This window comes from Microbacterium lacticum, from assembly GCF_006716815.1.
Taxonomy (GTDB): Bacteria; Actinomycetota; Actinomycetes; order Actinomycetales; family Microbacteriaceae; genus Microbacterium; species Microbacterium lacticum.
In genome coordinates this window covers 505,803-563,221 of the sequence record NZ_VFPS01000002.1, presented here as the reverse complement: position 1 = coordinate 563,221, position 57,419 = coordinate 505,803, and the positions used below count along the sequence as shown (strand labels likewise).

Here is a 57,419-nt window from a genome sequence, read left to right as displayed (position 1 = left end):
CGGGTGCGATCGTCGTCGACGGCGTCTCGTTCGACGTGCGACCGGGCGAGATCCTCGCCGTCGCGGGCGTCCAGGGCAACGGCCAGACCGAGCTCGTCGAGGCCATCGTCGGCCTCGCCCCCCGCGTCGAGGGATCGATCAGCCTCGACGGCACCGAGCTCGTCGGCAAGAGCGTGCACGCGATCCTCGGCGAGGGCGTCGGGTTCGTGCCCGAGGACCGCAAGATCGACGGTCTCGTCGGCGGGTTCTCGGTGGCCGAGAACCTCATCCTCGACCGCTCGTCCGACCCCGCCTTCGCCCGCGCGGGCACGCTCCGTCGCAGCGCGCTGGACTCGTTCGCGCGTGATCGCATCACCGAGTACGACATCCGCACGCAGGGCCCGCAGACCGCCGCGGGAACCCTCTCCGGCGGCAATCAGCAGAAGGTCGTCATCGCCCGCGAGATGAGCCGAGACCTGCGCCTCCTCGTCGTCGCCCAGCCGACCCGTGGCGTCGACGTCGGCTCGATCGAGTTCATCCACAAGCGCATCATCGAGACGCGCGACGCCGGCATCCCCATCATCGTCGTCTCCACCGAGCTCGACGAGGTGACCGCGCTGGCCGACCGGATCGCCGTGATGTATCGCGGCACCGTCGTCGGCATCGTGCCCGGCGACACGCCCCGCGACACCCTCGGCCTCATGATGGCAGGCGAGACCGAACCGGAGGTGGCCGCGTGAGCGAGTCGACACCCACGCACGAGGTCGAGCACAGCGCCCGCCCCGAAGACACCCCGCGGGCGGTCGGGCCGCTGTTCGGCGACGAGCCGCCCACCGGCGGCACGGTGTTCCTGCGCGAGCTGATGCGCGGCAGCGCCGTCACCACGATCCTCGCGATCGTGCTCGCCCTGCTCGTCGGCGGCGTGCTGATCGCCCTGACCAATGAGGACGTGCAGACGGCCGCACGATACTTCTTCTGGCGCCCCGGCGACACGTTCGCCGCGATCTGGAACTCGGTCGCCGGCGGCTACGAGGCGCTCTTCCGCGGCGCCGTGTTCAACCCGAAGGGCAACGACTTCGCCGCGCAGATCCGCCCGCTCACCAACTCGCTCGGGTTCGCGGCGCCGCTGATCGCCGCGGGGCTCGGCGTGGCGCTCGCGTTCCGCGCCGGCCTGTTCAACATCGGCGCGCGCGGCCAGATGCTCATCGGCGCGATGTTCGCGGGGCTGTTCGCGTTCAACCTGGACCTGCCGATGTGGATCCACCTGCCCCTCACCCTCCTCGCCGGCATCGTCGGCGGGGCGCTCTGGGGCGGCCTGGTGGGCCTCCTGAAGGCCAAGACCGGGGCGCACGAGGTGATCCTCACGATCATGCTCAACTACGTCGCGTTCTACCTGCTGCTGTGGATGCTGCGGACGCCGGGCCTCCTGCAGGCCGAGGGCAGCAACCAGCCGCAGACCCGCCCGACCCCCGAGTCGGCGCAGTTCCCGAACCTGCTCGGCGCACAGTTCCCGAATCTCGACTGGGGCTTCGTCGTCGTGATCGCCGCGACCGTCTTCGTGTGGTGGCTGATCGAGCGCTCGAGCCTCGGCCTGCGACTGCGCGCGCTCGGCGAGAACCCGCACGCCGCGCGTGCCGCGGGCATGAGCGTCGACCGGCTCTACATCTACGCGATGCTCTTCGCCGGCGGCCTCGCGGGGCTCGCGGCGATGAACCAGATCCAGGGCACCGTGACGAGCGGCTTCGGCGCCACGATCGACGCCGGCATCGGCTTCGACGCGATCACGGTCGCGCTCCTCGGACGCAGCCGCGCGTGGGGCACCTTCGCCGCTGGCATCCTGTTCGGCGCCCTCAAGGCGGGGTCGTTCTCGATGCAGGCGCAGGGCATCCCCGTCGACATCGTGCTCGTCGTGCAGTCGCTGATCGTGCTGTTCATCGCGGCGCCGCCCCTGCTGCGCGCCGTGTTCTTCCTGCCCAAGACCGATGCCGAGAAGGCCGCCGCCGCGCGCGCCAAGGCGGCCAAGAAGGCGGTGGCCGCATGAGCGCCACGGTTCCCGAGACCTCCGCGGCCGGCGGCCGCCCGGCCGACCCGGCGACGGGTCAGCCCGCCGCGCAGATCGAGAAGCTCGACGGCACGATCCAGCTCGCCGTCGTGAAGGAGCGCCACTTCAAGGCGCCCATCGTGCTCGCCGTCGTCACGGTGCTGCTCGCTCTGCTGTTCGCCTTCGCGCCGCGCGACGGGGTGTCGACCTTCCGCCTCGGCGACCCGTCGCAGTCGTTCGCACTGCCCGACATCGACGTGCCGACCGCCGCCACCGCCTGGGCGGTCTGGGCGGTGCTCGTCGTCCTGACCCTCCTCTCCCTGTGGATGGCGTGGTCGTACCGGCGGCAGCCGCTGTGGCTGACGATCGTCTTCAGCGTGCTGGGCGTCTTCGCCTTCCTCGTGTGGGCAGGTGCCGGCGGCCTCGTCCCCGTGCCGAGTCTGCTGTTCGGCGCCGTCTCCCTGTCGGTGCCGCTCGTCTTCGGCGCCCTCGGCGGCGTCATCGGTGAGCGGGTCGGCGTCGTCAATGTCGCGATCGAGGGGCAGCTGCTGCTCGGCGCGTTCTCGGCGGCGCTCCTGTCGAGCATGACCGGCAACCCGTTCGTGGGCCTGCTCGGTGCGATGCTCGGCGGCGTGCTCGTCGCGTTCGTGCTCGCGGCCTTCGCGATCAAGTACCTCGTCGACCAGGTCATCGTCGGCGTCGTGCTGAACGTGCTCGTGACGGGCCTCACCGGCTTCCTCTACGGCGCGCTGCTCGTACCGAACGAGCAGCAGCTCAACCGTCCCGAGCGCTTCGGTCGCATCCAGATCCCCGTGCTCAGCGAGATCCCCGTGATCGGGCCGGTGCTGTTCAACCAGACCTTCATCGTCTACCTGATGTTCGTGACCGTCGCCGTCGTCGCGTGGGGCCTCTACCGCACCCGCTGGGGCCTGCGCCTGCGCGCCGTCGGCGAGCACCCGCAGGCCGCCGACACCGTTGGCATCAAGGTGAACACGTCGCGGTTCTGGAACGTCTCGCTTGCCGGCGCCATCGCCGGCATCGGCGGCGCCTACTTCACGCTCGTCTCGGTGCCGCAGTTCAGCAAGGACATGACCGCCGGCCTCGGCTTCATCGCCCTCGCCGCCGTGATCTTCGGCCGATGGGACCCGATCCGCGCCGCCCTCGCCGCGCTGCTGTTCGGCTTCGCGACCAACCTGCAGAACCTGCTGACGATCCTGAAGACCCCGATCCCGAGCGAGTTCATGCTCATGCTGCCCTATGTCGTCACGATCCTCGCGGTCGCCGGTTTCGCCGGCCAGATACGCGGGCCCGCGGCATCCGGCAAGCCCTACATCAAGGAGTGACCGACGCGATGACCGACATCGACTGGGACGAACTGCGCCGCGTGGCGACGGATGCCATGGGGCGCGCATACGCGCCGTACTCGCGCTACCGCGTGGGAGCGGCGGCGCTCGTCGCCGACGGCCGCATCGTCGCCGGCTGCAACGTCGAGAACGCGTCGTACGGCGTCGGGCTGTGCGCCGAGTGCGCCCTCGTCGGCGACCTGCACATGTCGGGCGGCGGCCAGCTCGTCGCCTTCGTCTGCGTCAACGGACAGGGCGAGACGATCATGCCGTGCGGCCGGTGCCGGCAGCTGCTGAACGAGTTCGCCCTGCCGGGGATGCTGCTCGAGACCGTGTCGGGCATCCGCACGATCGACGAGGTGCTGCCGGATGCCTTCGGTCCCCGCGACCTCGAGGCGGCCCGATGAGCGCGGCTATCGAGCCCTTCGACGCGGTCGACGTCATCCGCATCAAGCGCGACAAGGGCGCCGTGCCCGAGGACGCGCTGCGCTGGATGGTCGACGCGTACACGCGCGAGTACGTCGCCGACTCGCAGATGGCGGCGTTCGCGATGGCGGTGCTGCTCAACGGCATGACGCGCGAGGAGATCCGCGTGATGACCGACGCGATGATCGCCTCGGGCGAGCGGATGAGCTTCGCCGGCCTCGGCAAGCCCACCGTTGACAAGCACTCCACCGGAGGCGTCGGCGACAAGATCACCCTGCCGCTCGCGCCGCTCGTCGCCTCGTTCGGCGTTGCCGTGCCGCAGCTCTCCGGCCGCGGCCTCGGCCACACCGGTGGCACGCTCGACAAGCTCGAGTCGATCCCCGGCTGGCGCGCCGCCCTCTCGAACGACGAGATCTTCGAGCAGCTGCGCGGCGTCGGGGCGGTCATCTGCGCCGCCGGCACCGGGCTCGCCCCCGCCGACAAGCGGCTCTACGCCCTCCGCGATGTCACCGGCACGGTCGAGGCGATCCCCCTGATCGCCTCGAGCATCATGTCGAAGAAGATCGCCGAAGGCACCGACGCGCTCGTGCTCGACGTGAAGTTCGGCGGCGGCGCGTTCATGCGCGACGTCGACATGGCGCGCGAGCTCGCCCGCACGATGGTCGCCCTCGGCACCGACTCGGGCGTCGCGACGACGGCGCTCCTCACCGACATGAACACCCCGCTCGGGCTCACGATCGGCAACGCCAACGAGGTGCGCGAATCGGTCGAGGTGCTCGCCGGCGGCGGCCCCGCCGACGTCGTCGAGCTGACCGTCGCCCTCGCCCGCGAGATGCTCGCCCTGGCGGGGCATCCGGACGCCGACGTCGAGAAGGCGCTGCGCGACGGGCAGGCGATGGATGCCTGGCGCGAGATGATCCGCGCGCAGGACGGCGACCCCGACGCGCCCCTGCCGACCCCGCGCGAGACCCACACCGTGCTCGCGCCCGCCTCGGGTGTGCTCACGCGCCTCGACGCGCTGCCCTTCGGCGTGGCCGCCTGGCGCCTCGGCGCCGGCCGCGCGCGGGCGCAGGACCCGGTCATCCACTCGGCGGGCATCGACCTGCACGCCAAGCCCGGCGACGAGGTGCGCGCCGGTCAGCCGTTGTTCACCTTGCTCGCCGGTGATGACAACCGGTTCGGCCGCGCCCTCGACGCGCTCGAGGGCGCGTGGGAGATCGGGGCGGATGCCCCGGCATCCACGCCGCTCGTTCTCGAACGCATCACCGCCTGACCTGACTTCACCTCTCTGCCGCACACCCCTCAAGGAGCTCCCATGGCCATCGATCAGCACGGCGACGCGAAGCTGGACGGCGTCTCGATCCGATCGCTTCCGAAGGTGTCGCTGCACGACCACCTCGACGGGGCGCTGCGGCCGCAGACGATCATCGAACTCGCCGACGAGATCGACCTCGACGTGCCCGAGGGCGACGCCGACGACCTGGCCGACTGGTTCGAGGACCAAAGCGACTCGGGCTCGCTCGTGGAGTACCTGAAGACGTTCGACCTCACCACCGCGGTCTTGCAGAGCGCCGAGGGTCTGCGCCGCGTCGCGCGGGAGTTCGTCGAGGATCTCGCCGCCGACGGCGTGATCTACGGCGAGGTGCGCTGGGCTCCCGAGCAGCACCTCGGCGGAGGGCTGTCGCTCGAAGAGGCCGTCGAAGCCGTGCAGGAGGGCATCGAAGAGGGCGAGGACGCGGTTTCGGGCACGGGCCGCGACATCCGGGTCGGCCAGCTGATCACGGCGATGCGTCACACCGACCGGTCGCTCGAGATCGCCGAGCTGGCCGTCGACTTCCGCGGTCGCGGCGCGGTGGGCTTCGACATCGCCGGCCCCGAAGACGGCTTTCCCGCCTCGAACCACCGGGCCGCGTTCGACTATCTCGCGGAGCACTTCTTCCCCGTGACGGTGCACGCCGGCGAGGCGGCCGGGCTCGACTCGATCCGATCGGCGCTCATCGACGGGCGCGCGCTGCGTCTCGGCCACGGCGTGCGCATCGCCGAAGACCTCGAGGTGGTGCAGCAGAAGGGCGACGAGGTGCTCGTCACCTTCGGCGACCTCGCCCGCTGGGTGCGCGACCGCGAGATCCCGCTCGAGCTGTCGCCGTCGTCGAACCTGCAGACCGGCGCGATCTCGCGCTGGGGCACCGGGCTCGAAGACCACCCGTTCGACCTGCTCTACCAGCTGGGGTTCGCGGTCACCGTGAACGTCGACAGCCGCACGATGAGCCGCACGTCGCTCACCCGGGAGCTGGCGCTGCTCGCCGAGACGTTCGACTACCGTCTCGAAGACCTCGAGGCGTTCCAGCTGAACGCCGCCGCGGGGGCCTTCCTCTCGGTCGAAGAGCGCGAGGAGCTCATCGAGCTGATCGGCGAGGGCTTCTCCGCCTGACCCGCGCGCCGCGCGCGCCCGACTCACGCGCATCCGTCCCTCACTCTCGCCGGCCCGCCGTTCGCAACGTCGGAGATCCGGTCCGCGGACCCCGAAATCCGCCTGTTCGACGCCCTCTGACGCGAAAACTCCGACGTTATGAACGGCCGGCATCCGGCGTCCGGCGTCCGGCGTCCGGCGTCCGGCATCCGGACCCCGGCATCCGGACCCCGGCGTCCGGCACTCGCTGTCGCCCACCCGCTGTTCACAACGTCGGAGATCTGGTCCTCGCGGGCTGTGTCAAGCTGCGTGGAGTCGCTCGGGCTCGGCTTTGGCATCGTCGGTCGGCTTGGGGAGGTTGATGCCGACGATGTCGGCGGGTGCGGGCGTGTGGGGCGGTCGACGGAATCGCTCGGGATGCTTGTCGTAGTACGCCTGCTGGGTCGCGTCGCGTCGGTTCCAGGCGTGGTGCCAGGTGCCGTCGTGGACCTCGTTCGGGCTGAACAGGGCGATGCCGGAGTGCTTGTGGTTCTGGTTGTACCAGGGGACGTACCACTCGACGTAGGCGCGCGCCTGTTCGATGGTCGCGAAGGTGCCGGGATAGTTCGGCCGGTACTTCATTGTCCGGAACTCCGATTCGGAGAACGGGTTGTCGTTGCTCACCCGGGGCCGGTTGTGTGTCTGCGTGACGCCGAGCTCACTGAGGAAGTCCTTGAGCGCTCCGGAGCGCATCGCAGGGCCGGAGTCAGCGTGGACGGCGTCGGGTATCCCATGCCGACCGAACGCGTCCTCGAACATCTCGACGGCGAGGTCGTCGACTTCGCGTTCCTCGACGCGGCAGCCGACGAGCTTGCGGGAGAAGATATCGATGATCGAGTACGCCTTGAACGCGACGCCGCGCCACGGGGTGCGCAGGTCGGTGATGTCCCAGCTCCAGACCTGTCCCGGACCGGTCGCTTCCAGCACAGGCGCTTCTCGTGGTGGCCGGTCGCTGTTGCTGCGCCGGGTTGGGGCGACGGGGCGGGCGGACTGATCCTCGATCTCGGCCGCGATGCGCCACCACGAGCGGCGTGAGGCGAGCATCACCCCGTCATCCCACGCGGACGCGAACGAGTGATCGACCGCGTGCCCTTCGGCCCAGCCCGCCGTGATCCTGCCGGCGATGACGGCGCGGTCGGTCTCGCTGATGCGTGACGGGTATGCCCGCTCCTTCTGCGGGACGGGATCCGCGACGCGCTCCCGAGGACGCGTCCGGTAGTGCCATGTCGACCTCGCGACGCCGGCGATCTCGAGTGCGCGACGCTGCGACCCAACGGCCGCTGTCAACTGTCCGACGAGGTCGTTCTCGGCGTCGAGGAATCGGATGGATCGTTCGTCGGCTGGTTCACGGCGGGCTCTTGCTCGCTCATCTGATGCAAGAGCCCGATAGCTTTTCCCAGGGTCTCGATAGTCTGCTCGAGTTCACGCACGCGGGCTGTCAGCCGGGCGACCTCCGCCTCCTGCGCGGCGCGTTCACGGGCGCGTTGCCGCTCGATGCCGGTGCGCTTCTCTGGTGGGGTCACCACTCCACCTTCTCGCGGGATCAGTCCACGGTCGAGATCACCGTCGAACACCGCCGACCGCCACCGCCGGAGCCGGTCATACGAGACTCCCTGCTCCTCAAGCCAGAACGCCTTTTGTCCATACGGCTGGATCTCGTACCGATGCACGAACTCACGGATCTGCTCCGTCGAGAACCCCGGACTGATCGACATACCCGCCAACTCCCTCACTGATCATGAATGACTCACGACCAGCTTGGCGAAGAGGGTCGGACCCCGAATCGGGGCTGTCTGACGCCCTCTGACACGAAATCTCCGACGTTGTGAACGCGCGTCGGCTGGCATCCCGGCTCAGATGCCGTGTGGTGCGGCGCTACGAGCGGCCGCGCAGCGGCGCGCCGCGGTTGGCGAGTGCCGCGCGGAGGACGGCCATGACCCAGTCCGGGCGGTAGAGGATGTCCTCGGCGGCGAGGCGCAGTGTCGTGTAGCCGAGAGCCAGGGCATCCGCGTCGCGCCGGAGATCGCGCAGCCGCGCGCGCCAGTCGCTGTGATGCGCGGCGCTGTCGCACTCGACGATAAGCCATCCGTCGACGAGCAGGTCGACGAACCCGACGCCGGCGATCTCCGCCTGCAGCTCCGGCCTCGTGCCGAGCGCACGCAGCATCAGTCTGACCAGCGTCTCGGTGCCCGCCTCGGCGCGACGATCGAGCAGCGGATGCAGGCGTCGGAAGCGCCGCGGCAGGCGGCGGAAGACCTCGGCGATGCCGACCTCATCGACGAGACGCAGCTGCCACGCGCTGTCGAGGGTCGCGATGGACATCCGCGGAGGCTGCGTCATCACGGCATGAGCCAGTGCCTCGACGATCGTCGTTCCGAGGGCGTTCTCCTCCGCCTCGCTCATCGCCCAGTGCACGAGGGCGCCGCCCCGATCGGAGCCGATCGCCCGCGCGTGCGGATCCACCCGCACGTGCACGTTCGACCCGTCGAAGACGAACACGCCGTACCGGGCGAGCAGGGTCGTGCCGTCGAGCCGGCCGCCGAGGCGGGCCGCGGCGACCGCGTGCGGGTGGCATCCACTCGGCAGGTACGCTCCGCGGCGCGGCCGGAGGAGGGTGCCCTCGCGCACCGCGCGGCTGATCGCGCGCCCGGTCGCGCCCGCGGCGAGCAGGTCGTCGCGGCGGAGGACCCGCGCGGGCGTGTCGGGCGGGAGGACCGGAACGGGCTTGTGGGGCCGATACATGACGAACAGGGTCGCGCGCGGCCGCGTCGTGCGGGCGCGCGAGGTCGCGATCTGCGGACAACTTCGGGGGATGGGCGGTTGGGGAGGAGGCGGCGGCCGTTCACAACGTCGGAGATTCGGTGCCCTCCCGAGCGGAGGAGCTCGATTCGGGCCGTCGGCGGCCGAATCTCCGACGTTGTGAACGCGAGGGTGCGGGCAGGGCACGGGGTGGGCCCGTCGGCCACGGCAGGAGGAGGGCAGGGTAGGGCGTGGGGGAGTGGGCCGGCGGGTCAGGGGAGGTGGGCGGCGAGGTCGCGGACCTCGGCGACCACGACGGCTTCGACCTCCGCGTCGGTCGCGGTCGGGGTGCCGTCGCCGGATTGCGGGCCGTAGTCGCCGAACGAGGCGTGCGAGGCGCCCGGGATCTCCACCATGACGGCGTCGGCGGGCAGCCGGTGCCGGGCGTCGGCGATCTTCTGCGGCGTCGACAGGCCGTCCTCCGACCCCGAGAGGCTCAGCACGGGCGTCTCCGAGGCGGAGAGGTCGTTCGCGCAGTATGAGGCGAACAGCACGAGCGCGCGGGCATCGGATGCCAGTTGGCACGCTTTCACGCCGCCGAGGGAATGCCCGCCCACCATCCACGCGCCGACCTCCAGCGCCAGATCGGTGAAGCTCGACAGCGGTCGAAGGTCGAAGAAGGCCAGGTTCAGCCACGGTTTCGTGATGACGACGGTCATCCCGTCATCGGTGACGAGTCCGGAGAGGATCGCCGCGTACGCCCACGGGTCGACCTTCGCGCCCGGGATGAAGACGAGCCCGGTGTCCGTGCCGGCGCGATCGGCCGCGCGCGATCAGCCGAGCTCGCCCTGCCGCGCCCGCACGACCGCTTCGACGGCCGGGAACAGCGGATGGTCCGCCTCGAGCCCGGTCACCGACGTGGTGAACGCGGCGGCGTCCTCCTCGCGGAGCCGCCGCTGCATCTCCACCGACTGCTCGTCGCTCGGCACGTCGAACGCGAGCGCCGCGCCCATCGCCGCGACCAGCGCGGTGGTGGGCAGGCCCCGCTCCGCCGCGGAGGCGGCGGGGGAGACGAAGCGCTCGTTGCGGGAGAGCTTTCGCAGTGGCTGCCGCCCGACCCGCTCCACGGTGTCGGGGAGGGCGGGGTTCGCGAACCGCCGCAGGATCGTCGCGCGGTAGTCGGCGAGCTCCGTGGCATCCAACCCGTGCACCGCCTCGAGCAGCGCGGAGGTCTCCTCGAGCGTGGCCGACACCTTCGCGGCGATGTCGGGATCGGCGAGGGCGTCGGAGATCTTCTCGATCCCGGCCTGCGCGCCGTAGTACGCCGTCGTCGCGTGCCCGGTGTTGACCGTGAACAGCTTCCGCTCGATGTACGGCGCGAGGTCGTCGACGAAGTGCGCGCCGGGGATGTGCGGCGGATCGTCGCCGAACGGGTGCCGCTCGATGGCCCACTCGTAGAACGGCTCGACCGTGACATCCACGCCTTCGCCCGGCGGCTGGGCGGGCACGATGCGGTCGACGGCCGTGTTCGCGAAGACGGCGCGCGCCGACACGGCATCCCACCCGTTACCGGCCTGGGACTGCATCTCCTCGCGAAGCAGGTCGGTGGCGTTGATCGCGTTCTCGCACGCCATGATCTGCAGCGGCGGCAGCGACGGGTCGCGCAGGGCCAACCCCGCGACGATGTGCGGGGCCACGAACCGCAGCGCCGTCGGGCCGACCGCGGTGGTCACGACGTCGGCGGTGGCCACCTCGTCGATGACGGCCTGCGCGTCGGCCGAGCTGTCGATCGCGCGGAAATCGGTGACGACCTTGTCGGTTCCGCCCTCGCCGACCTCGTGCACGGTGTACTCGGAGACGTCGTTGATGGATGCCACGAGCGACGCCGCCACGTCGGAGAAGACGAGCTCGTACCCGCCCTCGTGGAGGAGGAGACCGACGAATCCGCGGCCGATGTTGCCGGCGCCGAACTGGACCGCTTTCATGGCGCGTCTCAGCCGTTCACCGAAGAGAGCAGGGCGAACAGCTCCTCGGGGGTCGCGGCGGCCTTGAGACGGGCGACCTCGTCCTCTTCGGAGAAGATCAGCGCGATCTGCGAGAGGATCTCGAGGTGCTCGTCCCCCTTCCCGGCGATGCCGACGACGAACGAGACGTCGTTGCCGTCCCAGTCGACGCCGCCGTCGTAGCGCACGATCGAGAGCGCGGAGTCGAGGATCGCGTCCTTCGTCTCGTTGGTGCCGTGCGGGATGGCGAGCTCGTTGCCCATGTAGGTGGACACCGTCTCTTCGCGCTGCAGCATGGCGTCGTAGTAGGCGTCGGTGACGGCCCCGGCATCCTGCAGGATGCCGGCGGCTTCGCGCATCGCGTCATCCTTCGACGCCGAGCCGGGATGGATGCGGATCTGACCGGGGGTGAGAACGCTGTCTGCCATGGGAGGTTCCTTGTCTTCGGGGCCGGGAATCGGCGGGGAGGGTGGCGGGAAGCCGCGTGGCCGGGGGCACCACGTCCGCCCGGCCACGCGGTATCGGTCACCCCTGGGCGGGGTGCTGACTGCGGACGATGGCCACGACCTCGTCGTACTTCGGCGAGTTCATGAAGTTGTCCACCGAGACGTGCATCGCCTCGGGTGTGCGCGCGCGGGCGCGGTCGGTGAGCTGCTGCTGTGTGATCACGAGGTCTTCGCTGCCGTCGAGGTTCGCGATGGCCTTGTTGGTCACCGAGACATCGTCGAAGCCGGCCTTCTTGATCTTGTTGCGCAGCACGCTCGCACCCATCGCCGACGACCCCATGCCCGCGTCGCACGCGAACACGATGCTGCGCACCTGCTTGGCTGTCGCCGAGCTGCCCGTGGCGATCGTGTCGGCCGCGAGATCGGCCTGGACGGGCGCCTGGTCGGCGCCGACCGCGGCGGCGCCCGCCCGCAGCCCCGACAGTGCGTCGGAGGACTTCCCCTTGTTGGCCTCGGTGGCCGCCACGGCCGCGACGAACTCGTTGTCACCGAGCGCCTCGGCAGCGATGTCGCGCTTGCGCGTCGCGCGGAGGATGATCGCCGCGATGACGAATGTCACGGCTGCCGACAGGATCACCGACAGAATCACCGCGACGTAGCTGCCGTCGGCCGTCTGCAACAGGACCGCGATGATGCTGCCCGGCGCCGCGGGGGCGCGGAGGGCACCGCCGAGGAGCATGTTCGTCGTCACCCCCGTCATGCCACCGCCGATGAGGGCGAGGATCAGTGCCGGCTTCATCAGCGCGTACGGGAAGTACACCTCGTGGATGCCGCCGAAGAACTGGATGACCGCGGCACCCGGGGCCGACGCGCGCGCTGCGCCGATTCCGAAGAACGTGAACGCCAAGAGGAGACCGACACCCGGACCGGGGTTCGCCTCGAGCAGGAACAGGATGGACTTGCCGCTCTCGGCCGCCTCCTGGGTGCCCAGCGGGGTCAGCACACCGTGGTTGATCGCGTTATTGAGGAAGAACACCTTCGCCGGCTCGATGATGATGCTCGTCAGCGGGAGCAGGCCCGTGTCGACCAGCCAGTTCACCGCCGTCGAGAGGATGTTCATGATCCCGTTGACGATCCAGGCGATCGGGTAGAACCCGATGATCGCCATGATGAAGCCCCAGATGCCGGCCGAGAACATGTTGACGAGCATCTCGAAGCCCGCCTTGATCTTCCCCTCCCATAGCCGGTCGAGCCACTTCATCGTGTAGGCGGCCAGAGGCGCCATGATCATCGCGCCGATGAACATGTGGATCTGGCCGAGCGCCTGGAACTTGTCGGCAGGGTTGCCTGCGTCGACCCACTCCTGCAGTGCCTGCGCGTTGAACTGGGCGATGAGCAGGTCGGAGCCCGCGATCGCACCCATCGTCGCGATCGCCGCGACGACGCCACCGCGCTTGTCGTACACCATGTAGCCGCCGGTGTACGCGATCAGCAGGGGCAGCAGATAGTGGATGAACGGCCCGACGATCGTGGCGAGGTCGGCGTTCGGCGTCCACCCCACCGTGATGAAGAAGGCCGTGAAGATGCCCCACGCGATCAGCGCGGGGATGTTCGGCATGATCATTCCGGACAGGAACGTGCCGAACTTCTGCACCCCGACTCGGGCCGTGCCTCCGGCCGCGGTGGGTGTTGACGCCGTCGTCATGTGCTGTTCTCCTTCGGGCGGACCGCGCGACTACGCGGCGTTCTCGGCCGCGGCCTGCGCTGCGGCTCGGGCGGATGCCGCGCCATCGGCGGCAAGGGCGGCCTGGGCGATGCGCTGGGCGTCGGCGAGGTCGTACTGCAGAAGCGATGCGCGGACGTCGGCAAGAGCCGTCGGCGCCATCGAGAGAGACGTCGCGCCCATGCCGACCAGCGCGACCGCCAGCAGCGGGTCGGCCGCGGCCTCGCCGCAGACGCCGACCGGTTTGCCGTTGGCCTTGCCGCCGTCGGCGGTGGCCTTGATGAGGCGCAGCACGGCGGGATGCCACGGGTCCTGGAACGAGGCGACCGAGCCCAGCAGGCGGTCGGCGGCCATCGTGTACTGCGTGAGGTCGTTCGTCCCGATCGAGGCGAAGTCGGCCTCGGCGAGCACGCGGTCGGCCATCAGTGCCGCCGAGGGCACCTCGACCATGACACCGGCAGTCTTGATGCCGTACTCCTTCGCGAGGGTGACGAAGTACCGTGTCTCCTCGACGGTCGAGACCATGGGAGCCATGACCCACAGGTCGGCCTCGGTTGCGGCATCCGCGTTCGCGAGGGCGGTCAGCTGCTCGCGCAGGATGTCCTCGCTGGCGCGCAGCGCGCGCAGGCCGCGCAGGCCCAGGGCGGGGTTGTCCTCGTGCGCGTCGTTGAGGAACGCGAGGGGCTTGTCGGCGCCGGCATCCAGCGTCCGCACGACGACCCTCTTGCCGGGGAACGCCGCCAGCAGCTCGGTGTACGTCTTCGTCTGGTCTTCGACGGTCGGCGCCTGCGTCGCCGACAGGAACAGGAACTCGGTGCGGAACAGCCCCACACCTTCGGCGCCGAGCTCGATGGCCTCGGCGGCTCCGTCGGGCTTGCTGAGGTTGGCCAGCAGTGGCACGGGGGTGCCATCCTTGAGGGCACCCGGAGTGAGGGGAGCGGATGCCGCGGCAGCGCGCGCGTCGGCGCGGTGCCGCGCCTGCTCGAGCTCATCGGCGGTCGGCGAAGTCGTGACGACGCCCTTCGCGGCGTCCACGATGACCGTCTCGCCGTCGACGAGATCCTTCGCGCCCGCCGCACCGACAACCGCGTCGATCGACTTCTCGCGGGCAAGGATCGCGGTGTGCGAGGTGGGTCCGCCGTCGGTCGTGACGAGAGCCAGCACCTTGTCGAGGTCGAGCAGGGCGGTGTCGGCGGGGGCCAGGTCTTTGGCGACGAGCACGAACGGATGCCCCGGGTCGGGCACGCCCGGAGCCGGCAGGCCGCGGAGGCGCGCGATGACCCGCTGGGCGACGTCGTCGAGGTCGGCGGCGCGCTCGCCGAGGTAGCCGCCCATCGCGGCCAGCTGGTCGCGGAAGCTCGCGAAGGCGTCGTAGACGGCGAACTCGCCGGTCTTCCCGGCGTTCACGCGTGCGGCCACCTCGGCGTCGAGCGTCGGATCCTCGGCCATCATGGCCTGCGCCTCGAGCACCTCCCGGGCCATGCCGCCCGCCTTCGAGCCGCGCTCCTCGAGCTCCCGTGCTACGGCGGCGACGGCCTCACGTACGCGCGCGAGCTCCTCGTCGGGGGTGAGGGTGCTGGGGGCGTCTTCCGGGGCCGGCAGCGGCTCTGCCATGCGGGCCACCGGGCCCTGAGCGACGCCGAGTCCGATGCCCACTCCGCGCAGTTCGGTCATGTCCGTGGTCTCCTTCGATGCAGGTGAGAAAGTCAGTTCTCGTCGTGGTCGGTCGTGAGCAGCTCGGCGAGGGTGTCGAGCACGGCGTCCGCGTGGTCGCCGTCGGCGACGAGCGTCACGTAGTCGCCCTTCTCCGCCCCGAGCGCGATGACGCCGAGGATGCTCGCCGCGTTGACGGGGGCGCCCGCACCCTTCGCGATCGTGATCGGAAGGCCCGAGTCCTTCACCGCCTGCGCGAACAGCTTCGCGGGCCGCGCGTGCAGGCCGTTGGAGGAACCGATGCGGATCGTGCGGGTGACTTCGGTCATGACAGGAACCTCTCCGGAGCGGTGTCGGGGGTGTGGTGGGCGTCGACGAGGGCAAGGGTACGCGTCCCGTCGAGGTCCGTGAAGATGTCGGGTGGGAGGAGCACGACCGTCGTGCCGCGGGGGGCCGCGGCGTCGCGGATGCGGTCCAGCTCATGGTGCAGATGCGGTCCGACGAGGACGACGTCCGCAGCATCCAGGTCGATCGGCAACGATTGCTCGGTGCCGGCGACCGCGCTGATCTGCCGGCCCGCCGCCTGCGCGGCATGCCGCACTCGCTGCGCGACGAACGTGCTCGACGCTCCCGCGCCACACACCACGAGGATCCTCATCGACTGCCTCCTTCCGCCATTCTTGTGGAACCGCCGAGCAGGGACAACCACTCCTGTTTCCGCGGGGGCGGAAAAGCACCCGGAATGGCGTGATTGACTGGGTCTGTGAGCAGAGCGCGCCAGGATCGGGTCATCGGCCTGCTGGTGCGCGATACCGACTGGGTGACCGCCGCCGAGCTCGCCGACATCGTCGGGGTCACCCCCCGCAGCATCCGCAGCTACGTGACCGCGCTCAACGCGCGCGTGCCCGGCGGCACCGTCGTCGAATCGGGCCCGCTCGGCTATCGCGCGGGGGTGGATGCCACGGGTGCGCTCCGCTCCGCGGCCGACGCCGACACCCCGCGGGAGCGGGCGCATCATCTCGTGCGGGCGCTGCTCGCGGCATCCGACGGCATCGACGTCTACGAGGCGGCGGACGGCTTCCACGTGAGCGCGGCGACCCTCGAGAGCGACCTCGGGCGCGTGCGGTCCTTCCTCGGCGGCAGCGGGATCGTGCTCGAGCGCACCGCGTCGCGCGCGCGGCTGCGCGGCACCGAGATGGCCCAGCGGCGCCTCCTGTCCACGCTCGTGCACGAGGAGACCGACGAGGGCGCGTTCGACCTGGCCGCGGTGCGACGCGCGCTCGGCGAGGACTCCATCGGTCCCGCCGCGTTCGGACCGTTCAAGGCCGACCTCGTCGCGGGGCTCGGCGGGCTCGGCTACTTCGTCAACGAGTTCGGCATCGGCGACGTGATGCTGCACGTCGCCATCACCGCCGACCGCGTCGCGCACGGTCGCGGGCTCGATGTCACCGTCGCGGGGGAGCCGTCGGAGGCGCAGGAGCGGGTCGGCGCACTCCTCGACCGGCTCTGCACTGAGCATCTCGGGGTGCAGCTCGGTGCGGGTGACCTCCGCCACCTCGCGGCGCTCGTGCTGAGCCGGGTCGTCGCGCCCGGGGCGAGCGAACCGGCATCCGTCATCCGCTCCCGCCTCGAACCCGACATCGAAGAGGACGTGCGGGAGGTGGTGCACCGGGCCGCGGTCGCCTTCCTCGTCGACATCGACCACGAGGACTTCATCCTGCGCCTCGCCCTGCACGTGCAGAACCTGCGCCTGCGCGCGCGGGAGCAGGCGTGGTCGAGAAACCCGCTGACCCGCTCGCTCAAGGCGACCTATCCGATGATCTTCGAGGTCGCCGTCTTCATCGCGGACGGACTGCAGGGACTGCTCGGCATCCCGCTCCTCGACGACGAGATCGCCTACATCGCGATGCACGTGGGCGGGCGGCTCGAGCGGGGGCGCAGCGCCGGTGCCATCCCCACCGCGACGATCGTGTGCCCGGGGTACTACGAGCTCCACGAGCTGCTGCGCTCGAGCGTCGACCGCTCGCTCGGTCAGGCCGTCGACGTCGTCGGGGTCGAGACCCGGGCCGACCCCGACTGGGCGGCGATCGACACCGACCTCGTGCTGACCACGGTCGACGCGCCCCTCGTGTCCGATCGCGTGGTACGCATCCAGCCGTTCCTCACCGAAGCCGACATCGAGCGCGTGCAGGCCGCGGCCGGTCGGGTGCGTAGGGCCCGCCGCCTCGCCCGGCTGCAGGGGGAGCTCGGCCGCTACTTCTCGCCCGACGCGTTCATCGGCCGGGTCGGGGCCGACGCGACGCCCGAGTCCGTCATCCGCGAGCTCGGGGCGCGGCTCGTCGCGCAGGGCGTCATCGACGACGGATACGTCGAGCGGACGCTCGAGCGGGAGCGGCTGTCGTCGACGGCGTTCACCGACGCGCTCGCCGTGCCGCACGCGCTCGGCATGACGGCGACCCGCACGGCGATCGCCGTGGCGATCGCCGACCCGTCGATCTCCTGGGGCGAGGGGCGGGTGCAGGTGATCGCGATGGTGGCCTTCTCGGAGAGCGAGCGTGAGGCGTTCCAGACCGTGTTCGAGCAGCTGGTCGAGGTGTTCAGCGAGCGCGACAGCGTGCAGCGGATCGTGCGCCGCGGCACCGACTTCGGGGCGTTCCTCGACGAGCTCGTCGCCGTCATCGACGGCTGACCCGCCCCGCGGTTGGGTCCCGCGGCGCCGCGCCGTGGCGTGCGGGCGGCGGGCTGTGCGGTTTGCAGGAGAATCATGCCCCTGCCGCGGGGCCAGCCGCGGAGTTCCGGGGCTCGGCGCCGGCGGCGGGTGCGGTTCTCCTGCAAACCGCACATCGGACGGGCGTCGCCCCCGGTGACGGGGCGAGAGCGGGAGGCAGCCGAAGGGCAGCCGGGGTGCGGCGGGGGTCAGGCGCGGGCGTGGGCGTGGCGGTCGAGGCGTGCCTCGAGACCGCGACGCACGGCCGGCCACTCGTGCGGCAGGATCGAGTACACGACCGTGTCGCGGAGCGTGCCGTCGGGGCCGAACCGGTGATTGCGGAGCACGCCGTCCTGTTTGGCGCCGAGGCGCTCGATCGCGGCGCGCGACTGACGGTTGTGCCAGTGGGTGCGCAACTCGACGGCGATCGCGGCGCACGCCTCGAACGCGTGCCCGAGCAGCAGCAGCTTGGCGGCGGGATTGACCCCTGTGCCCTGCACCGCGGGGGACAGCCAGGTGTAGCCGACCTCGACGTGGCGGTTCTCCTGGTCGATGCTGCAGAAGGTCGTCATGCCGACCGCCCGGCCGTCCACGACGACCGCGAACGGGTTCATGCGCCCCGCGGCATGTTCCGCGAGCCGGTGGTCGATCTCGGCCGCAGAGGATGCGGGCACCGACGTGTACCACGCGCCCTCGAGCCCGGCGCTCGCCGCGTCGAGATCGCTCGCGTGGCGTGGATCGAGCGGCTCCAACCGGACGAAGGCGTTCTCGAGGATGACGGGTTCGGTCAGCAGCACGGCTCAAGCCTACGCCGGTTCACAATTCAGTCTGCGCGGCGGGGGCTGGACGTGCGGGGCCCGGTATTCCGCAGCGGGGCGTCTAGGTGTACTGACCCAGATCGTTGTTGACGTAGGAGAGACCTCCGGGGTCGAGTTGGAGCTGTCTAAGTTCTTCAGCTCAAACGCACGGAGGTCTCTCTTGTCTCACGCTAATGCCCGGCTGACTCCGGCCGGCCGGTTGATCATGGTTCAGCGCATCCAGTCGGGGCGTGCGGTCGCGCATGTTGCCGCGGAAATGGGGATCTCCCGCACGACCGCGTGGCGGTGGTGGCGCAGGTTCCGGGAGTGCGGCCCGGCGGGCCTGATCGATCGTTCCAGCGTCGCCCGCTCCCACCCTCGCCAGACCAAAGCGTGCGTGGAGGCGAGGGTGCGGATCATGCGGCACCTCACTCGGCGTGGGCCGGTGTTCATCGCTGACAAGCTCGGCTTGCAGGCCTCAACGGTCGGTAGGGTGTTGCGCCGCCACCACGTGCCGTTGCTGCGGGAGCTGGACCCGGTCACGGGGTCCGTGATCCGCGCGACCCGCCGATCCGCGCAGCGTTACGAGCATGATCATCCCGGGTCCCTGATCCACGTTGATGTGAAGAAACTCGGCCGTATCCCCGACGGCGGCGGATGGCGTCTGCATGGCCGCGGGCAACGTCCTGCGCGCAAGCGGGGCCTGGGTTACGACTACGTGCACACCGTCATCGACGACCATTCCCGAGTTGCTTACGCGGAGATCCACGACGACGAGAAAGGCACCACCGCGGCGGGTGTGCTCGACCGCGCGATCGCGTTCTACGCGCGCCTCGGCGTCACAGTCGAACGCGTCATCAGCGACAACGCGTTCGCTTACCGCCACTCGGCCGCGTTCAAGGCCGTGGTCGACGCGCACGGCATCCGACAGCGGTTCATCAAACCGCACTGCCCCTGGACCAACGGGAAAGTCGAACGCCTCAACCGCACCCTCGCCACCGAGTGGGCCTACGCCCGCCCCTGGAGCTCGAACGACGACCGAAAAGCAGGGTTGACGACCTGGCTCGACTACTACAACCTAGACAGGCACCACCTCGGCATCGGAGGCCGCACCCCCATCGACCGAATCAACAACGGTCGAGGTCAGTACAGCTAGTTCGCCGGCGGGAGACTGAGTTGTGAACGGCGAGACCCTCGAGCGCCCGGCAGGCGCCTGGCTGCGCGGTCAGGCCTGTGCGGCGGCGATCAGGGTGCGGGCGCCCGCGTCGAGGGACGCGAGGCGCGCGGCCGCGTCGGATGCCGAGTCGCCGCGCACGTCGAGGTACGCCTTCAGCTTCGGCTCGGTGCCGCTCGGCCGCACGATCACCCGCGACCCGTCGGCGAGCCACAGCCGCAGCACGTCGGCCGGCGGCACCTCGCCCTCGGCGCCGTCGCCGGGCTCGAGCAGGTCTTCGAACCGCTCGACCGCGACACCACCGATCTCGGCGGGCGGCGCGGCGCGCAGCGCCGCCATGATCCGTGCGATCACCGACACGTCATCGACCCGCAGCGACACCTGACCCGACTGGAACCAGCCGAACGTCTCGGCGAACTGGTCGAGCAGGTCGGCGAGGGTGCGGCCCTGCTCCCGCGCCTCGGAGATCATGCCGAGCAGCGCGACCGCTGCGGAGATCCCGTCCTTGTCGCGCACCGTCTCGGGGTTGACGAGGTACCCGAGCGCCTCCTCGAAGCCGTAGACCAGGCCGGGCGCGCGCGAGATCCACTTGAACCCGGTGAGGGTCGCGTGGAAGTCGAGCCCGTAGTGCGCGGCCACGACCTCGAGCCCCGGCGAGGACACCAGCGAGCACGCCAGCGATCCGCCCGAGCCGCCGGCACCGGCCGCGCCGCCGGCACCCCCCACGCCATCCGATCCATCCACACCGGCCGCGGCACGCTGCGCCGCGCGCCAACCGAGAAGCAGACCCGTCTCGTTGCCGGTGAGGCGCCGCCAGCCGCCCTCGGCGGCGGGGTCGGGGATCGCGACGGCGAGCCGGTCGGCGTCGGGGTCGTTGGCGATCACGAATTCCGCGCCGGCCTCGCGGGCGGCGGCGAACGAGAGGTCCATCGCGCCCGGCTCTTCGGGGTTCGGGAAGGCGACGGTCGGGAACGCGCCGTCGGGAGCGATCTGCTGCTCCACGACGACGGGGAGCGGGTATCCGGCCAGGCGCAGGATCGCGCTCAGGGTCTCGTACCCGACGCCGTGCATCGCCGTGTAGACCCAGTTCATGCCCGCGGCGCCGGCCGGGGCGGGGGCGACGGTCGCCGTCGCGGCGACGTACGCCTCGATCACCGCCTCGTCGGCGAGTTCGAACGCTCCGCGGGGCAGGTCGGTGACGGATGCCTCGGACGCCACCCGTTCGATGTGCGCGGCGATCTCGGCGTCGGCGGGCGACACGATCTGCGAGCCCTCGTCGGCGCCGCCGAGATAGACCTTGTAGCCGTTGTCGTCGGGCGGGTTGTGCGACGCGGTCACCATGACACCCGCGTCGGCGCCGAGGTGGCGCACCGCGAAGGCGAGCACGGGCGTCGGCAGCAGACGCGGCAGCATGATCGCGCGCAGCCCCGCGCCGGCGAACAGCTCCGCCGAGTCCTCGGCGAACACGTCGGAGTTGCGCCGTCCGTCGTAACCGATGACGACGGTCGGGGTCGCCCCCGGGTCGGCCTTCTCGGTGAGGTAGGCCGCGAATCCGGCGGCCGCCTGCGCGACGAGCACCCGGTTCATCCGGTTGCTGCCGGCGCCGAGCCGGCCGCGCAGCCCCGCGGTGCCGAAGGCGAGGCGCGCGCCGAACCGATCGCGGAGGTCGGCCGCGGCGGCCGCGTCGCCCGCCTCGGCGCCCGAGATCAGCGTCGCGAGCTCGGCGCGCGTCACCTCGTCGGGATCTTGCGCGAGCCAGGCCCGCGCCGCGTCGAGGGTCGCATCGGCATCCACCGCACCGGCATCCACCGCACCCGCGCGCGCCCCGGCATCCACCGCACCCGCGTCGTCAGCGCCAGCACCCGCGCCGGCCCCGCCGTCCACCCCGCCGCTCACAGCTGCCCGATCACGCGGGCGAGGAGGTCCGAGATCACCGGCTCGGCCGCCTGGCCGGCCTCGATCACCTCGGCGTGGCTGAGCGGGGTCTTCTGGATGCCCGCGGCGAGGTTCGTGATGAGCGAGAAGCCGAGCACCTCCATGCCCGCCTGGCGGGCGGCGATCGCCTCGAGCGCGGTCGACATGCCGACGATGTGGCCGCCGATCGTCTTCGCCATCTGCACCTCGGCGGGCGTCTCGTAGTGCGGCCCGCGGAACTGGCAGTACACGCCCTCGTCGAGCGACGGGTCGACGGTCCGCGCGAGATCGCGCAGCCGCGACGAGTACAGGTCGGTCAGGTCGATGAAGGTGGCACCCTCGAGCGGCGAGTCGGCGGTGAGGTTGATGTGGTCGCTGATCAGCACCGGCGTGCCGGGCGTCCACGTCTCCTTGATGCCGCCGGCGCCGTTCGTGAGCACCATCGTCGTGGCGCCGGTCGCCGCCGCGGTCCGCACGCTGTGCACGACGCGGCGCACGCCGTGGCCCTCGTAGTAATGCGTGCGCGCGCCGATGACGAGCACGCGCCGCCCGGTCGGGGTGAGGACCGACCGGAGCGAGCCGACGTGGCCGGCGAGCGCGGGCTTGCTGAAGCCGGTGACCTCGGTCGCCGGAATCGTCGCGGTGGTCTCGCCGATGAGCTCCGCGGCCTTGCCCCAGCCGCTGCCGAGGGTGAGGGCGATGTCGTGGTGGTCGACGCCGGTGAGGCGGGCGATGTCGGATGCCGCCTGCGCGGCGACCTCGAAGGGGTCGGCCGTGGCGTCGTCGAGGGGGTTCGTGTACTCGGACATGGCTCCACTCTAGGATCCCGATCCCGCGTCGTGAGGATCCCGACCCCGCCTCGCGAGGATCGTGGCCCCGCGCCCGGAGGTCGCCCCCCGCGGTCGGATCCGCCCGTGGGCGCCTGAGAGAATGGACCAATGTCCGCGAGCTTCACGCATTCCCCGTCGGTCGCCGTCCTCGGCGGAGGCCCCGGCGGGTACGAGGCCGCGCTCGCGGCGGCGCAGCTAGGTGCCGAGGTGACCCTCGTCGAGCGTGCCGGGGTCGGCGGCGCCGCCGTCATCACCGACGTCGTGCCGTCGAAGAGCCTGATCGCGACGGCGGATGCCGCGGTCGCGATCTCCGAGGCATCCGACCTCGGCGTCGAGTTCTACGCGAAGGGCGAGAGCGGCCGGCCGCTCAAGCCCGAGGTCGCCATCAACCTCGCCGCCGTCAACAAGCGGCTGCTCTCCCTCGCCCGGCAGCAGTCCGACGACATGCGCCGGCAGCTCGTCGACGCGGGCGTGCGCATCATCTCGGGTCACGGCCGGCTCGATGACGCGCACTCCGTGATCGTCGCGACCGGCCCCGGCGGCACCGACTTCGACCGGGTCGAGGCCGACACCCTGGTCGTCGCGGTCGGAGCGTCGCCGCGCGAGCTGCCCGCGGCGATGCCCGACGGCGAACGCATCCTCACCTGGACGCAGCTGTACGACGTGAAGGCGCTCCCCGAGCACCTCATCGTGGTCGGGTCGGGGGTCACCGGCGCCGAGTTCGCCTCCGCGTACATGAACCTGGGGGCGAAGGTCACGCTCATCTCGTCACGCGACCAGGTGCTGCCCGGCGAGGACCACGATGCCGCGCTCGTGCTCGAGAAGGTGTTCACCCGCGGCGGCATGACGGTGCTCTCGCGCTCGCGCGCGCAGAGCGTCGAGCGCGTCGGCGACGGGGTCGTGGTGACCCTGTCCGACGGCCGCACGGTCGAGGGCAGCCACTGCCTCATGGCGGTCGGGTCGATCCCGAACACCGCCGGAATCGGCCTCGCCGAGGCGGGCGTGCAGCTGACCGACTCGGGGCACATCCGCGTCAACCGGGTCGCCCGCACATCGGTGTCGAACATCTACGCCGCCGGAGACTGCACGACGTTGGTGCCCCTGGCATCCGTCGCGTCGATGCAGGGCCGCACCGCGATCTTCCACGCGCTCGGCGATACCGTCATCCCGCTCGAGCGTCGCCGCATCACGGCCAACATCTTCACCGCGCCCGAGATCGCGACGGTCGGCCGGCAGGAGCAGGACCTCGCCACCGGCGCGATCAACGGCTACGTCCACAAGCTGCCGCTCGCCGCCAACGCGCGCGCGAAAATGATGGGCATCTCCGACGGCTTCGTGAAGATCATCGCTCGAGAGGGGTCGGGCACCGTCATCGGCGGCGTGATCGTCGCGCCGCGCGCGTCGGAGCTCATCTACCCGATCGCGATCGCCGTCGAGCGTCGCCTCACGGTCGACCAGGTCTCGCGCGTGTTCGCGGTGTTCCCCTCGCTCACCGGGTCGATCACGGATGCCACGCGCGCGATGCACCTCGTGAACCGCGACGACGACTTCTTCGGCTGAGCGCCGCCGCGGCTGTTCGGCTGAGCGCGAGCGCCGCCGCGCCGCCGCGCACGCGGCGCGTCGTCAGCGCTGCAGCTGCGCCGTCCAGACGCCTTCGCCGTCGGCGGAGGTCGCCGTCACCGTGAGCGAGACGAGGTCGCGCACCGCGATCGGCACGGCGATCGCCGTGCGCGTGGCGCCGCCCTGGCAGACGATGTCCTGACGGCTGTCGATCGTCGCGTCCTCCGCGACGAAGGCGAGCGAGAACTCGGCGCGGTCGGTGCCGATGCAGCGCAGTTCGAGCGCCTGGAACGCGGTCGGAGTGTTGAAGTCGACCGTCGCGGACGCCGGGTCGGCGTTCGCGTCGAATCCGCCGGACACCGTGGCATCCGGGTCGCTGTCGACGATTGCGGCGGCCCAGCTCTGCCACGACGCCCGGTCGGCGTCGGAGGGTCCGGTCGTGCCGCACCCGGTGAGGCCCGCGAGCGAGCCGAGGAGCAGCACGGATGCCACGGCGGCGCCCGTCCGCAGGCGCCCGCCCCGCTTCACCCGTGCCCGCACGACGCGTCCGTCCATCGGGTCAGGAGATGGTGAGCAGCTGGTGGCCGGAGGACACCGTGGTGCCCGGCGTCGCGTCGATCGCGCCGACCACGCCGTCCTTGTGCGCCTGCAGGGGCTGCTCCATCTTCATGGCCTCGAGCACGACGACGAGGTCGCCCGTGACGACCTGCTGGCCCTCGGCGACGGCGACCTTGACGACGGTCGCCTGCATCGGCGACTTCACCGCGTCGCCCGACGCGGCCGCGGAGGCCGACGGGGCGTGCAGCCGACGCGACGGGGGAGCGGCGGCGGGGCGGCCGATCTTCACCGGCGCGACCGCGATGCGGTCGGGCAGGCTCACCTCGAGGCGCTTGCCCGACACCTCCACGACGACGGTGTGCCGGGGCTCGGGCTCTTCGGGAGCCTCGGCCTCGCCATCCCACGGCGGGATGTCGTTCACGAACTCGGTCTCGATCCAGCGCGTGAACACGCCGAACCGGCCGTCCTCGGCGGTGAAGGCGGGCTCGCGCACGACGACACGGTGGAACGGCAGCACCGTCGGCAGGCCGGCGACCTCGAACTCGTCGAGGGCGCGGCGCGAGCGCTCGAGCGCCTCGGCGCGGTCGCGGCCGGTGACGATGAGCTTGCCGAGCAGCGAGTCGAACGCGCCCGACACGCTGTCGCCGGCGGTGACGCCGGAGTCGAGACGGATGCCGGGGCCGCCGAACGTCTTGAACTGGTGGATGCGTCCGGGCTGCGGCAGGAAGTTCCGGCCCGGGTCCTCCCCGTTGATGCGGAACTCGATCGAGTGGCCGACGGGCTCGGGGTCGTCGTAGTCGAGCGTGCCGCCCTCGGCGAGGCGGAACTGCTCGCGCACGAGATCGATGCCGGTCACCTCTTCGGAGACGGGGTGCTCGACCTGCAGGCGCGTGTTGACCTCGAGGAACGAGATCGTGCCGTCGGCGCCGATCAGGAACTCGCACGTGCCGGCGCCGACGTAGCCGACCTCTTTCAGGATCGCCTTGGACGACTCGTACAGCGTGCGGGTCTGTTCGTCGGTGAGGAAGGGCGCGGGCGCCTCCTCGACGAGCTTCTGGTGGCGCCGCTGCAGGGAGCAGTCGCGCGTCGAGATCACGACGACGTTGCCCTCGGCGTCGGCGAGGCACTGCGTCTCGACGTGGCGCGGACGGTCGAGGTACTTCTCGACGAAGCACTCGCCGCGTCCGAACGCGGCGACCGCCTCGCGGGTGGCGGACTCGAACTGCTCGGCGACCTCGTCGAGCTCGCGGGCGACCTTGAGCCCGCGTCCCCCGCCGCCGTAGGCGGCCTTGATCGCGATCGGCAGCCCGTACTGCTCGGCGAACGCGATCACCTCGTCGGCCCCCGCGACGGGGCCGGGGGTGCCCGGGGCGAGCGGCGCGCCGACCTTCTCGGCGACGTGGCGTGCGGTGACCTTGTCGCCGAGGGCCTCGATGGCCTCGGGCGACGGACCGATCCAGATGAGACCCGCCGTGATTACGGCGCGCGCGAAGTCGGCGTTCTCGGCGAGGAAGCCGTAACCGGGGTGCACCGCGTCGGCGCCGGAGCGCCGCGCGACGGAGAGGATCTTCTCGATCAACAGGTAGGTGTCGGCGCTCGTCGCACCGCCGAGCGCATAGGCCTCGTCGGCGAGGCGGGTGTGCAGGGCGTCGCGGTCCTGATCGGCGTAGACGGCGACCGAGCCCTTGCCGGCGTCGCGTGCCGCGCGGATCACGCGCACGGCGATCTCGCCTCGGTTGGCGACGAGCACCTTCGTGATCGTGCGGGGGGTCGCCGGGCGCGCGGGCGCCGTGTCGAGGGAAGGCATGGATGCCAGCCTATCCAGCAGAAGCGGGTCGGCTTTGGATCACTCGCACAAGATCAGCGAGAAATCGTGTGTGAGAAGCTACGAGGCATCCGTGCGGTTCCACAGATCCGTCCAGGAGACGCCCAGCTCGGCGCAGAGGTGCCGCAGGGTCGACAGGGACATGCCGACGACCGTCGAGGGGTCGCCGTCGACCCGTTCGATGAACGCGCCGCCGAGGCCGTCGACGGTGAACGCGCCGGCGACGTGCAGGGGTTCGCCGGTGGCGACGTAGGCCGCGATCTCGGCGTCGGTCACATCGGCCGCGAAGGTGACCGCGGCGGCGGCGACCGCGTGCGCCTCGCGGGCGGGCGCGTCGGGCGTGACGCGGTAGACGCTGTGTCCGGAGTGCAGCACCCCGGTGCGCCCGCGCATTTCGCGCCACCGTTCGGCGGCGACGTCGGCGGTGTACGGCTTGCCGAGCACGGCGCCGCCGAGCTCGAACATCGAGTCGCCGCCGATGACGATGCCGTCGAACGCCGGGTCGGTGGCCGCGATCGTCGCGGCGACGTCGGCGGCCTTCCGCCGCGCGAGGAGGAGCACGTGCTCGTCGGGGGCGAGGGTGCGGCCTTCGCGCGACTCGATCTCCTCGATGACCGCCTCCTCGTCGACCGCCGGCGCGCGGGTCTCGGGTTCGATGCCCGACTGCCGCAGCAGCATCAGGCGGGCGGGGGAGGTGGAGGCCAGGCATACGCGCATGCGCCCAGGCTACGTTCTTGGGCCGCACGTCCGAGGCCGACGGCTCCTCGCGGGCGGGAGATCCCCAGGCCGGGCGCGAGATGATGGAGGGATGCAGCCCGGAGACCTTCTCGACCTCGACGTCACCGACGTCGCTCACGGCGGCGTCTTCGTCGCCCGGCACGAGGGGCGGGTCGTCTTCGTCGAGGGGGCCATTCCCGGCGAGCGCGTGCGCGCCGAGCTCACCGACACCGCGAAGGCCGCCTTCTGGCGCGCCGACGTCGTGGACGTCCTGGATGCCTCCGCCCACCGTCGCCCGCACGTGTGGGCCGCGGCCGACGTGTCGGTCCCGCCGGCGGAGCGCCCCGGCGGCGCCGACTTCGGCCACCTCGACCTCGACGAACAGCGGGTGCTGAAGAAGCGCGTGCTCGACGACGCGCTCACCCGGTTCGGGGGCGTCTCCGAGCCCGAGACGACGATCTCGCCGGCCGGCGACGCGGGCGGGCGCGGCGACGCGGGCGACGCGGACAGCTCCGGCGCGGAGGCATCCGACGGCCTGCGCTGGCGTACCCGGGTGAGCCTGCACGTCGACGAGGAGGGGCGCATCGGCCCGTTCGCGGCGCGCAGCCACCGCGTCATCGAGACGCCCGACCTGCCGCTCGCGACCGCCGAGATCGAGGAGGTCGCCCGGAGTCTCGAGGGCTTCGCCCCCGGTCGGGTCGACCTCGTGCAGCCGGACGAGGGCGGCGTGCGGGTGATCGTGCGCCCCGAGCAGCCGCGCCCGGAGGGCTCGGAACGCGCCGAGCGCGCCGACGCGCCGCGCGGCCGCGGTGCACGGGCCGGTCGTGGGGCGCGTTCGCGCCGCCCCGCGCCGCGGGTGCCCCGCGCGCCGGAAGACCCGACCGCCCGGGAGACCGTCATCGAGCGCGTCGGCGACCGCCGCTTCCTCGTCGATGCCGGCGGGTTCTGGCAGGTGCACCGCCTCGCGGCGGCGACGCTCACCGGCGCGGTCCGCCGGGCGCTCGAGACCGTGGGCGGCGTCGATCCCGCCGCGCAGCACCTCGACCTCTACGGCGGGGTGGGCCTGTTCGCCGCGGCGATCGCCGAGGCCGGAGGCGCGGGAACGCGCGTCACCAGCGTCGAGTCGGATGCCCGGGCCACCGAGCACGCGGGGGAGAACCTCGCCGAGTGGGTCGGTGCACGGGCCGAGACCGCGCGCGCCGACCGCTACCTCGCGAGCCTCTCGGCGCAGGCGGGCGCCGCCGAGCGGGCGCGGCTCGCCCGCGGGGTCGTGCTGCTCGACCCGCCGCGGGCGGGGGCGGGGCGCGAGGTGGTCGACCGGATCGCGGGCCTCGCCCCGGCATCCATCGTCTACGTCGCGTGCGACCCTGTCGCCCTCGCGCGCGACCTCGGCACGTTCCGCGGGCACGGCTACGAGCCGCTCCGCATCGACGCGTTCGACCTGTTCCCGCACTCGCACCACGTCGAGGCGGTGGCGATGCTCGCCCGCACGTCTGGCTAGGCTGACCGCATGATCCGCGTCGCCCTGATCGACGACCACGAGTCGGTGCGACTCGGGCTCGAAGCGGCGTGCGCGCGGTCGGGCACGAAAGAGGTCGTCTTCTCGGGCAGCACGGTGCGCTGCTACCTCGACTGGCGCGCGGAGTCGGGCGCCGCACCCGCCGACGTCGTCGTGCTCGATCTGACCCTCGGCGACGGCACCACGGTCACCGAGAACGTCACGCGGCTGGTCGCCGACGGATCGCCGGTGCTCATCCACAGCGTCGCCGACCGGGCCGCCGCGGTGCGCGAGGCGCTCGCCGCCGGAGCCACCGGCATCCTGAGCAAGGCGTCGCGCACCGGGGACGTGATGGCCGCGATCCGCACGATCGCGCACGGCGAGCCGCTCGAGAACATCGAGTGGGCGACCGCGGTCGAGGGCGACCGCGCCTTCGCCGATGCGCAACTGTCGGCGCGGGAGCGCGACGTGCTACGGCTGTACGCCGCCGGGCTGCCGCTGAAGGCGGTGGCCGATCGTCTCGGAATCGCCTACTCGACGGCGAAGGAGAACATCACGCGCGTGCGCGTCAAATACGTCGAGGTTGGCCGACCCGCGCCGACGAAGGTCGACCTGCTCCGCCGTGCGATGGAGGACGGGCTCGTCGTGAGCGACCGCGGTGACGGTGCCGGTGGCCGCTGAGCGCCTGCCCATCGCGACCGATCCGGCCGTGCGGGCACCCCTCGGCGACATCGCCGGCGGTGCCGAGCGGTTCACCGAGGCGCGCGTGGAGCGCATCGTCTCGCTCGTCGTGGCGCTCGGCTGCGCGGTGCTCGGCACGCAGGCGTTCCTCAACGCGATCGCGACGCCGCGCGCCGCGTGGGGGTGGGAGACCGCGCTCATCGCTCTCGCGTTCGCGCCGCTCGCCGCGATGATCCTCGCGCTCACGACCGGGGCGTTCGCCCGCGGCGCCAGTCGGGTGTGCGCCCTCGCCCTCGTCGCCGTGCTGGCGTTGTGGCCGGTCGCGTCGGCCGGGGCCGCGGTCGACCCGTCGGTGCAGCCGTGGATCTGGTACCTCCTCAACGTCGCGACGGCGGCGGCGGTGATGGCGTTCGACCTGGTGCTGCAGATCGTCTGGGCGGTGCTCGTGTCGGCGCTGTACGGTGCGGTGCGGCTGATCCAGCTCGAGGGGGCGCCTGGCGGCACGGCGCAGGGCCTCGTCACAGGGCAGGGCGTGGATGCCGCGCAGAGCGTGGGGGTGGTGCTGGATGCCGTGTTCGCGCTCATCCTCGCCGGCGTCATCATCGCCCTCGGCTGGATGCTCCGTTCCGCCGCGGTCGGCATCGATCGCGCGCGCGGCGATGCGGTGGCCTCCTATGCCGCCGCGGCGGAGGCCGATGCCGTCGAGACCGAGCGGGTCGCGGTGGCGGCGCTCATGCACGACAGCGTGCTGGCGGCGCTGATCGCCGCCGAGCGCGCCTCGACGCCGCGCGAGGAGGCGCTCGCCGTCACGATGGCGCGGGAGGCGCTCACGCGTCTCGCGAACGCCGAGCAGGACGTGGGCGAGGGCTCGGACGAGGCGGTGCCGGTGGCATCCGTCGTCTCGGGCATCGAGCGCGCCGCCGCCGAACTCGAGCTGAGCCTCACGGTCGACGCCGACGTGGCTTCGAGCGCCCCGCCCGTGCCGGGCCGGGTCGCACGGGCGATCGTGCTGGCGGCGACGCAGGCGATCGCCAACGCCGTGCAGCACGCGGGCGCGCAGGGGCTCGCCGTCGCGGTGCGCGCCGATGAGAGGGCGATCGCGGTGCGCATCTCCGACTCCGGGCCGGGATTCGCGCCGGCCGAGGTGCCCGTCGATCGCCTCGGCATCCGCGGCTCGATCGTCGCGCGCATGGCCGCCGCCGGCGGACGCGCCCGCGTGCAGACCGGCAAGGACGGCACGACCGTCCGTCTCGACTGGGAGCGGCCGCGATGACCGGCGACCGATCCCCACCGATGGATCCGTCGGCGGACGACGAGCGCGGCGCCGCGGCGCCGCGCTCGGGAGCCGTGCGGCCCGCACTGTCGGGGCTGGCCGTCGCCTTCACGGCCTACCTCGCCGTCGGCGCGATGGTGTGGACCGGGCCGATCGCGTACCCGATCGTCCAGATCATCGCGGTGGCCTTCTTCCTCGTGACGACCTGGGTGTGCATCTTCTGGAATGCGCGGGGCGCCCGCACCCGCGACCCCGTGCGCAGCCGACTGGGCGAGCGCACGGTGCTGCCGCACTGGGCGATCGTGCTCGCGCTCCTCGTCGCGGCGATCGTGCCGAGCGCGAGATGGGTGGCAGCCGGGCCCGACGCGCGCGAGGCCGACTACGCCACGTGGAGCCTCGGCGCCGTGGGGGCGCTCATGGCGATCGTCATGGTGCGGCGCCGGCCGTGGACGGCATGGGCGGGTGTGGGGCTCGCCGCGGTCGCCGCGATGGCGTGGATCGGCCTGCCGTCGGCGCTCGCGCTCGGCGTCGTCGGCGCGGTGCTGTGGGTCGGGGTGGCGCAGCTGCTGTCGTGGCTGGTCGACCGGGCCGCCAGCGACACCGCCCGGCTGACCGAGCTGCAGCGCGACGCCTCGCAGTGGCTCGCCTCGCAGGAGGGCATGCGCCGCGAACGGCGCACGCAGGTGCAGCGCGCGCTCGCCGTGGCCGGCCCCGTGCTCGCCCACACGATCGCCGTCGGCGGTCACCTCGACGACACCGAGCGTCGCCTCGCGCTTATCGCCGAGGGCACCCTCCGCGACGAGCTGCGCGGCCCGGCGCTGCTCGACGACGACGTGCGCGCCGCCCTGTCGGCCGCGCGCGCCCGCGGCGCGACCGTGTCGGTGCTCGACGAGGGCGGCCTCGACGACCTCGCGCCGGACGAGCGCGCGCACCTGCGGGCGGAGCTGGCCCGGCTCATCGAAGGGGCCCGATCCCAGCGGCTGTACATCCGGGCATCCACGCACCCCGACGTCGTCGTCACGGTCGTCGGGCGCTCGGCGGCGGAGGACGGGGAGGAGGTCGTGGACCTCTGGCGCGAGTTCCCACGCCCGCGACGGGCGCCCAGAGCGGATGCCACGCACTGAGCCACCGGCAGGCCCGCGGAGCACGATCTCGTGAGCGGGCGCCTCGCGGAGCACGGGCTCGTGAGCGAGCGCCTCGCGAAGAAGAAGGGGGCGAGGGGCGGCGAAGCCGCCCGCCCCTCGCCATGCGAGCCGGTTACCCGAAAACCGACCCGCGAGGGTGCGGCCGCGCTGAGAAGCGCGGTGCACCGAACGCAGAAGCGTTCCAGCAGACTCAGTCTGACGCCTTCGCGCGGAGCTGTCTGTAGGTATTTTGGGGGACACGGGCCGCCCGGTCGCCCCGGGTCGTGTCCGGCCACGCCGACCGGGTGTCAGCCGCCGAAGCGTCCCCAGCCGATCTCGCGGCGGAGCGGCGGGCGCAGCGACCGCGCCGACACGAGCCACGCCGACGGCCGCGGCTCGTTCTCCGCGAGAGCCGCCTCGGCCTCACGCGTGTACGCCTCGGTCACGACGGCGACGACCGCCGCGAGCTCGTCGGGCGTCGGGTCGCCGCGGCGCACCTCGACGCGCAGCGCGTCGGGGGCGGGCGGCGGCGTGGCATCCTGCGCTTCGGCCGCGTCGCCCGGACGCGTCTCGGGAGCCTGGGCGTCGCTCACAGCGGGATGTTCCCGTGCTTCTTCGCGGGCAGGCTCGCCCGCTTGCCGCGGAGCGACCGCAGGGCCTTGGCGACGGCCACGCGGGTCTGCGCCGGCTCGATGATGCCGTCGAGCTCGCCGCGCTCGGCTGCGAGGAACGGCGAGGCCACGTTGTAGGTGTACTCGCTCGCGAGACGCGCGCGCACCGCGGCGACGTCTTCGCCCGCCTCCTCGGCCTTGCGGATCTCGCCGCGATAGAGGATGTTCACGGCGCCCTGACCGCCCATGACGGCGATCTCCGCGGTCGGCCAGGCGAGGTTGATGTCGGCGCCGAGCTGCTTCGAGCCCATGACGATGTACGCCCCGCCGTAGGCCTTCCGGAGGATGACGGTGACGAGCGGCACCGTCGCCTCGGCGTAGGCGTAGAGCAGCTTCGCGCCGCGGCGGATGACGCCGGTCCACTCCTGGTCGGTGCCGGGGAGGTATCCCGGGACGTCGACGAGGGTCAAGATCGGGATCGAGAACGCGTCGCAGAACCGCACGAACCGGCTGGCCTTCTCGCCCGCCTCGATGTTGAGTGTGCCGGCCATCTGCGAGGGCTGGTTCGCGATGATGCCGACCGTACGGCCCTCGATGCGGCCGAGGCCGATGACGATGTTCGGCGCGAACAGCGGCTGCACCTCGAGGAAGTCGCCGTCGTCGACGATGTGCGAGATCACCTGGTGGATGTCGTACGGCTGGTTCGGCGAGTCGGGCACGACGGCGTTGAGCACGCGGTCGGAGTCGGTCGTCTCCCACTCGAACGCGTTCTCGTACACCGGCACGTCGGACATGTTGTTGTCGGGGAGGAACCCGATCATCGTCCGCGCGTAGTCGAGCGCGTCGTCCTCGTCTTCGGCGAGGTAGTGGGCGACGCCCGAGCGGGTGTTGTGCGTGTAGGCGCCGCCGAGCTCCTCCATGCCGACGTCTTCGCCGGTCACGGTCTTGATGACGTCGGGGCCGGTCACGAACATCTGCGAGGTCTTGTCGACCATGATGACGAAGTCGGTGAGGGCGGGGGAGTACACCGCGCCGCCCGCGGCCGGGCCCATGATGATCGAGATCTGGGGGATGACGCCAGATGCCGCGGTGTTCAGCCGGAAGATCTCGCCGTACTTGCCGAGGGCGACCACGCCCTCCTGGATGCGGGCTCCGCCCGAGTCGAGGATGCCGATGATCGGCATGCCGCCGCGGAGGGCGAACTCCATCACCTTGATGATCTTGTCGCCGGCGACCTCGCCGAGCGATCCGCCGAAGGTCGTGAAGTCCTGTGCGTAGACCGCGACGGTGCGGCCGTGGATCGTGCCGACACCGGTGACCACGGCGTCGCCGTAGGGGCGCGAGCGGTCCATCCCGAACGCGGTGGTGCGGTGGCGCACGTACTCGTCGAGCTCGACGAACGAGCCCGGGTCGACGAGCAGCTCGATGCGCTCGCGCGCGGTGAGCTTGCCCTTCGCGTGCTGCTTGCCGCGAGCGATCACCTCGGCGTCGACGACTGCCTCCTGGTAGCGCGCGCGGAGGTCGGCGATCTTCCCGGCGGTCGTGGACAGGTCGCTCGGGGCGGTCTGATCGTTCTGAATCGGCTGATCTGGCACGCGTTCCACCCTAGCGAGCGGTTTCCCCCGAACGTTGGCGGACAGCGACAACGACATCGCGCTTTCGCTGTAGGCATCCCTCTTTCCGCTCTCCGTCGCCTGTCCGGCTGACGATTCGGGCTCGTGATGATCGGGCGGTATCCGCCGCCGCCTCGTCGTCATAGGGTGGCGCTATGCCGATCCCCAGTCAGGGCTTTCCGCTCGCCGCCGCCGTCACGCCGCGGCTGCAGGTCGTCGAAAGCGTCGATTCGACCAACGCCAAGCTCCTCCACGACGCGGCCGCCGACCCCGACGGGCATCCGCACCTGTCGGTCGTCGTCACCGACGACCAGCGGGCCGGTCGCGGGCGGCTCGACCGGGTGTGGACGGCGCCGGCCGGCACGGCGCTCGCGATCTCCGTGCTGCTGCGCGTCGGTGCGGTCGAGATCGCCGACCGCGGCTGGATCCCGCTCATCGCGGGCGCCGCGATGCGCGACGCCGTGGCGGCTCAGCTCGGCGGCAAGAAGGGCGAGGCGCGCGGCGCGACCCGGGTCAGCGTCAAGTGGCCGAACGACGTCATCGTCGGGCACTCGGCCGGTCGCGGTGCGGATCACGCCGACGGCGACGGCTCGGACGGGCGCAAGATCAGCGGCATCCTCACCGAGGTCCTCCCCTCCGACCCGCTCACCGTGGTCGTCGGGGCGGGGGTGAACACGACGATGGAGACCGTCGATCTTCCGGTGCCGACGGCGACCTCGTTCGCCGATCAGGGCGTCGAGGTCGACGAGGATCGGCTGCTGGCCGACTACCTGACGGCGCTGCGCGACGGCATCGCGGCGCTCGCCGTCGGCGGTCACGCCGCGATCGAGGACGGCGTGACCGAGCGCTGCAGCACGATCGGCGCCGACGTCTCGGTGTCGCTGCCCGGGGAGCACGGCGTCACGACGCTCCGCGGACGCGCCGTGCGGCTCGACGCCGACGGTCGGCTCGTCGTGGAGAGTGAGGGCGTCGAGACGGTCGTGAGCGCGGGCGACGTCGTCCACGTGCGCTGACGCGGGCGCCGACTCGCCGGATGCAGGCCGCGTCGCCGCGGGCGCCGACTCGCCGGATGCAGGCCGCGTCGCCGCGGGCGCCGACTCGCCGGATGCAGGCCGCGTCGCCGCGGGCGCCGACTCGCCGGATGCGGGCCGCGTCGCCGGGGATTCCGGGGCTCGGGCCGCCACAATGGAGGGGTGACCCAGCCGACCGCGTACACCGGGCGCCCGCTCACCCCGGCACCCGGCGCCGAGCCGCGCGAACTGCGGATCGCCCGGGTGCGTCCGCACGCGCGGCGGCTGTTCTGGTCGGCTCTCGTGCTGATCGTCGTCGCGGGAGCGGTCGGCTACTTCTCCGGGAACCTCCCGGCGCCGCTCGCCGATATCCCCGACTGGGCGCTCTGGGGCGTCGCCGGCGTGATCGTGCTGCTGCTCGTGGTGGTGCCGTACCTGCGCTGGCTCTCGGGCACCTACACCGTCACGACCAGGCGGGTGATCGCCCGGTCCGGTCTTCTCCGGCGCACCCGCACCGAGATCGGGCACGCCCGCGGATACACGATCTCGGAGCGACGCGGCCCGATCCAGCGGATCTGGGGCACCGGCACCCTCACCCTGACGAACGGCGTGGATGCGCCGCTGCGCATGGTCGACATCCCCGCGGTGCGGCTCATGAACGAGACCCTCGCCGATCAGGTCGAGGTCAGCCAGATCCTCGCGCACCGCGATTCGCACGCCGTGCCGATCGTGCCCGGCCCGCCTCCGCCCCTGCCGCCCGACCTCGCCTGAGCCCGGGCCGCGGCGTCCACGCCGCCGCGCGGTCGTGCCGAGCGGGTGCGACCTGGGAGGATGGTGCCGACGGAAAGGGATGCCATGGCTCTGACACTCGGGATCGTCGGCGGCGGACAGCTGGCCAGGATGATGATCGCGCCGGCGGTGGAGCTCGGCGTCGACGTGCGCGTGCTCGCCGAGGAGCCGGGCATGTCCGCGGCGCTCGCCGCGACCGCCACCGGTGACTATCGCGACCTCGAGACGGTGCGCGCGTTCGCCCGCGAGGTCGACGTCGTCACCTTCGACCACGAGCACGTGCCGCAGGCGGTGCTCCGCGCCCTCGTAGACGAGGGCGTCACCGTCCATCCGGGCCCCGACGCGCTGCAGTTCGCGCAGGACAAGCTCGCGATGCGGGCGCGCCTGGCCGAGCTCGGTGCGCCGCAGCCGGAGTGGGCGGCGGTGGCGGATGCCTCGGACCTGCAGGCGTTCCTCGACGAGAACGGCGGCCGCGCCGTCGTCAAGACGCCGCGCGGCGGCTATGACGGCAAGGGCGTGCGGGTCGTGTCGAGCCCCGAAGAGGTGGCGGACTGGTTCGGTGACGGCCCCCTTCTGGCCGAGGAGCTCGTCGACTTCGCCCGCGAGCTCGCCCAGCAGGTGGCCCGTCGGCCGTCGGGGGAGCTCGCCGTCTACCCCGTCGTCGAGACCGTGCAGCGCGGCGGCGTCTGCGCCGAGGTGATCGCCCCGGCGCCCGAGCGCACCGCGCGCCTGGCCGAGGTGGCGGCGGACATCGGCGCCGCGATCGCCGAGGGGCTCGGCGTCACGGGGATGCTCGCGGTGGAGCTGTTCGAGACCACCGACGAGCGGCTGCTCGTGAACGAGCTGGCGATGCGCCCGCACAACAGCGGCCACTGGGGGCAGGACGGCGCGGTCACCGGACAGTTCGAGCAGCACGTGCGCGCGGTGCTCGACCTGCCGCTCGGCGACCCGGCGCCCCGCCAGCCGTGGGCCGTGATGGTGAACATCCTCGGCGGCCCCGAGACCGACACACTCGAGAGCCGGCTGCCGGCCGCGCTCGCCGCCCACCCCGCCGCGAAGGTGCACACCTACGGCAAGGCGCCGCGCCCCGGGCGGAAGGTCGGGCACGTCAACGCGACCGGCGACGACCTCGACGCGGTCGTGTACGAGGCCCGCGCCGCGGCATCCTTCTTCGCGGACTGATCCGCCCGCATGGCCGGCCGACCTGCGCGACTGATCCGCCGAGGAACGACGCGGGCGGGAGCGTGGCGTTCCGGGGTTCTTCCAGGGTGTCGCCCTAGCCTGGTCGGGTGACCTCGACGCGCATCTCCTCGGCATCCCCTCGGGTCGGCGTCGTCATGGGGTCGGACTCCGACTGGCGCGTCATGAGCGACGCCTCGCAGGTGCTAAGCGAATTCGGCATCCCGCACGAGGTCGAGGTCGTCTCGGCTCACCGCACGCCCGACAAGCTCATCTCCTACGGGCGCGGCGCGCGCGACCGGGGCCTCCGGACGATCATCGCCGGGGCCGGGGGAGCGGCGCACCTGCCCGGCATGCTGGCATCCGTCACCGCGCTGCCGGTCATCGGCGTGCCGGTGCAGCTGGCGACCCTCGACGGTCTCGACTCGCTGCTGAGCATCGTGCAGATGCCTGCGGGCATCCCCGTCGCGACCGTCTCGATCAACGGGGCGAAGAACGCCGGGCTCCTCGCCGCGCGCATCCTGGGCGCCGCCGACGCCCGGCTCGCCGATCGGGTGGAGCAGTACGCACGCCTGCTCGAGGAGCAGGTCGAGGAGAAGAACCGTCGCCTGAAGGAGTCGCTGTGAGCGTGTCGGCGCCGCCGCGGATGCCTCGGCAGCCCGCCTCCGCATCCGCCGCGTCGTCCGGCCGCGCCGCGGGTTCCGGCGGCGTGATCATCGGCAACCAGCCGATCCGTCGCCCCGATACCCGCTCGCCGCAGGTGATGACGCGGCGCGCCTGGTGGCTCGTCGTCCTGAACTTCCTGATCCCGGGGTCGGCGCAGTCCCTCGCCGGCAACCGCAGGCTCGGGCGCATCGGCCTGACCGCGACGATCGTGATGTGGCTGCTCGTCGTGCTGGCGGTGCTCGCCGCGCTGCTGTGGCCGGGGGTCATCCCCGTGCTCGCCTCGAACGGGCTGTTCCTGCTCGGGGTGCAGCTGGTGCTCCTCGCGTACGCGGTGCTGTGGGTCGTGCTGACGATCGACACGCTGCGCCTCGTGCGGCTCGTGAAGGTGCGCCCGAAGGCGCGTCCGGCGGTCGCCGCGCTCGCGATCCTCGGCATGGTGATCGGCAGCGGCGGGGCCGCCTACGCCGCACAGCAGCTCGTCGCGCCCGCGCGCGAGCTCATGGCATCCCTGTTCACGAACCACACTCCGCCGGTGCCGCCGTCGAACGGGTACTACAACTTCCTCCTGCTGGGCGCCGACTCCGGTCTCGGGCGCGAGTCGATGCGCTTCGACTCGATCTCGGTGGTCTCGGTCAACGCCGAGACGGGCGCCGTGCACATCACCGGCATCCCGCGCGACCTCGCCTACGCGCCCTTCGCCGACGGGCCGATGCACGACCTCTACCCCGACGGCTTCGAGGGACACTACTCCGAGGACTGCGGCTGGGGACCGGGCATCAACCAGCTGATGAACGCCGTGGAGATCTGCCAGGACGACGACGGCGCGAGCATCTACCCGGAGGCCGCCGCGAACTCCTCGACGCCCGCGATCGAGGCGACGAAGGATGCCGCGGAGGGGATCCTCGGGATCGAGATCCCGTACTACGTGTTCGTCGACATGAAGGGCTTCGCCGACATCGTCGACGCGCTCGGCGGCGTCGACATCACCGTGCAGGAGCGGCTGCCCAAGGGCGGCGGACCGTCGTACGAGGGCGAGCCGGCCGAGGATTGGGCGATCGGCTGGATCGAGGCGGGGCCGCAGCACATGGACGGCGACACCGCGCAGTGGTACGCGCGGTCGCGGTACACGACGAGCGACTGGGACCGGATGCGCCGTCAGCGCGAGCTGCAGCAGGCGATCCTCGCGCAGGCGAACCCGGCGAACGTGCTGACGCGGTTCCAGCAGGTCGCGGCGGCCGGGGAGGACCTCGTGCAGACCGACATCCCGTCGGGGCTGCTGCCCTTCCTGATCGACCTCGCGGTGAAGGCGAAGGAGCAGCCGGTGCAGACGCTCGAGCTGACGCCCGAGGGCGCCGGCATCGACACCGACGAGCCGACGAGCGACGAGTACGCGCACGTGCGCGACCTCGTGCAGCAGGCGCTGTATCCGCCGTCCCCGTCACCGGACTCCGATTCCGGCTCCGATTCCGGCTCCGATTCCGGCTCCGATTCGGGGGAGTGACCGTGACAGCGCTGCTGCGGGTGGTGCTCGACCAGGTGGTCGCGCCGACGAGCGCCGACCTGTCGATGGCCTCGCGCGAGCTCGGGCGTGCGCTCGTGACCGCTGCTCCGGCCGGATGCGCCGTCGAGGGCATCGTGCCGGCCGTCGCCGACGCGGCGGGGGTGATCGAGGCATCCGTTCCGGGGCTGTTCGATCTGTCGCGAACGGCGCTCGCGCGCCGCGAGCTGGCGGTGGCGTGGCAGCTCGGGGTCGCACCCGGGATCGGCGGGGGCATGATCCACTCGCCGACGCTGATGGCGCCGCTCGTCAAGCACGACCGGGTGCACGATCACGATCAGACCGTGGTGACCCTGTGGGATCTGGATGCCTGGGAGCGGCCGGGCGAGCTCGCGCGGCCGGCGGTCAGGTGGCACAAGGCGATGCTGAAGCGCGCCGTGCGGTTCGCGGATGCGGTGGTCGTGCCGACGCACGCCCTCGCGGTGCGTGTCGCCGAGCTCGGCGCGTTCGGCGACCGCGTGCGCGTGATCGCAGGGGCGGCCCCGGCGGGGTTCGCGGTGCCGACCGACGAGGTGGGGCGCCGGCGAGCACTCGACCTGCCGGAGGGGTTCGTGCTCGTCGCGGGCTCGTCCGCGCCGTCGGCGCGTCTGGAGGATGCCTTGAGGGCGGCGGCGCGGTCGGGCGCCGACCTGCCCGTGGTGGTGATCGACGCGCCCGAGGGCGATGAGCCGGCGATCGCCGATCTCGCGGCCGCCGCGGGGTTCGGCGAAGGACGTGTCCACGTGCGCGGCGCGCTCGAGGATGCCGATCGCGCGGCCGTGTTCGGCGGCGCCGTGGCGTTCCTGGCGCCGGCGGTGTCGTCGGCATTTCCGTGGCGGGTCGTCGAGGCGCTCGCCGTCGGGGTGCCGGTCGTCGCCGCCGATTCCCCGGTGCACCGCGAGGTCGTCTGGGACGGCGGGGTGTACGCGGAGGTCGCGGCTAGCGGTGACGGCGCGGGCGCCGGCGACTCTGCCGCCGGCGGCGACGGCTCCGCGGGTGGCGATGGCGGCTCTGCCGCGGGCGAATCGCTCGCCGCCGCGCTCGCCGACGTGCTCCGTTCCTCCGAGGCCGTCGAGCGGCACGCGGTGCTCGCCGGCGATCGCGGCAGGGCTTTTTCGTGGGCCGGAGCCGCCGAGCGGGTGTGGCAGCTGCACGCCGACCTGTAGCGTGCGGGGTGCCCGTGGTGGGGACCTCAGATCCGTGCAGTCTCGTCGGCTGCTTCCCGCACGATGACATCGACAATTCGCTGGGCGGCGCCCGGCTCGCCGAACAAGCGCAGCGTCGTCTGTCGCTGGATCTCCGCGAGCGGATCGCCGTCGCTGAGGATCGATTCGGCGACGATGCGCGCGCTGGCCACATCGTTGACCCGGTGAACTCCCTGGATGATCATCTCGCCAATGCTGTTGAACTGCACATGCCCGTCACGCTCGAGGAAGATGGTCGGCTTCGAGAGAACCTGCGACTCGGTGATCATGCTGGGTCCGTCGCTGACGACGAGATCGGCCGCGGCGAGGACGGGAGCGTACTCGCCGCGCCAGTACGCGGTGTTGGGAAGTCGTGTCCACTCCTCGAGCCAGGCGGAGAAGCTCGCCGAGTCGACGGGGCTCTCCGGGCGACGGAAAACGCCCGCGAGGTAGGGGTGATGCGCGAAGACGAAATCGATCCCCGGCTCCTCCCGCGCCCACCGCAGCATCTCGTCGCTCGTGCTCGGAAACAGTCCGAAGTCGTTCCACCCGTCGAGAATCGAGTGGTGCGCAGACCACAGGATGCGACGGCGGGAGGGTGCGGCCCCTTCGAGCGGCCAGGCGGGGACAGTGCGTCTCAGCGCGTCCGCTTTGGGATGTCCGACGGCTCGGTATTGGCGGCCTCCCGTCACGGTCTGGCGACGGGCGATTGCGAGGACGTCGTCGTTGGCGCAGAACACCAACCACGCTGCCCGATGCCAGTGCTGATCGAGAGCGCTGTCGACGGCGGGCTCGTCCCAGGGGACGTTCCGCGTGGGGTTAATCATTTCGTAGGGGATGAGCGCGAGCCGCGTCCACGCCAGGTTCTCTGCGGTGAACGCGGGGTCCACATCGGCGTCCCACTGCGACTGGCGGAACACGATGTCCGGATCCAGTGAGTGGATGAGCTCACTCGCCCAGCCCTGCTCGGCTTTTCGCAGCCGCAGATGGGGGACGTCCCGGTCGGCGAGGAAACGATGCACCCGTCCCTCTCCCTTCGGAGGCGCGTCGCCACCGTAGTGATGAGGGATGGAGACGACGATCGGATCGAAATCATCGCGAGAGCGCATGATCTGCACGACCTCTCCGATCGAATCCCACGCGTCCTTGTTGTGCACGAGGAAGACGACACGCAACGCGCGGCGCGCGAGCGTGCCGCGTCTGGCGCCGCGACCGGCCGCAGCTCGTACGTCGTCGAGTCGTCGGCCGACGTCGTCGAGTCGTCGGCCGACGTCGTCGTTTCGCCGGACCATCTCGGCGGTGGTCCGCGCCGTCGTGTCCTGCAATGCCGCAAGGTCCGCGCGAACGAGGCTCAGCTCTTCACGCAGAGAAAGGATGCCTTCGCTCATCACGCGTATCCGCGTGACCAGGTTCATGGCTCTCGTCATCGGGTTCCATCTGGCCATCCCTCGAGGCTATCCCGCCGTGAAGGCTGCGAGGCACGACGAGTCGTCGTGTCCCGAGATCACGCGTCAGCTGCGCATCTTGGCCACGGCGTCGCCGCTGGCACCGTCGAAGAGCACCTTGCCGTCGCGCAGGAGGATGCCGCGATCGCAGAGCGAAGAAACCATGTCCAGGTCGTGGCTCACCACGACCAACGTCTTCCCCTGTTCGTGGAGCGCGCGGATGCGAGCGAGGCACTTCTTCTGAAACGGCTCGTCGCCGACCGACAGAATCTCATCGATCAGCAGCACATCGACCTCGGTGTGGATCGCCACGGAGAAGGCCAGCCGCAGGAACATGCCCGAGGAGTAATGCTTCACTTCGGTGTCGATGAACTGCGAGATCTCGCTGAACTCGACGATCTCGTCGAAGCGTTCCTCGGTTTCCTTTTTGGTCATGCCGAGGATGGCGGCATTGAGGTAGATGTTCTCGCGCCCGGAGAGGTCGGGGTGAAATCCGGCTCCGACCTCGATGAGGCCCGCAACCCGTCCGCGCGTGAGGACTTTGCCTTCGTCGGGGGTCAGGACACCGGAGATCAGCTTGAGCATCGTCGACTTGCCGGATCCGTTGAATCCCAGCAGGGCGACCGACTCACCGGCACCGATCTCGAAACTCACTCCGTCGAGCGCGTGGAAGTCGGTCGTCAGCGGCTTGCGCTTGAGCGCTGCGACGAACGTCTCCTTGATGGAATGGGTGTGGCGAAGTTTGAAGTCCTTGTGCACATCGTCGACGACGACGCGCGGTATGGCGGCGTCAGAGGTCTTGAGCAAAGCGACCCTCCAGTCGATGGAACACGGCCTGACCGATTGCGAGGACGGCGACTGCGGTGACGAAAGCCCACCCGGTATACGCCCACAGATCCGGCAACGGCTGTGCGTTGCGGGGGTGGAGCGGGAACCAGATTCCGTAGTGGAAGAGCTCTACCGCGGGCGTGAGCGGGTTCAGGCGGTACACGGAGAAGAGCCACTCCGGCACCTTGGAGGCCACCATCTCCCAGTGATACATCACGGGCGAGGCCCAGACTGCGCACATCACGATGATCTCGACGAAGCTCTGCGCGTCGCGGAACGTCACGTTGATCGCTCCGAAGAGCATCCCCAGACCAGTGGCGAACACCGCGACGAGCACGAGCCCGAGCGGAATCGCGGCGATCTGGAGAAGAGTCGGTTGCCAGCCGAAGCAGAGCGCGATCGCGACGACGACGATGATCTGCGGGATCGTGTTCACCAGCGCCACGAGCATGCTGGAGACGGGGAACATTTCGCGGGGAAGGTAGATCTTCTTGATCAGCGCGGCATTGTCGACCAGAGAACGGGTGCCGTTCGCGAACGCTTCATTGAAGAACGTGACAATGGTGATACCCGCGAGGATGTAGATCGCGTAGAAGTCGATGCTCTTGTTCAGAGCCAGGAAGACACCGAGCGCGATGTAGAAGACGAGGAACTGCACAAGCGGCTTCACGTACGACCAGAGCCAGCCGAAGATCGACCCGCGATAGCGGACCTGGGTCTCCTTGCGGACGATGAGCGCGAGGAGATGACGATGACTGATGACGTCTCTCAGCCCGTGCCCGCGGCCGGGCTCCTCGAGCAAAGCGTCGTTAGTGCCACGACGCATGGTTACCTCCTGCGTTCAGGCGATGAGAGAGTGAGCGGATCACTGCGCCGGTGTCGGGACGAGGGCAACCCGTTCGGCCTTCGGATTGAAGCCGATGGCGGCGAGCAGGCGTCCGGTGATGCGGCGGCGTAGGCGCCACGGCACGCGGCCACGATGCATGAGGATCTCCACCCGTGCCACGAAACGCGCGTACGAGAGCGCAGACTCGTGGTGAAGGTGATACGAAGCCTCATTGCGGGCGCCGTAGGCGAACTTCCAGATGTTCTGATCGTCCACCTTAGAGAAGTCGCCGGCCACGTTCGTCGGCGTGTCATGGATCACTTTGCTGTCCAGCACGCAGACCCCGGGACCGATTCCCTCGCTCGCCATCCGCGCATACGCGGCGTCATCGAACCAGATGAAGTACTCGCGCAAGGGCAGACCAATCCGCTCCACGGTGGCACGTGAATACAGTGCCGACACGAAGGAGCACGTCTGTACGAGAACCGCACGTTGGTCCTGAACCCAGAGGCGCGCCCACTTCCAGTCCGGAGCTGCGATGTTCATCTCTGCGAGTTCCGTGTCATTGAAGTAGACCAGCGAGCACGCGAACGGGACGCCGCCGGGCATCGCCTGCATCGCCTCGTCGTAGCCGTTGACCAGGTGCTCGAGCGCTTCGGGTGACGGATAGCAATCGTCATCCATCAACCAGAACAGGTCGGCGCCGAGATCGTACGCTCGCTTCATGCCGGTCGCGAAGCCGCCCGCGCCGCCCGTATTGGTGGTGAGACGGGTGATGTCGAGACGAGGATCGGTGAGCTCATCGAGGTAGCTCGCCGTACCGTCGGTGGAGGCGTTGTCGACGATCACGACCCATTCGGGCGGCGTCGACTGGTTCGCGAGTGAGCTCAGAACGGTCTTGAGCTTCTCGAGTCGGTTGTACGTGACGACCACGGCGGCAACGCGCTGGGACACGGAGGGACCTTTCGCTGGGGAATGACTCGTGTTCATCGGCGACGACGGCGCAGCTTTGCGAACGGGCGGTGCAGAGCCCGGCGGACGGTCTGCTGGAGCGAGTAGTGCCGCACCGTTTCTTCGATGTACTTCGACAGATAGAGCAACCCGCCGATGCCGTTTCGATCGACGTACTCGCGCAACGCCTCGTCGCGGACCATCCGATCGAACTGCATGTGACCGAGGCTTTCGCCGAACACGCTGTTGGATGCTGCCCCGGTCGCCTGCGGTCGCTGATGCCAGAAGGCGAGCGGTTCCTCGCCGACGAAGAGGACTCGGCCGTGACGGACGAGGCGAAGGTTGAACTCCCAGTCGCCGACCACTTTCAGAGCTGGGTCGTACCAGCCGATCTCGTCGTACACCCGGCGACGCACGAGAAGCCCGATCGGCACGACGCGATTCGTCTGGAGCAGGTCGTACATCGTCACGATCTCTCCGGGCGGGACGAACGGCGCCCGCCCGAGTTCTGTGATGCGGTCGGCATCGACGCGCTCGAAGATGATCTCGGTCCGTGCCGCCGCGGCGACGGCGTCTTCATCGGCGTCGAGCGCAGCGACCATCACCTCGAGAAACTGCGGATCCCAGGTGTCGTCGTCATCGTGGATGATGACGAATTCGCTGTCGGCCTTCTGAGCGCCGAGGTTCGCTGCAGCCTCCATCGACCCGGTACCCCCGTCGACGTGGATCACCTCGACGCGGTCGTGAAAGGTTCGCTGCTGGATCAGTGCGTCGACGGGGCGGCGCTGGCCGCCGTCGTTCACGACGATCAGACGCCAATCATCGAAGGTCTGAGCGAGGACGTCGTCGAGTGCTCGCGCGAGGAGCTGCTCGCGATTCTTCGTTCGTATGACGACGGTGACTCGCTCGCGATGATTCGACACTCGGTAGACCCCTGAAGTAGCGCCGTGTCGCCGACTGTCGGCGAGCACAAGGATTCAGTGTATCCGACCGATCCTGGGCGACTCGTCGACGTCAGGCGCGCGTCGACTCCTTAGGTGGCAGGCCCTGCCAGCCATCCGAGTCGCTCCTCGGGGGCGAGCTGTTGGATGGATGGGAGGCGTCCTCCGCCCAGCGCGATCAGCGTCTCGAATCGCTGAACGTGCCGAAGCCTTCCCCCGCTGACGAGGTAGACCTCGGGGTACCCCGTGAACTGCACGAATGTCCCGTCTGGCTGCGGGGTTCGCGCGGCGATCGGTGATCCCACCGCGAACGCCGGCGCCGCAACGCGCGGGAGCGCCGCGATGTAGGGAACCCGTCCCTCGCCGAGGTGCAGCAGTGTCGCGAAGTCGGTGATGTGGTGGAGTTCGCCTTCGACGAAGCGATAGACCTCGCCGGAGTCTGTGAACTGTACGAAAGAGTTCTCCCGGACATTGGGAAGTCCGCCGATGCTGTCACCGTAGTCGTATGCCCCGGAGAACGCTGAGGGGAGCCGGGAGATGGCGGGCAGGCGACCCCCGCCGAGCGAGACGAGGCTTGCGTAGTCGGAGATGTGCCGAAGCTTGTCCTCGGTGTACCAGTACACCTCCGGCGTCCCGTCGAACTGCACGAACGCACCGTTCTCGATCGCGGGTGCGGTCACTCCCACCGCGTCAGCGGTCGCGCGTTGCCACCCGAGGATCACAAGCGGACGACCGGCGTTGAGGGTCGCCAGCTGCGCTTGCGTCCGGACGTGTTGCAGCTTTCCGTTGGTGACGACGTAGATCTCCGGTGCTCCGGGAACCTGAACGAACACGGGAGCAGACACAGAGCCCGCTGTCGGGAACGCGGCGCACTCGGCCGTGGAGAGCCCGATCGTCGCCAGACCGGTGTTCCCGCTCAGTTGACGCAGCGTTCCCGACGCCGCGATGTACTGATCCTTGGACCCGCATCGAACGACCGGCGCGAGATCGCTCTTGCTGATGACGCTCTTGCTGAGCGTGGCATCCGGCACCACTTTGTAGACGGTCGCTCCGAACTCAGCCGCGAGAGAGAAGCTCGGTATGTGCACGATCGTCGCGGTGGGAGTCGTCAGGTATACGTCTCCCGACGAGCTTCCACGCACCAGCGTGTTCGGCGTGAAGAAGGTCGCCCCACGAGGGATCCGACCGTGCGCCGTGGCGTCCATGGTCGCGACGTAGCCACTCTTCCCACGGGCGGCATACGCGTACGCGGGGGTGTCGTACACGTAGCGCTGGACGCCGTTGTCGAGGTAGTAGACCTCGCCGCTGTCATTGCTCGGCGTGGTGAACACTCCCACGTCCTCGCCCGTCGGGAACGCGTCGATGAGCGACGGTTCGAGGTTCACGTAGGAGGAGAAGGCGTAGCCGAAGAGAGCGATCTGGTCGCTGGAGACGAAACGGTGCTTCGTCCCATCCAACTCCAGGAGGTAGAGGGTTCCGCTGCGCGGGTCATGCACGTACCGCGTGAGCGTTCGACCGGTGGGGAGCGCGTCGAGGGCGGTGGCGGGAACGACCTGGAGCCCTCCCAGCCCGGCACCCAGCGCACGCAGGTCGGTCGAGGTCGCGACAGGATACTTCACGCCGCCGTTCAAGAGGTACACGCGGTCACGGGACGGGCCGGTGACGATCGGACCGTAGGCGCGCTGGGTGCTGCCGAACCAATCGACGAAGTAGTTGTAGAAGTTGCGGTTGCCGTACGACGAGCAGGAGTTCCCCAATCCGTACCCTGCGCCGATGGCCGCGCTGTTCGGCTGGTACGGCGTGTAGTAGTAGAGGTTGGCGGTCGCCTGGTTCTCGATGAGCACCGGGGACGTGCCGCACGCCTCATTCGGGTGGAGTCGTACGTTCCACGTCTTCCCCGGTGCGTACCAGGTGAAGAATTTGCTCGTGCCCGGCGGGTTGGCGTAGCGCTTGAACTGCCATGCCGCGCCCTGGATCTGGTTGAACAGCCCGTAATAGGTCGAATCGCACGCAGCGGTGTCCGGGCATCCTTGCCCCATCGCTGCCCGATACTGCCCCGACGTCGGCCACGTGTCAGTGATGAGCCCCTGCTCCTTCTGCAAGGTGACGAGGAGAACCTGCGGATTGATGCCGCAGGCCTGGGCGACCTTGTAGATGATTCGGGAGGCTCGCTCTGAGCCGCCGCCGGCGTAGGCCCCGCACATGGCGTCAGCCGGGATGGAGCGTGTCGTGTCGTACTTGTTCTTCAAACAGGTATACCCGGCGCGGCAATCCGACACCTTCGAGTCGAGGAACGCCTGGATCTGTGCCTCACTCATGGCCATCGAGTTGAAGAAGACCGCGTCACTGATGATGTTTCCAGGTCGGAAGGAAGACAGGTCCGCTGTCTTCTGGATGCCTGCATCAATATCAGCCAGAGCCGTGTCGACATCGACATCAGCCGAAACCGCATCGGTCGCCGCAGCAGCGTGCGCCGGTACGACTCCGAACGAGAGAATCACAACGGTTGCCATGACAGCGACGGCCGTCCACAGTCGGCGAGAGCGGCACGCGATCGATATCACGCTCCTATTGTGGCTTATGGGACGACAGTGAACTACTGAGAGTGTTGTCGAGTGTCGCCCTCACCGCTATCGACGCCGCGCTGACGCGAACGCGCGCACCAGCATCCATCGAGCCGCGAGCACGTGCCGGAGTGACCGTGGCCGTGGAGTGGATGCGTTGCCGGCGTGGACGCGTCGACGCAGGGTGGCGGCATCGACGTGAGTCATCAAGCCGTGCCGATTGGCGACTGTTGCGATCCAGAGGTCGTGCGACTCGCTCAGGTACGGAGGAAACGGCAAGACCCGTGACACAGCGTCGCGGCTCATCGCCATCGCACATCCGAAATACGGGATGTCTCCTGCAAGGATGAGCAGTTCGTTCCTCCACCGGCGGCGCGAGTCGGCCGCCTTCAGCAACCAGGGACGCCCTGTCAGCGGCGAGCGAAGCGCGTGATCCGAGCCGAGCAGAACGAGGTTGGAGGCAGCCACGCCTCGAGACAGTGCCGCCTGGGCGAGGAGGTCACGGCGACCGGGCAGCCACAGGTCGTCCTGATCGGAAAGAAGAAGGACGTCCCCGGTGGCTTCGCGCAGTGCGCGCTCGAAGGTGCGCACATATCCCTGATTGACGTTCTGCCGGATGATGCGGATCCGTGGATCGCCGATCGATTCGACGACGGCGACGGTGTCGTCCGTGCTGGCGTCGTCGACGATGACGAGTTCGTCGTCATCGACGAGTTGCGCCAGGATCGACTCGATCTGCGCGGAGACGAACGAAGCTCCGTTGTAGGTGGCCATGCACACGCTGACACGCTGGTTCACGGGGTTCGCCGCCTTCCGGGTTGGGGACGTGGCGATGACACACGTACACTTGCTCCGGTGCGCTCGCTTATTCTCAGGTTCGCGGGTTTCACCGGTGCGCCGATCATCTCAGCGCTTGCTCCGTTCATCATACTTCCCGTCGTCTCGCGCGTCGTCGGTGAGGCCGGGTGGGGCAACTTCTCGGCGGGCCAGTCCATCGGTGTCCTCGGTATGGTGGCCATCCTGTTCGGATGGGGCGTCCTCGGCCCGGTTCGTGTCGCTCGCGCCGAGTCCGACCGCGAACGGACGATGATCCTTCGCGAGAGTCTGCGTTCACGGCTGCTCCTGACTGCGATCGTCGTGCCGGTACTTGCCGTGGTGACATGGTTCGTGTGCACCGATTCTTACCGCATGGAGTCGGTGGCGGTCGCGGTGGCGATGTCCCTCGGTGGTCTCACCCCGGCTTGGTTCTGCATCGGAGAGGGCAATCCGAAGGGGGTGATGCTGTACGACGCGTTGCCGAAACTCGCCGCCTCCTTGATCGCGCTGCCGATCATCGCGATCTCCGGGCAGGTGATCTGGTACCCGATCCTGTTGGTGGTGTGCACCCTGCCGGCATTCGCCCTGCACGCATGGTCCACGGTCCGCACGCACGCGCATCCCGACCACCACCCACAGCCGGTGCGCTCGGTCTTGCGGAACCTCGTTCCGACGGCCGCGATCGATGCGACGGGAAACGCTTACGGTTCGACGGCGATCCCGATCGCGACGGTCGGACTGTCCTCAGCGGATGCCAGCGCCTTCGCCTCCGCCGACCGCGTCTACCGCATCGGAACGCTCGCGGTCGTCGCGGTCGGCAACGCCTTTCAGGCCTGGGTGTTGCAGAACGGAGCGCCCGATGCGCGCACCCGTCAACGTGTGGCCCTGTCCACCCACGCCGTACTGGGTGTGGTCGGCGGTGCCGGTATCGCGCTCTTGGGTCCGTGGGCGACGTCGATCGTGTTCGGGGCGCAGGTGGCTGCGCAGCCGGGGCCGAGCGCGCTCTACGCGATGGCTTTCGTGTGCATCTCCTTGGCCACACCGATGATCCGCAATCTGCTGATTCCGGCCGGTCGGTTCCGGGTGGTGCTTCTCGCCACGATTTCCGCTGCCGTCGTGGGGATCACCGTCATGTTGGCGGGCGCCTCGCTCGGATCGGCCAACATCATCGCGTTGGGCGTCGGCTTATCGGAGCTGACCGCGCTGCTTGTGCTCGCACCGCCTGCGATGGCGGAGTTCCGTCGCATTCCTCCCGCGCCGGGTTCCTGATCACGAGTCCTCGTGGAGCACCGCGCGCCACGAGATCGTGCGCGCGAGAGCTGCCTCCGCCGGAGGTATCCGGCCTCCGACGCCTCGTCGACCGTCCCGCGCGCCGGTGCGAAGCACGCGCCACATCGTGCGCCGCGGTCGAGAGAGAAGCAGTGCGAATGCGAAGTGCAGGCGATCGATGATGCCGTCCCGAAGCAGGCGAGCCGGGAAGTGTCGGAGATAGTCCTTCTCGATCAGAGTCCGATTGCGCACTCGGTAGTAGTAGCGGAAGGGCGAGCTCAGTGTCACGACTCCGACCCTGCGCAGCAGTGCTCCCCGCGGACGATACCGACCGCCCAGATGATGCTCGAGCCGTAGCCCAGGAACGCCGTAGGCGAACACGCCGGCGACCTCACATCTCAGCGCGTACTCCGTGTCGACGAGGTCGATGAAGAGTTCTTCACGGAAGAATCCGACCTTCTCCACCACGTCATGGGGGATCAGCATGCCCGACTGAATGGCGTTTCTCGCGGACAGCGGCGCCCCCCGTCCTCGGTGGACGGTCTGGTCGACGCTTGCGAAATACTGAGGGACGACGACCACGGGAGCCTGCGCCGTCTGACTCAGCTCGTCGTGCAGTTCTCGCAGACGCTTGACGAAATCGGAGGGTACGGACGAGTCCTGATCGAACGTCACTACGGCGTCAGCGCCCTGTGCGAGTGCATGTCGGACACCGACGTTGAGCGCGGCAGCGATGCCGACATTGTGGGGGAGCGCCACGACCTCCGCGCCAGCGGCACGAGCCACGGAGAGCTGCTGCTCCGCCCCGGCACCGCTGCCGTCGTCGACGACGACTACTCCCGTCGTCTGGCTGATGAGTCTGGTGACGGCTGGGCCGAGATCATCGGGGTGAAACGCGGTGATCACGCCCCAGACGCTTTTGAGCGACGTCACTCCGGGTCGGCCCCGGTGTCTTTGGTCGACTCGGTCTCGAGTGCGTGGATGCGATCTTCGAGCCGCGACAGGGCGGCGTCAGACAGGGCGCTCTCCTCGGCGAGTCGTCGGATCTCGTCTTCGGCCTGTGAGAGCTCCCAGGACAGGTGCAACGCGACGCCGAGCAGCAGCACGATGGCCAGGGCGAACAGCAGATTCGACGGCAGTTGGACGCCGAGCAAATCGGTCATCGCCGTGAGGAGCTGCGGGAACAGGCCGAGGATCAGTACTGCAAGGCCGATCACGAGCCACATCACCGCGTACTTCTCGCGCAGGGAGCGCTTCAGGAGCATCCGCATGACCACAACGAGAATGAGGAGGGCGAGGCCGACTCCGAGGAACACGATCATGACTGTCCATCCTCGGGGGTCTTGCGGCCCGGACGAACGACGGCCAGCGTCAGCGCGAAGACGGCACGCAACAGGTAGATCGTCGCACCCCATGTTCCTTGGGTTGAGGTCCCGTGCATGCGCGGCCGCATCGCCACCGGCACCTGAGTCACGCTCAGCCCCGCGTGCGATGCCGCGACGAGCGAGTCCAGCGTGTCGCCGAAGTACTCGGCGGGGTAGTAATCCACGTACTGGGCGATCGCGCGGGGGCCGGCGGCGCGAAAGCCGCTGGTGGCATCCGTGAGGCGCGTACCGGTCACGCGAGAGAGGGCCTTGGCGAGGACGATCATCGCCCAGCGTCGCGGACCGCGCACGTCGTAGTCTCCGACGTCGGCGAATCGCGCTCCGATCGAGATGTCGGCGCGCGTGAGACCGCTGAGCACGGCATCGATATCCGCGGGGTTGTGTTGGCCATCCGCGTCCACCTGAATCGCGCGACGGTAGCCTCGTCGTTTGGCGTAGGTGAACCCGGTGCGCATCGCCCCGCCCACGCCCAGATTGAAGGGCAAGCGGATGACCGACGCCCCCGCAGCTCGCGCGACGTCAGCTGTCCCGTCGCTCGATCCGTCATCCACGACGACGACGTCGTATCCGGGCCGCGCGGCGAGGATCTCGGATACCGTCGCGCCGACGTTGCGCTCTTCGTTCCATGCCGGGACGATGATCAGCGTCGACGGCGTCAGGTCGTCGTCCGGCGGAGAATCGGGCGCTGGTACACCTGAACTGACGCTCATCGGTCACACCCCACGACCTGATACAAGCGTGCGTCTCCCTGGCTGTCCACGAGGCGCACCGCAGTCGAGTCTTTAAGATCCTGGAGTCCGTCGAAGATGTGACGCGCGCCGTGAACCTCCCGTGAACCGAAGTCCAGCACGTACTCGACACCGAGGTTCGCCACCGCGGCGCATACCGCCGATCCCGGTGTCGCGTCGCGGAGGTCGTCGTTCACCTCGGCAAGGTCGTCGGAGATGACCATCTGGATGTGCGGCATGAGCACATGCCGACCCGTGAGCGCATATGCCACGGAGGTTCCCGTCCAGGGGTTCCCAGCGATCACCGCATCGGCGGGCACATGCTCGTCGAGACGCTTCAGAAGAGCCGCTTCATCGCTGCTCAGCAGTGGAGAATCGGGCGTGAGTGCGAAAGAGGCCGAGGCAGCGCGCTGGGCTTGCGGCATGGCGGAGAGGGGTCCGACCTGTGAGAGGACGAACGCCGCCAGAAGGACGAGTACTGCGACGGTGCGGCCGACGTACGGGCGCATGGACGCACTATTCGTGGCACGCTCCGTGAACGACCAGGCCACGGCCGCCCCGTAGGCCGCTACCGGGATCACCGCGACGTACAGCAGCGCGGCGAGACGGGGGATGTTGTTGTACCAGGAGGCAGTGAACAGGTCGCGGACGGGGAAGGGGATCGCGGCGGCCACCACGTAGAGGAACGCCGCGACTGCGTAGATGCCCACGGATGACAGCGAGGAACGGTCAGCGCGTCTGACAGCGGCGACGAGCCCGACGGCGACGGCGACCGCAACGAGGAGCGGGGCGTACGGATACCAGGGGTGCACCGTCACGACCCGAACCAGCGCTTCGTTCACGTTGATCTCTGGCTGCCAGCCGCGCGCCAGCGCGGGCGGCCGAAGCGCATAGAGCATTCCCGCCGAGACCAGCAGATACGTCGCGCTGCCGGCAAGAAGCGCGGTCCGTGCGCGGCGAGACGGATGCGAGCGCCAGCGTGTGATGACGAAGACGAGGGCAAGCGGAGCGGAGAGTGCAAGCCAGGCCATCACCGCGCCGGGGTGCACGAGCGCCAGGCCGGGCATCAGTCCGACGAGCGCGATCGCCCACCACAGCGTTCCGAGCTCATTATTCGCGGTCGCCAGTCGGAGGAGGCGTGCGCTGACGGCGAGCGCGATGGGCAGGAGCGCGACTCCGAGCTGGAACGGGTACAGGACGCCGTAGTCCATCAAGAGCAACGACAGCGGGACGGATGCGGTGACGACGCCGGTGGCCACCGAAATCGCGACAGACCGTCCGAACAGCGTTCGGGAGAGAAAGAGCAGGCCGAGGGGTGTCACGAAAGCCGCGATCGCCAGCACCGCACCGTTGATGGCGATCGGGATGCTGGCGCCCGTGAGCTGCACGACGAGCGCGACGAGTCCGTGCCATGCAGACGGGTAGAAGGAGGGTGATCCGCCGGGATTGGTCATGTAGCCGATGTCCAGGGCGGAAGCCGATCCCGTGTCGAGCACCCAGCGAACGGCGTTCAGATGGAAGACGTTGTCATACGTCTGCGAGATCCGATCCGGTTCCTGAATCGTCGCGATGACGCGAGCGGAAAGAAGCGCGACGGCGATGAGGAGTCCAGCGAGAAGCCAAGGGTCGAATGCCCCGCGCTCCCGCTGCTCTGCCACGGGTTGCCAGCGTCGTGTCGCCCAACGGACGAGGGCGAGAACCGCGCCGATGAGGATCGCGACGGCGAGGACTCCGATGATCCCCCACGGGATGTGCAGCCAGGGCATGACTATGGATGCGATGGCGATCACCGTCATCGTGAACGCGGGAGCCACGGCGATGGCTGTGAAGCTCCGCAACCCGATGATGCGTGCGAGCGCGACGCCTATCACGAGCAGGACGGCGATCGTGACGAGAGCGACGGCGACCAAAGTCAGCCACGACATCACTGCCGCCCCTCCGGCGGTGTCGCGTCAATCATGAGATCCTTCGGTTGGCGGGAATGACATGCCGCGCGCGGCGGACCACAGCTGTCAAGCGTATCCCAGTCGACCTGGGAGACCTCGACATGCGGCCGGGCCTTCGAGTTCGGGCGCGAAACAATCCGCGAGCGGCGCGGCACGGGTTCTGATTCGCCCATGGAAGAATCGGTGACCATGAAAGGCATCATTCTCGCGGGCGGCTCGGGTACTCGGCTGCACCCGATCACGCTGGGCGTGTCCAAGCAGTTGATCCCGGTCTATGACAAGCCGATGGTCTATTACCCGTTGTCGACGCTCATGCTGGCGGGGATCGATGACATCCTGGTGATCACGACGCTGCACGACGCGCCGTTCTTCGAGCGCCTCCTCGGCGACGGGTCGCAGTTCGGCATCCGGCTCACGTTCGCGCAGCAGCCGTCGCCGGATGGTCTCGCGCAGGCGTTCACGATCGGTGCGGACTTCATCGGTGACGAGAAGGTCGCTCTGGTGCTCGGCGACAACCTGCTCTACGGGCCGAGCCTCGGGAGGCAGCTGAAGCAGTACGCCGACGTCGATGGCGGGGCGGTGTTCGCGTACTGGGTGGCGCAGCCGTCGGCGTACGGCGTGGTCGAGTTCGACGAGGCGGGGAGGGCAGTGTCGCTGGAGGAGAAGCCCGCGACCCCGAAGAGCAACTATGCCGTTCCCGGCTTGTACTTCTACGACAACGATGTCGTCGAGATCGCCCGGAACCTGGCTCCCAGTGCGCGGGGCGAGTATGAGATCACCGACGTCAACCGGGCCTACCTGGACCGCGGAAAGCTGCAGGTCGAGGTGCTCCCGCGTGGCACGGCGTGGCTCGATACGGGCACGTTCGATCAGATGACGGATGCCGCAGAGTACGTCCGCACGATGCAGCGCCGCACCGGCATGTCGATCGGTGTGCCCGAAGAGGTCGCCTGGCGGCAGGGGTTCCTGACCGATGACGAGCTGCGCACCCGTGCCGAGAAGCTCGTGAAGTCGGGCTATGGCACCTACCTTCTCGAAACCCTGGAAAGAGGCCGCTGATGGCGCGCAACCTGTTGGTCACCGGCGGTGCCGGCTTCATCGGCTCGAACTTCGTCCACCACGTGGTCGACCACACCGACGACCACGTCACGGTGCTCGACAAGCTCACCTACGCCGGCAACCGCGCCTCGCTCGACGGACTCCCCGAGGACCGCGTTGAGCTGGTCGTGGGCGACATCACCGACGCGGCCCTCGTCGATTCGCTGTTCGAGAACGCGGATGCCGTCGTGCACTACGCCGCGGAGTCGCACAACGACAACTCGCTGAACGACCCGCGCCCGTTCCTCGACACGAACATCATCGGCACGTACACGCTGCTCGAGGCCGCCCGCAAGCACGGCACCCGCCTGCACCACATCTCCACCGACGAGGTCTACGGCGACCTCGAGCTCGACGACCCGGAACGGTTCACCGAGAACACCCCCTACAACCCGTCGTCGCCCTACAGCAGCACGAAGGCGGGCTCCGACCTGCTCGTCCGCGCCTGGGTGCGCTCCTTCGGAGTACAGGCGACGATCTCGAACTGCTCGAACAACTACGGCCCGTACCAGCACGTGGAGAAGTTCATCCCCCGACAGATCACCAACGTGATCCGGGGCATCCGCCCCAAGCTCTACGGCAAGGGAGAGAACGTCCGCGACTGGATCCACGCCGACGATCATTCCTCCGCAGTCCTCACGATCCTCGACAAGGGCGAGATCGGGGAGACCTACCTGATCGGTGCGGATGGGGAGAAGGACAACAAAGACGTCGTCGAACTGATCCTGACCCTCATGGGCCAGCCCGCGGACGCCTACGACCACGTCACCGACCGCGCCGGCCACGACCTGCGCTACGCCATCGACTCGACGAAGCTGCGCACCGAGCTCGGATGGCAGCCGCAGTACCGCGACTTCGAGGCCGGCCTCGCCGCCACGATCGACTGGTATCGGGCGAATGAGGCGTGGTGGGCCGCCGACAAGGACGGCGTCGAAGCGTTTTACGCGTCGAAGGGACAGTGACCCCGTGACCGAGTACGGCAAGGCGCTCAGCGTGACGGAGACGTCGATCCCGGGTCTGGTCGTCTTCGACCTGCCGGTGCACGGCGACGCCCGGGGCTGGTTCAAGGAGAACTGGCAGCGCGAGAAGATGACAGCGCTCGGCCTGCCCGATTTCGGGCCGGTGCAGAACAACATCTCCTTCAATGACGCAGTCGGCACCACCCGTGGCATCCACGCCGAGCCGTGGGACAAGTGGGTGTCCGTCGCGACCGGGCGCATCTTCGGCGCGTGGGTGGACCTCCGCGAGGGCACGTCGTTCGGTGCCGTGTACACGACCGAACTCGACCCCTCGAAGGCGATCTTCGTGCCTCGCGGCGTGGGCAACTCCTACCAGACCCTCGAGCCCGACACGGCGTACACCTACCTCGTCAACGACCACTGGTCGCCGGATGCCTCGTACTCGTTCCTGAACCTCGCCGATGAGACGGCCGCGGTCGAGTGGCCGATTCCGCTCTCCGACGTCGAGATCTCACCGAAGGACCTCGCCCACCCCCGGCTGGCCGACGTGACTCCGATCCCGCCGAAGAAGATCCTGGTGATCGGCGCGAACGGACAGCTCGGACGCGCTTTGCACGCCGAGTACGGCGACGAGCCGCACCTCGAATACGCCGACCGCGCATCGCTCGACCTCGCCTCACCCGGCCTGGCGTCGGCCCGGCGCTGGCGCGACTACGGCACGATCATCAACGCCGCCGCGTACACGAAGGTCGACCTCGCCGAGACGCCCGAGGGCCGAAAGGATGCCTGGGCCGCCAACGTCACCGGTGTCGCCGCGCTCGCACGGATCGCGACGGAGAACGGCATCACGCTCGTGCACGTCTCCAGCGACTACGTCTTCGACGGGACGCAGGACCGGCCCTACCGCGAGGACGACCCGCTCTGCCCGCTCGGCGTCTACGGACAGACGAAGGCGGCCGGTGACGCGGTCGTGTCGACCGTGCCCCGCCACTACATCGTCCGCACGAGCTGGGTGATCGGCGACGGCAACAACTTCGTCCGCACCATGGCGTCCTTGGCCGAACGCGGCATCGACCCGAAGGTCGTCGATGACCAGGTCGGACGTCTGACATTCACGGACGACATCGCCCGGGGCATCCGACACCTCGTCGACACCGGCGCGGAGTACGGCGTCTACAACCTCACCGGTGCCGGCCAGCCGCAGACCTGGGTCGACATCGCCCGCGAGGTGTTCGCGCTCACCGGGCACGACCCCGCCCGGGTGACGGGTGTCTCGACGGAGGAGTACTTCGCCGCGGCGACCAGCCCTGTGGCGCTGCGGCCGCGAGGCAGCGTGCTCGACCTCGGGAAGCTCGAAGCGACGGGGTTCACCCCTGAGGCGAGCACCGAGAGCCTCGCGCGCTATCTCACGCGGGCCGTCTGAAGCGCAATGCCGATGACCGGTCGGTCGACCGACCGGGCGGGTCACCGGAAAGCATGGGAGAGAAGCCTAGACGCTCCTCCACCATCGCGATGGTGGAGGAGGGCTCCGGGAACCTCGCTCGCCGCGTTGAGGCGCGACACGACGTGATGGCGAGCGATTCGGGCTGCCCGAGTCCACCCGTGTTCTTGGAA

53 protein-coding genes and 1 pseudogene (2 of these 54 cut by a window edge) are annotated in these 57,419 nt (G+C 70.0%); 23 read left to right on the top strand and 31 right to left on the bottom strand.

Annotation, left to right across the window (positions count from 1 at the left end; translation table 11 throughout):
• The 6 genes in view from FHX68_RS08480 to FHX68_RS08455 are tightly spaced (at most 42 nt apart) and all read left to right on the top strand, a layout consistent with a single transcriptional unit that may run on beyond the window.
• On the top strand, nt 1-719 hold the end of the coding sequence (locus FHX68_RS08480) for an ABC transporter ATP-binding protein (protein ID WP_141378959.1). Its footprint begins 796 nt before the window's first position; the window shows 719 of its 1,515 coding nt (coding positions 797-1,515); its start codon lies off the left edge, out of view; the stop codon is at nt 717-719.
• Entirely contained in the window at nt 716-2,020 is a 1,305-nt protein-coding gene (locus tag FHX68_RS08475; protein ID WP_373288667.1) for an ABC transporter permease, read from the top strand. The genes FHX68_RS08480 and FHX68_RS08475 overlap by 4 nt, the downstream gene beginning before the upstream one ends.
• A complete protein-coding gene (locus FHX68_RS08470; RefSeq protein ID WP_141378961.1) occupies nt 2,017-3,363 on the top strand; it encodes an ABC transporter permease in 1,347 nt (448 codons plus the stop codon). Before FHX68_RS08475 ends, FHX68_RS08470 begins: the two co-directional genes overlap by 4 nt.
• An 8-nt stretch (nt 3,364-3,371) precedes the next feature.
• Nucleotides 3,372-3,770: a cytidine deaminase gene (locus tag FHX68_RS08465; protein ID WP_141378963.1), complete on the top strand. Its 399-nt coding sequence runs from the start codon at nt 3,372-3,374 to the stop codon at nt 3,768-3,770.
• Complete coding sequence (locus FHX68_RS08460; protein WP_141378965.1) at nt 3,767-5,062, top strand: thymidine phosphorylase; 1,296 nt, start codon at nt 3,767-3,769, stop codon at nt 5,060-5,062. The genes FHX68_RS08465 and FHX68_RS08460 overlap by 4 nt, the downstream gene beginning before the upstream one ends.
• A 42-nt stretch (nt 5,063-5,104) precedes the next feature.
• Nucleotides 5,105-6,220 carry an adenosine deaminase gene (locus tag FHX68_RS08455; protein WP_141378967.1) on the top strand — a complete coding sequence of 372 codons (1,116 nt, stop codon included), beginning with the start codon at nt 5,105-5,107 and terminating at the stop codon, nt 6,218-6,220.
• A gap of 279 nt (nt 6,221-6,499) precedes the next feature.
• Here the strand turns inward: FHX68_RS08455 and FHX68_RS08450 are convergent, their stop codons facing one another.
• The 10 genes and pseudogenes from FHX68_RS08450 to FHX68_RS08405 form a co-directional block, all read right to left on the bottom strand.
• Nucleotides 6,500-7,525, bottom strand: coding sequence for a DDE-type integrase/transposase/recombinase (locus FHX68_RS08450; RefSeq protein WP_141920125.1), 1,026 nt, complete (start codon nt 7,523-7,525; stop codon nt 6,500-6,502).
• Nucleotides 7,522-7,953, bottom strand: coding sequence for a hypothetical protein (locus FHX68_RS08445; RefSeq protein ID WP_141381664.1), 432 nt, complete (start codon nt 7,951-7,953; stop codon nt 7,522-7,524). Before FHX68_RS08445 ends, FHX68_RS08450 begins: the two co-directional genes overlap by 4 nt.
• A 160-nt stretch (nt 7,954-8,113) precedes the next feature.
• Nucleotides 8,114-8,980, bottom strand: coding sequence for a type IV toxin-antitoxin system AbiEi family antitoxin domain-containing protein (locus FHX68_RS08440; RefSeq protein ID WP_141381427.1), 867 nt, complete (start codon nt 8,978-8,980; stop codon nt 8,114-8,116).
• Nucleotides 8,981-9,249: 269 nt separating this feature from the next.
• A pseudogene (locus tag FHX68_RS08435) lies at nt 9,250-9,786 on the bottom strand (alpha/beta hydrolase); the annotation flags it as partial.
• Nucleotides 9,787-9,810: 24 nt separating this feature from the next.
• A complete protein-coding gene (locus tag FHX68_RS08430) occupies nt 9,811-10,962 on the bottom strand; it encodes a mannitol-1-phosphate 5-dehydrogenase (protein WP_141381429.1) in 1,152 nt (383 codons plus the stop codon).
• Between the two features lie 8 nt (nt 10,963-10,970).
• A complete protein-coding gene (locus FHX68_RS08425) occupies nt 10,971-11,408 on the bottom strand; it encodes a PTS mannitol transporter subunit IIA (protein WP_141381430.1) in 438 nt (145 codons plus the stop codon).
• A gap of 97 nt (nt 11,409-11,505) precedes the next feature.
• Nucleotides 11,506-13,131: a PTS mannitol transporter subunit IIBC gene (locus FHX68_RS08420; RefSeq protein WP_141381431.1), complete on the bottom strand. Its 1,626-nt coding sequence runs from the start codon at nt 13,129-13,131 to the stop codon at nt 11,506-11,508.
• A 30-nt stretch (nt 13,132-13,161) separates the two neighbouring features.
• Nucleotides 13,162-14,823, bottom strand: coding sequence for a phosphoenolpyruvate--protein phosphotransferase (ptsP, locus tag FHX68_RS08415; protein WP_141381432.1), 1,662 nt, complete (start codon nt 14,821-14,823; stop codon nt 13,162-13,164).
• Between the two features lie 32 nt (nt 14,824-14,855).
• Nucleotides 14,856-15,131: an HPr family phosphocarrier protein gene (locus tag FHX68_RS08410; protein WP_141381433.1), complete on the bottom strand. Its 276-nt coding sequence runs from the start codon at nt 15,129-15,131 to the stop codon at nt 14,856-14,858.
• A complete protein-coding gene (locus tag FHX68_RS08405; protein ID WP_141381434.1) occupies nt 15,128-15,460 on the bottom strand; it encodes a PTS sugar transporter subunit IIB in 333 nt (110 codons plus the stop codon). The genes FHX68_RS08410 and FHX68_RS08405 overlap by 4 nt, the downstream gene beginning before the upstream one ends.
• Nucleotides 15,461-15,565: 105 nt before the next feature.
• Between FHX68_RS08405 and FHX68_RS08400 the strand changes: the two genes are divergently transcribed.
• On the top strand, nt 15,566-17,491 hold the full coding sequence (locus FHX68_RS08400) for a BglG family transcription antiterminator (RefSeq protein WP_141381435.1): 1,926 nt from the start codon (nt 15,566-15,568) through the stop codon (nt 17,489-17,491).
• A 227-nt stretch (nt 17,492-17,718) separates the two neighbouring features.
• Here the strand turns inward: FHX68_RS08400 and FHX68_RS08395 are convergent, their stop codons facing one another.
• Nucleotides 17,719-18,306, bottom strand: a complete 588-nt coding sequence (locus tag FHX68_RS08395) for a GNAT family N-acetyltransferase (protein WP_141381436.1) — start codon at nt 18,304-18,306, stop codon at nt 17,719-17,721.
• Nucleotides 18,307-18,487: 181 nt separating this feature from the next.
• On the opposite strand from FHX68_RS08395, the gene FHX68_RS08390 reads away from it, so the two are divergent.
• A complete protein-coding gene (locus tag FHX68_RS08390; RefSeq protein ID WP_141920157.1) occupies nt 18,488-19,462 on the top strand; it encodes an IS481 family transposase in 975 nt (324 codons plus the stop codon).
• Nucleotides 19,463-19,531: 69 nt separating this feature from the next.
• Here the strand turns inward: FHX68_RS08390 and FHX68_RS08385 are convergent, their stop codons facing one another.
• Both FHX68_RS08385 and FHX68_RS08380 read right to left on the bottom strand, forming a co-directional pair.
• On the bottom strand, nt 19,532-21,274 hold the full coding sequence (locus FHX68_RS08385; RefSeq protein ID WP_141380230.1) for a phospho-sugar mutase: 1,743 nt from the start codon (nt 21,272-21,274) through the stop codon (nt 19,532-19,534).
• A gap of 98 nt (nt 21,275-21,372) precedes the next feature.
• A complete protein-coding gene (locus tag FHX68_RS08380) occupies nt 21,373-22,203 on the bottom strand; it encodes a purine-nucleoside phosphorylase (protein ID WP_141380191.1) in 831 nt (276 codons plus the stop codon).
• Between the two features lie 129 nt (nt 22,204-22,332).
• Here FHX68_RS08380 and FHX68_RS08375 point away from each other — a divergent pair, with 129 nt between their 5' ends.
• Nucleotides 22,333-23,784 (top strand): NAD(P)H-quinone dehydrogenase, encoded by a 1,452-nt coding sequence (locus FHX68_RS08375; protein WP_141380192.1) that lies wholly within the window; start codon nt 22,333-22,335, stop codon nt 23,782-23,784.
• A gap of 63 nt (nt 23,785-23,847) precedes the next feature.
• Here the strand turns inward: FHX68_RS08375 and FHX68_RS08370 are convergent, their stop codons facing one another.
• The 3 genes from FHX68_RS08370 to FHX68_RS08360 all read right to left on the bottom strand — a co-directional run bounded on the left by FHX68_RS08370 (nt 23,848) and on the right by FHX68_RS08360 (nt 26,884).
• On the bottom strand, nt 23,848-24,339 hold the full coding sequence (locus FHX68_RS08370; RefSeq protein ID WP_141380193.1) for a hypothetical protein: 492 nt from the start codon (nt 24,337-24,339) through the stop codon (nt 23,848-23,850).
• A 4-nt stretch (nt 24,340-24,343) separates the two neighbouring features.
• Nucleotides 24,344-26,149 (bottom strand): acetyl/propionyl/methylcrotonyl-CoA carboxylase subunit alpha, encoded by a 1,806-nt coding sequence (locus FHX68_RS08365; RefSeq protein WP_141380194.1) that lies wholly within the window; start codon nt 26,147-26,149, stop codon nt 24,344-24,346.
• A gap of 78 nt (nt 26,150-26,227) precedes the next feature.
• Complete coding sequence (locus tag FHX68_RS08360) at nt 26,228-26,884, bottom strand: Maf family protein (RefSeq protein ID WP_141380195.1); 657 nt, start codon at nt 26,882-26,884, stop codon at nt 26,228-26,230.
• 91 nt (nt 26,885-26,975) lie between these two features.
• On the opposite strand from FHX68_RS08360, the gene FHX68_RS08355 reads away from it, so the two are divergent.
• The 4 genes from FHX68_RS08355 to FHX68_RS08340 are packed head-to-tail and all read left to right on the top strand — an operon-like array spanning nt 26,976 to nt 31,460.
• On the top strand, nt 26,976-28,385 hold the full coding sequence (locus tag FHX68_RS08355; protein ID WP_141380196.1) for a class I SAM-dependent RNA methyltransferase: 1,410 nt from the start codon (nt 26,976-26,978) through the stop codon (nt 28,383-28,385).
• 9 nt (nt 28,386-28,394) lie between these two features.
• Nucleotides 28,395-29,063 (top strand): response regulator transcription factor, encoded by a 669-nt coding sequence (locus tag FHX68_RS08350; protein WP_141380197.1) that lies wholly within the window; start codon nt 28,395-28,397, stop codon nt 29,061-29,063.
• On the top strand, nt 29,041-30,336 hold the full coding sequence (locus tag FHX68_RS08345) for a sensor histidine kinase (protein ID WP_244926844.1): 1,296 nt from the start codon (nt 29,041-29,043) through the stop codon (nt 30,334-30,336). Before FHX68_RS08350 ends, FHX68_RS08345 begins: the two co-directional genes overlap by 23 nt.
• On the top strand, nt 30,333-31,460 hold the full coding sequence (locus FHX68_RS08340; RefSeq protein ID WP_244926843.1) for a hypothetical protein: 1,128 nt from the start codon (nt 30,333-30,335) through the stop codon (nt 31,458-31,460). Before FHX68_RS08345 ends, FHX68_RS08340 begins: the two co-directional genes overlap by 4 nt.
• A gap of 308 nt (nt 31,461-31,768) precedes the next feature.
• Here FHX68_RS08340 and FHX68_RS08335 read toward each other — a convergent pair whose 3' ends face one another.
• Together FHX68_RS08335 and FHX68_RS08330 are read right to left on the bottom strand one after the other, a co-directional pair.
• Nucleotides 31,769-32,053 (bottom strand): acyl-CoA carboxylase epsilon subunit, encoded by a 285-nt coding sequence (locus FHX68_RS08335; protein ID WP_141380199.1) that lies wholly within the window; start codon nt 32,051-32,053, stop codon nt 31,769-31,771.
• Nucleotides 32,050-33,675 carry an acyl-CoA carboxylase subunit beta gene (locus FHX68_RS08330; RefSeq protein WP_373288674.1) on the bottom strand — a complete coding sequence of 542 codons (1,626 nt, stop codon included), beginning with the start codon at nt 33,673-33,675 and terminating at the stop codon, nt 32,050-32,052. Before FHX68_RS08330 ends, FHX68_RS08335 begins: the two co-directional genes overlap by 4 nt.
• A gap of 164 nt (nt 33,676-33,839) precedes the next feature.
• Between FHX68_RS08330 and FHX68_RS08325 the strand changes: the two genes are divergently transcribed.
• The 6 genes from FHX68_RS08325 to FHX68_RS08300 all read left to right on the top strand — a co-directional run bounded on the left by FHX68_RS08325 (nt 33,840) and on the right by FHX68_RS08300 (nt 40,031).
• The gene (locus tag FHX68_RS08325; protein ID WP_141380200.1) at nt 33,840-34,697 is read left to right on the top strand and encodes a biotin--[acetyl-CoA-carboxylase] ligase; all 858 of its coding nucleotides are present in this window, start codon (nt 33,840-33,842) and stop codon (nt 34,695-34,697) included.
• A 180-nt stretch (nt 34,698-34,877) separates the two neighbouring features.
• The gene (locus tag FHX68_RS08320) at nt 34,878-35,465 is read left to right on the top strand and encodes a PH domain-containing protein (RefSeq protein ID WP_141380201.1); all 588 of its coding nucleotides are present in this window, start codon (nt 34,878-34,880) and stop codon (nt 35,463-35,465) included.
• A gap of 84 nt (nt 35,466-35,549) precedes the next feature.
• On the top strand, nt 35,550-36,665 hold the full coding sequence (locus FHX68_RS08315; RefSeq protein WP_141380202.1) for a 5-(carboxyamino)imidazole ribonucleotide synthase: 1,116 nt from the start codon (nt 35,550-35,552) through the stop codon (nt 36,663-36,665).
• Between the two features lie 107 nt (nt 36,666-36,772).
• A complete protein-coding gene (purE, locus tag FHX68_RS08310) occupies nt 36,773-37,288 on the top strand; it encodes a 5-(carboxyamino)imidazole ribonucleotide mutase (protein ID WP_255314018.1) in 516 nt (171 codons plus the stop codon).
• Nucleotides 37,285-38,829 carry an LCP family protein gene (locus FHX68_RS08305; RefSeq protein WP_373288673.1) on the top strand — a complete coding sequence of 515 codons (1,545 nt, stop codon included), beginning with the start codon at nt 37,285-37,287 and terminating at the stop codon, nt 38,827-38,829. Before purE ends, FHX68_RS08305 begins: the two co-directional genes overlap by 4 nt.
• Nucleotides 38,830-38,831: 2 nt before the next feature.
• Nucleotides 38,832-40,031: a glycosyltransferase gene (locus FHX68_RS08300; protein ID WP_141380235.1), complete on the top strand. Its 1,200-nt coding sequence runs from the start codon at nt 38,832-38,834 to the stop codon at nt 40,029-40,031.
• 26 nt (nt 40,032-40,057) lie between these two features.
• On the opposite strand, the gene FHX68_RS08295 is transcribed toward FHX68_RS08300, so the two are convergent.
• The 7 genes from FHX68_RS08295 to FHX68_RS08265 form a co-directional block, all read right to left on the bottom strand.
• The gene (locus FHX68_RS08295) at nt 40,058-41,464 is read right to left on the bottom strand and encodes a hypothetical protein (RefSeq protein ID WP_170219053.1); all 1,407 of its coding nucleotides are present in this window, start codon (nt 41,462-41,464) and stop codon (nt 40,058-40,060) included.
• Between the two features lie 96 nt (nt 41,465-41,560).
• On the bottom strand, nt 41,561-42,301 hold the full coding sequence (locus FHX68_RS08290) for an ABC transporter ATP-binding protein (protein WP_141380204.1): 741 nt from the start codon (nt 42,299-42,301) through the stop codon (nt 41,561-41,563).
• Nucleotides 42,285-43,148, bottom strand: coding sequence for an ABC transporter permease (locus tag FHX68_RS08285; RefSeq protein ID WP_141380205.1), 864 nt, complete (start codon nt 43,146-43,148; stop codon nt 42,285-42,287). The genes FHX68_RS08290 and FHX68_RS08285 overlap by 17 nt, the downstream gene beginning before the upstream one ends.
• Nucleotides 43,149-43,187: 39 nt before the next feature.
• Entirely contained in the window at nt 43,188-44,102 is a 915-nt protein-coding gene (locus FHX68_RS08280; protein ID WP_229661405.1) for a glycosyltransferase, read from the bottom strand.
• A gap of 32 nt (nt 44,103-44,134) precedes the next feature.
• Entirely contained in the window at nt 44,135-45,022 is an 888-nt protein-coding gene (locus FHX68_RS08275; protein ID WP_170214212.1) for a glycosyltransferase family 2 protein, read from the bottom strand.
• 110 nt (nt 45,023-45,132) lie between these two features.
• Nucleotides 45,133-47,358 carry a hypothetical protein gene (locus tag FHX68_RS08270; protein ID WP_141380208.1) on the bottom strand — a complete coding sequence of 742 codons (2,226 nt, stop codon included), beginning with the start codon at nt 47,356-47,358 and terminating at the stop codon, nt 45,133-45,135.
• Nucleotides 47,359-47,670: 312 nt separating this feature from the next.
• Nucleotides 47,671-48,402 carry a glycosyltransferase gene (locus FHX68_RS08265; protein WP_242086314.1) on the bottom strand — a complete coding sequence of 244 codons (732 nt, stop codon included), beginning with the start codon at nt 48,400-48,402 and terminating at the stop codon, nt 47,671-47,673.
• Nucleotides 48,403-48,459: 57 nt separating this feature from the next.
• On the opposite strand from FHX68_RS08265, the gene FHX68_RS08260 reads away from it, so the two are divergent.
• Nucleotides 48,460-49,689: a lipopolysaccharide biosynthesis protein gene (locus FHX68_RS08260; RefSeq protein ID WP_141380210.1), complete on the top strand. Its 1,230-nt coding sequence runs from the start codon at nt 48,460-48,462 to the stop codon at nt 49,687-49,689.
• Here FHX68_RS08260 and FHX68_RS08255 read toward each other — a convergent pair whose 3' ends face one another.
• From FHX68_RS08255 to FHX68_RS08235, 5 genes are read right to left on the bottom strand one after another with little or no spacing between them, the layout of a single operon-like run.
• A complete protein-coding gene (locus tag FHX68_RS08255) occupies nt 49,690-50,595 on the bottom strand; it encodes a glycosyltransferase family 2 protein (RefSeq protein WP_170214213.1) in 906 nt (301 codons plus the stop codon).
• 23 nt (nt 50,596-50,618) lie between these two features.
• Entirely contained in the window at nt 50,619-51,011 is a 393-nt protein-coding gene (locus tag FHX68_RS08250) for a DUF2304 domain-containing protein (protein WP_141380212.1), read from the bottom strand.
• Entirely contained in the window at nt 51,008-51,784 is a 777-nt protein-coding gene (locus FHX68_RS08245) for a glycosyltransferase family 2 protein (protein WP_141380213.1), read from the bottom strand. The genes FHX68_RS08250 and FHX68_RS08245 overlap by 4 nt, the downstream gene beginning before the upstream one ends.
• Nucleotides 51,781-53,727, bottom strand: coding sequence for a DUF6541 family protein (locus FHX68_RS08240; protein WP_141380214.1), 1,947 nt, complete (start codon nt 53,725-53,727; stop codon nt 51,781-51,783). The genes FHX68_RS08245 and FHX68_RS08240 overlap by 4 nt, the downstream gene beginning before the upstream one ends.
• A complete protein-coding gene (locus FHX68_RS08235) occupies nt 53,727-53,939 on the bottom strand; it encodes a hypothetical protein (RefSeq protein ID WP_141380215.1) in 213 nt (70 codons plus the stop codon). Before FHX68_RS08235 ends, FHX68_RS08240 begins: the two co-directional genes overlap by 1 nt.
• On the opposite strand from FHX68_RS08235, the gene rfbA reads away from it, so the two are divergent.
• Genes rfbA through FHX68_RS08220 form a run of 3 tightly spaced genes read left to right on the top strand, consistent with a single transcriptional unit; the run spans nt 53,938 to nt 57,228 of the window.
• Nucleotides 53,938-54,807, top strand: coding sequence for a glucose-1-phosphate thymidylyltransferase RfbA (gene rfbA / locus FHX68_RS08230; protein ID WP_141380216.1), 870 nt, complete (start codon nt 53,938-53,940; stop codon nt 54,805-54,807). The genes FHX68_RS08235 and rfbA overlap by 2 nt on opposite strands.
• On the top strand, nt 54,807-55,808 hold the full coding sequence (gene rfbB / locus FHX68_RS08225; protein ID WP_141380217.1) for a dTDP-glucose 4,6-dehydratase: 1,002 nt from the start codon (nt 54,807-54,809) through the stop codon (nt 55,806-55,808). The genes rfbA and rfbB overlap by 1 nt, the downstream gene beginning before the upstream one ends.
• A gap of 4 nt (nt 55,809-55,812) precedes the next feature.
• A complete protein-coding gene (locus FHX68_RS08220; protein ID WP_229661404.1) occupies nt 55,813-57,228 on the top strand; it encodes a sugar nucleotide-binding protein in 1,416 nt (471 codons plus the stop codon).
• Nucleotides 57,229-57,269: 41 nt separating this feature from the next.
• Here FHX68_RS08220 and FHX68_RS08215 read toward each other — a convergent pair whose 3' ends face one another.
• A protein-coding gene (locus tag FHX68_RS08215) for a glycosyltransferase family 2 protein (protein WP_244926841.1) crosses the window boundary here: on the bottom strand, nt 57,270-57,419 show its 3' portion. The gene runs 849 nt beyond the window's last position; the window shows 150 of its 999 coding nt (coding positions 850-999); its start codon lies beyond the right edge, outside the window — the gene reads right to left on this strand; the stop codon is at nt 57,270-57,272.

Coding starts and splice junctions, on each gene's coding strand:
- FHX68_RS08470 (WP_141378961.1), top strand. CDS start 2,017: ATGAGCGCCACGGTTCCCGAGACCTCCGCGGCCGGCGGCCGCCCGGCC.
- FHX68_RS08465 (WP_141378963.1), top strand. CDS start 3,372: ATGACCGACATCGACTGGGACGAACTGCGCCGCGTGGCGACGGATGCC.
- FHX68_RS08460 (WP_141378965.1), top strand. CDS start 3,767: ATGAGCGCGGCTATCGAGCCCTTCGACGCGGTCGACGTCATCCGCATC.
- FHX68_RS08455 (WP_141378967.1), top strand. CDS start 5,105: ATGGCCATCGATCAGCACGGCGACGCGAAGCTGGACGGCGTCTCGATC.
- FHX68_RS08445 (WP_141381664.1), bottom strand. CDS start 7,953: ATGTCGATCAGTCCGGGGTTCTCGACGGAGCAGATCCGTGAGTTCGTG.
- FHX68_RS08440 (WP_141381427.1), bottom strand. CDS start 8,980: ATGTATCGGCCCCACAAGCCCGTTCCGGTCCTCCCGCCCGACACGCCC.
- FHX68_RS08430 (WP_141381429.1), bottom strand. CDS start 10,962: ATGAAAGCGGTCCAGTTCGGCGCCGGCAACATCGGCCGCGGATTCGTC.
- FHX68_RS08425 (WP_141381430.1), bottom strand. CDS start 11,408: ATGGCAGACAGCGTTCTCACCCCCGGTCAGATCCGCATCCATCCCGGC.
- FHX68_RS08420 (WP_141381431.1), bottom strand. CDS start 13,131: ATGACGACGGCGTCAACACCCACCGCGGCCGGAGGCACGGCCCGAGTC.
- ptsP (WP_141381432.1), bottom strand. CDS start 14,823: ATGACCGAACTGCGCGGAGTGGGCATCGGACTCGGCGTCGCTCAGGGC.
- FHX68_RS08410 (WP_141381433.1), bottom strand. CDS start 15,131: ATGACCGAAGTCACCCGCACGATCCGCATCGGTTCCTCCAACGGCCTG.
- FHX68_RS08405 (WP_141381434.1), bottom strand. CDS start 15,460: ATGAGGATCCTCGTGGTGTGTGGCGCGGGAGCGTCGAGCACGTTCGTC.
- FHX68_RS08380 (WP_141380191.1), bottom strand. CDS start 22,203: ATGTCCGAGTACACGAACCCCCTCGACGACGCCACGGCCGACCCCTTC.
- FHX68_RS08375 (WP_141380192.1), top strand. CDS start 22,333: ATGTCCGCGAGCTTCACGCATTCCCCGTCGGTCGCCGTCCTCGGCGGA.
- FHX68_RS08370 (WP_141380193.1), bottom strand. CDS start 24,339: ATGGACGGACGCGTCGTGCGGGCACGGGTGAAGCGGGGCGGGCGCCTG.
- FHX68_RS08365 (WP_141380194.1), bottom strand. CDS start 26,149: ATGCCTTCCCTCGACACGGCGCCCGCGCGCCCGGCGACCCCCCGCACG.
- FHX68_RS08360 (WP_141380195.1), bottom strand. CDS start 26,884: ATGCGCGTATGCCTGGCCTCCACCTCCCCCGCCCGCCTGATGCTGCTG.
- FHX68_RS08355 (WP_141380196.1), top strand. CDS start 26,976: ATGCAGCCCGGAGACCTTCTCGACCTCGACGTCACCGACGTCGCTCAC.
- FHX68_RS08350 (WP_141380197.1), top strand. CDS start 28,395: ATGATCCGCGTCGCCCTGATCGACGACCACGAGTCGGTGCGACTCGGG.
- FHX68_RS08340 (WP_244926843.1), top strand. CDS start 30,333: ATGACCGGCGACCGATCCCCACCGATGGATCCGTCGGCGGACGACGAG.
- FHX68_RS08325 (WP_141380200.1), top strand. CDS start 33,840: ATGCCGATCCCCAGTCAGGGCTTTCCGCTCGCCGCCGCCGTCACGCCG.
- FHX68_RS08315 (WP_141380202.1), top strand. CDS start 35,550: ATGGCTCTGACACTCGGGATCGTCGGCGGCGGACAGCTGGCCAGGATG.
- FHX68_RS08295 (WP_170219053.1), bottom strand. CDS start 41,464: ATGAACCTGGTCACGCGGATACGCGTGATGAGCGAAGGCATCCTTTCT.
- FHX68_RS08285 (WP_141380205.1), bottom strand. CDS start 43,148: ATGCGTCGTGGCACTAACGACGCTTTGCTCGAGGAGCCCGGCCGCGGG.
- FHX68_RS08270 (WP_141380208.1), bottom strand. CDS start 47,358: ATGAGTGAGGCACAGATCCAGGCGTTCCTCGACTCGAAGGTGTCGGAT.
- FHX68_RS08250 (WP_141380212.1), bottom strand. CDS start 51,011: ATGATCGTGTTCCTCGGAGTCGGCCTCGCCCTCCTCATTCTCGTTGTG.
- FHX68_RS08245 (WP_141380213.1), bottom strand. CDS start 51,784: ATGAGCGTCAGTTCAGGTGTACCAGCGCCCGATTCTCCGCCGGACGAC.
- FHX68_RS08240 (WP_141380214.1), bottom strand. CDS start 53,727: ATGTCGTGGCTGACTTTGGTCGCCGTCGCTCTCGTCACGATCGCCGTC.
- rfbA (WP_141380216.1), top strand. CDS start 53,938: ATGAAAGGCATCATTCTCGCGGGCGGCTCGGGTACTCGGCTGCACCCG.
- FHX68_RS08235 (WP_141380215.1), bottom strand. CDS start 53,939: ATGGTCACCGATTCTTCCATGGGCGAATCAGAACCCGTGCCGCGCCGC.
- rfbB (WP_141380217.1), top strand. CDS start 54,807: ATGGCGCGCAACCTGTTGGTCACCGGCGGTGCCGGCTTCATCGGCTCG.